This window comes from Dactylosporangium sp. NPDC006015, from assembly GCF_040614215.1.
Lineage (GTDB): Bacteria > Actinomycetota > Actinomycetes > Mycobacteriales > Micromonosporaceae > Dactylosporangium > Dactylosporangium maewongense.
Map to the genome: position 1 here is coordinate 1 of NZ_JBEXUD010000061.1, position 57,440 is coordinate 57,440.

The following is a 57,440-nucleotide window of genomic DNA, read 5'->3' on the forward strand; positions in this document are numbered from 1 at the left end:
GGTTCGCGGACGCGCCGTTCGTGCACGAGGCGGTGCGCGCCGTCTCGGACCGCATCCCGGCCACGGTCGCGGTCGCGACCGAGGGCTCGTCCCTCGGGTACGGCGACCTGGAGCGCTCCGTCGCCGTCGTCGCGGCGCACCTGCGCGCGGCCGGGGCCGGCGGGCGGGCCGTCGCGGTGCGCATGGCGCCCGGCCCGCGTCAGATCGTCGCGTCGCTCGCCGCGCTGCGCGCCGGAGGGCACCTGCTGTGGTTCGGGACCGGCGACGCGGGCGAGCGCGGCCGCACCGCGCTGCGCGAGCTGCGCCCCGCGTGCCTGCTGGTCGACGGCGGCGCCGAGACCGACGCCCTCGCCGGCTGGTACCGCGCCGAGATCCACGGCCTCGTCCTGGACGTCGGCTCCCTGACGGCGGACCCGCCGCCCGGCGCCCCCGCCGCCCCGGTGGTGCGGCGGGAGGCGATCGCCTACGTCGCCTACACGTCGGGCTCCACCGGCAAGCCGAAGGGCATCGCGCAGACCCACGGCGCGTTCGCGCAGTTCGCCGCGTGGATGGCCACGACGTTCGACCTGCGCCCCGGCGCCCGGGTCGCGCACTGGGTGGCCCCGGAGCACGACCCGAGCCTCTACGAGGCGTTCGCCACGCTGACCGCCGGCGCCACCCTGTGCCCCGTGCCGCAGCGGGTCCGCGTGCACCCCGAACGGTTCACCGACTGGCTCGCCACCGAGCGGATCACGTTCCTGCAGACGGTGCCGAGCTTCGCCAAGGAGCTGCTGGCGCCGATGACCGCCGCGGCCGGGCGGCTCGGGGCGCTGCGGCACCTGGTGCTCATGGGCGAGGCGCTGCCGGCCGCCCTCGCCGACGGGCTGCGCGCCGCGCTGCCCGGGCTGCGTCTGTCCAATGTGTACGGACCGACGGAGACGGTCGCGGCGACGTGGGCGGCGATCGACGCGCCGGTCCGCGGCATGGCCCCGATCGGGCGGGCCATCCCCGGCCGCGAGGTGCTGGTGCTCGACGAGGCCGACCGGCCCTGCCCGGACGGCGTCACCGGCGAGGTCGTGATCCGCAGCCCGTACGTGGCGGACGGCTACGTCGGTCTGCCGCCGGGCCCGGCGTTCCGCCCGCTGGAGGGGACGGATTCCGGGACCGGGGTGTACCGGACCGGCGACCTCGCCCGGCGCCGGCACGACGGGCGGCTGGAGTTCCGCGGCCGCAAGGACTTCCAGGTGAAGCTCCTCGGCAACCGGATCGAGGTCGCCGAGGTCGAGGAGGCTCTGGCCCAGCACGAGTCGGTGGCCGAGTGCGCGGTCGTGCCGGCCACCGACGGCGACGGCCTCGTCGTCGGCCTGGTCGCCCACGTGGTGCCGGCGCCCGGGGCGGACCCGGCCGTCGCCGCCTGGCGCGCGCACCTGCGCCGGCGCTTCGGCGCCGCGCTCGTGCTGGTGCAGTTCGAACCGATGACCGGACCCCTGCCGCGCAACGTCGCCGGCAAGGTCGACCGGTCCCGGCTGCCCGCCCGGCCCCACTTCCGGCAGGGGCCGGGCGGCCGGGAACCAGCCGCGGACCGCCCGTGGACCTGGGCGGAGACCGCGGTGGCGCAGCTGTGGCAGGACGTGCTCGGGGCGCCGCCCGCCGGCCCCGGCGCGTCGTTCACCGCCGCCGGCGCCGGCTCCCTGGACGCGCTGCGGCTCGCCGGGCTGATCCGCAAGCGGTTCGGCGCCGACGTGCCGCTGCAACAGTGCCTCACCAATCCCACGCTGACCGGACTGGCCACCGCGATCGTGGCCGCTGGCGCCCGCCAGGACGTCGCGGCCGGGCACCTGCCGCCGCGGCCACACCGAACCGAAGGAGAGTGCGTTGAATCAGCAGACTGAACAGGCCGTCGTGTTCGACGGCGAGACCCTCGACATCCCGGGTGTCAGGCGGGTCGCCGAGGAGCACGCGCCGGTCCAGGTCGCCGCCTCGTCGCTGGAGCGGGCCACCAAGAGCCGCAAGATGTTCGAGGACATCGTCGCGCAGGAGATCCCCATCTACGGGGTGACGACCGGCTACGGCGAGATGATCTACATGCTGGTGTCGACCTCGAACGAGACCGAGCTGCAGACCAACCTGGTGCGCAGCCACAGCGCCGGCGTCGGCCCGCTGTTCGCCGAGGACGAGGCCCGCGCCATCCTCTCCGCCCGGCTCAACGCCCTGGCCAAGGGCTACTCCGCGGTGCGCCCCGACGTGCTGGAGCGGCTCGCGCTGTACCTCAACCTCGGCCTCACGCCGGCGATCCCGGAGATCGGCTCGCTCGGCGCCAGCGGCGACCTGGCGACGCTGTCGCACATCGCGAGCACCGTCATCGGCGAGGGCTACCTGCTGCAGGACGGCAAGAAGGTCCCGACCGGGCCGGTCCTGCGCGAGCACGGGATCGAGCCGCTGCAGCTGCAGTTCAAGGAGGGCCTCGCGCTCATCAACGGCACCTCTGGCATGACCGGCCTCGGCGCGCTCGTCGTGGGCCGGGCGATGACCCAGGTGCGCCAGCACGAGCTGGTGACCGCGCTGGTCATCGAGACGCTGCAGGGCTCCACGAGCCCGTTCCTGCCGGCCGGGCACGACATCGCCCGCCCGCACCAGGGGCAGATCGACACGGCCGCGAACATGCGCGCGCTGATGGCCGGCAGCCGGCTCACCGTCGAGCACGCCGACCTGCGCCGCCAGGTCGCCGACGCGGGCGAGAAGGCCGCCGGCGAGGGCAAGCTGCACACCGACGGGGTGCAGCGCACGAAGATCTACCTGCAGAAGGCGTACTCGCTGCGGGCGATCCCGCAGATCCTCGGCTCGGTGCGCGACACCCTGTACCACGCGACGAACAAGCTGGACATCGAGCTGAACTCGGCGAACGACAACCCGTTGTTCTTCGAGGGCCAGGAGATCTTCCACGGCGCCAACTTCCACGGCCAGCCGATCGCGTTCGTGATGGACTTCGTCACGATCGCGCTCACCCAGCTCGGGGTGCTGTCCGAGCGGCAGTCCAACCGGCTGTTCAACCGGCACCTGTCCTACGGCCTGCCGGAGTTCCTGGTCGCCGGCGACCCGGGGCTCAACAGCGGCTTCGCGGGCGCGCAGTACCCGGCGACCGCGCTCATCGCCGAGAACCGCACCATCGGCCCCGCCAGCACGCAGAGCGTGCCGTCCAACGGCGACAACCAGGACGTCGTCAGCATGGGCCTCATCTCCGCCCGCAACGCCCGCCGGGTGCTGCAGAACAACGAGAAGATCCTGGCCGTGGAGTACCTCGCGGCGGCGCAGGCGGTCGACATCTCCAAGCGCTACGACGGGCTCAGCCCCGCGGCGAAGGCGACCTACGACCACGTCCGCTCGCTGGTGCCGACCCTGGACCACGACCGCTACATGTCCGACGACATCGAGACGGTCGCCGCCGCGCTGGCCCGTGGCGAGTTCGTCGCCGCGGTCGCGGCCGCCGACGTCGAGCTGCGCTAGAAAGGGAACCGGAAGATGACCTCAGAAACCTTCGACGTCGTGGTGGTCGGCGGTGGGCCGTGCGGCTCCACGGTCTCCACCCTGGTGGCGCAGCAGGGCCACCGCGTGCTCGTGCTGGAGCGGGAGCGGTTCCCCCGGTACCAGATCGGCGAGTCGCTGCTGCCCTCGACCGTGCACGGCATCTGCAAGCTGCTCGGGGTGACCGAGGAGCTGGCCGCCGCCGGCTTCCCGATCAAGCACGGCGGGACGTTCCGGTGGGGCAGCAACCCGGAGCCGTGGACGTTCGACTTCTCGCTGTCGCAGAACTTCGCCGGCGAGTCCTCCACCGGCTACCAGGTCGAGCGGATGAAGTTCGACAAGATCCTGCTCGACAACGCCCGGGCCAAGGGCGTCGAGGTGCGCGAGGAGTCGACGGTCGTCGACGTCATCGAGGAGGACGGCCGGGTCTGCGGGGTGCGCTACACCGACGCCGCCGGCGAGCGCCACGAGGTGCGCAGCCGGTACGTGGTGGACGCGTCCGGCAACACCAGCCGGATCCACGGCCACAGCGGCGGCAAGCGGGTCTACTCCGACTTCTTCCGCAACCTGGCGCTGTTCGGCTACTTCGAGGGCGGCAAGCGCCTCGACCCGCCGTACTCGGGCAACATCTTCGCCGTGGCCTTCGAGGCCGGCTGGTTCTGGTACATCCCGCTCAGCGACACCCTGACCAGTGTCGGCGCGGTGCTGCTGCCGGAGGAGCTGGAGCGCGTCCAGGGCGACAAGGAGAAGGCGCTGCTCGGTCTGATCGAGCAGTGCCCGCTCATCGCGGACATGCTCTCCGACGCGACGCGTGTCACGACCGGCGTCTACGGCGACATCCGGGTCCGCAAGGACTACTCCTACCTCCAGGAGCGCTTCTGGAAGCCGGGTCTGGTGCTCGCCGGCGACGCGGCGTGCTTCATCGACCCGGTCTTCTCCCAGGGCGTGCACCTGGCGACGTACGGGGCGCTGCTCGCCGCGAGGTCGCTGAACACGGCGCTGGCCGAGGGGACCGACATCCCCGAGGAGACCGCCTTCAGCGAGTTCGAGCACCGGTACCGCGCCGAGTACGCCCGCTTCCACGACTTCCTGGTCGCGTTCTACGACATGCACCAGGACGAGGAGTCGTACTTCTGGAAGGCGAAGAAGGTGACGTCCGAGACGACGCCGGCGGCGGAGTCGTTCGTCAACCTCGTCGGCGGCGGCGCCTCGCAGGAGGGCGCGCTCGTCGACCCCGAGGCGTACACCGCGCGGGCGACCGCGGCGCAGGAGCTGTCCGCGGCGATCGACCGCAGGGTCGAGGGCGCGGGCAACCAGGAGATCCTCAACACCTCGCTGGTCCGGTCGATCGTCAAGGAGGGCCACCAGATCCAGATCCAGGCGGCGCTCGGCCGCAGCGACCGCCCCACGCCGCCCGTGCGCGACGGCGGGCTGGTGCCGTCGGCGGACGGCATGCACTGGTCGCTCCCGACGCCGAAGGAGGCGTGACGATGACCGGCATCCCCGCAGAGGCGGGCGGTGGCGTCGAGCGCGCGCCGCTGTCGCTGCAGCTGGACTTCCTGCGCCTCATGGACGGCGGTGGGGGATGGGGCCCGTTCGGCCCCCGCTTCACCGTCGTGGCCGGGTGGCGGGTCGAGGGTGAGATCGACCTCGACACGCTGCACGGTGCGATGCGCGACGTGGTCGCCCGGCACGAGACGCTGCGCACCAGGCTGGTGCTCGACCCCGACGACCCGCACCAGGAGATCCACCCGCCGTCGGCGCCGCGGCTCGTGATCAGCGACCTGGACCCCTCGGCCGAGGACCGTGACGCCGTCGCCGAGGCGTTCATCAACGCCATCGAGGAGGACGACGGGCTCGGCATCGACGAGATCCCGGGGCTTCGGGTGTACCTGGGCCGCTTCGACGCCAAGGACTCGGTGCTGGCCTACATGGCGCACCACACCGCGGTGGACGGCTACTCGGTGCACCTGGTGATGCGGGACCTCGCCGCGTTCTACGCCGCCCGCAAGGAGGGCCGGCCGGTCGACCTGCCGCCGGCCCGCCAGTACCGCGAGTTCGTCGCCCACCAGCTCGAGCACGCCGACGACGCCCAGTCGCGGGCGGCGCGGGCGTTCTGGCGGGAGGAGCTGGCGGGCGCGCGGATGACCCCGCTGGCCAACGACCGCCCCCGGGCCACCGGCGCGTACACCACCGGCTGGCACCGGTACATGTTCGAGGACGAGCTCGACACGGCGGTGCAGGAGTTCGCGCGGACCAGCCGCAGCTCCCCGTTCATGGTGCTGATGGCGGCGTTCCTGACGGTGCTGCGCGAGCGGACCGGCGAGACCGACCTGGTGGTGCCGACGTTCATGCCGGGCCGCGGGCCGGCGTGGACCGCCGACGTCATCGGCACGTTCTACAACTTCACCCCGCTGCGGGTCGACCTGTCCGGCTGCGAGACGTTCACCGACGCGGTCGGCGCGGTCCGCCGCTCCTGCCTCGCCGCGTACCGGCACGAGCTGCCGTTCCTGCAGCTGGCCGGGGAGGCGCCGGAGCTGATGGCCTCGGTCGTCACGCCCCGGGCCGCGCCCGTGGTCTTCCAGGTCATCCAGTCGCCCTTCATGCGCGGCGAGGACGAGGTCGCCGACCTGCGCTTCGCGGCGATCCGCCGGCGCACGATCAGCTCGGCGGCCGGGTCGCAGATCCCCGACGGGATGCTCGTCTCCGCGGAGCTGCACCCGGCGGGCGGCATCGGCGGCCGGGTCGGCTACACCGACATGTTCGACGAGTCGACCGTCGTGGACATCATGACGCGGCTCCGTGAGGTGCTGCGGACCGAGGTCGAGCGGGGCTGAACACACAGACGAGGGCCGCTGCGGATCCCGCAGCGGCCCTTGTTCATGCCCGGACGGTCCTGCCGAACTTGACGAGGCCGCGGATCAGGCCGCGGACCCACATGACGACGCCCACGCCGTACACCCCCAGCATCAGCACCAGGATCAGCACGAAGTCGAGCGGTGTGAGGTGGCTCCGCCCGCCGGAGGTCCAGGTGATGAACTCGGTGACGACGGTGGCCATGATGGGCACGAAGACGGTCAGCAGCGTCATGACGGCGAAGCCGCGGCCGACGATGTAGAAGACCGAGTAGGTGCGGATCGCGGTGCGCTCGCGCCGGGAGATCCCGGACTGGTCGGTCACGTGCGCGCGCTTGCCGATGAGCCGCAGGACGCCGTTGCGCAGCATCGTCTCGGTGTCCGACATGAGGTTGCGGCAGTTGAGCGCGGTGGACACCAGGTAGTACAGGTCGGTGCGCAGGTAGAAGAAGCACTGGAAGAAGACCCGGAAGACGTAGCTCAGCAGCAGCGCGCCGACGAACTCGCGCCCGACGGGCGCCATCGCGATGACCCCGTGCCGGTCCGCGAACAGCGTCAGCACCAGCAGCGACGCGGAGACCAGGTCGACGATCGACCCGGCGAGGAAGGCCAGGAACAGCCGGCCCTTCGACGCCATCCGCAGCCCGCTGATGTCGGTCTGGGCCACCATCACGTACATCAGGTTGCTGATGCCGAGCGTCACGGGCACGCCGGCGGCGCGGGCGACGGTCGCGTGGGCGAGCTCGTGCAGGAACGTGGCGCCGAGCGTGAGCGCGAGCACGGTGAGGCTCAGCACGGCGAAGTTGCCGTGCGGGTACAGCAGCACCTCGGTGCTCGGGAACAGCGACAGGTCGGCCAGCATGATCGCCGTCGCGCCGCCGATGAGCAGCAGGCAGGCCGCCAGGACCGGCGCGCCGGTCAGCCGCCGGGCGACGGCCGGTGAGATCCAGTCGAGGCTGACCTTGCGCAGCCGGCGCCCCTTCGGCCCGTGGTGGTGCGGCTCCTCCCGCGGGCGGTCGCCGGCGATGAACCCCTCCGCGGTCATGACGGCGAGGAAGTCCTCCATGTCGGGGGTCTCGTGGTAGCGGGACTCGTAGCGGCGGGCCGCCTCGCCGACCGTGTCGCCGGCGGCGAGCCAGTCGAGCAGGTCGACCCCGTCTTTCGGCAGTGCGAGAAACGCGCCGCGGGACGGGTCGCCGATGACGATCTCGTCCCCTTCCGGGCGGCGCTGGAACGGCAGGACGGCGACGGTCGTGTCGGCGTTGTAAGGGGCGCGGAGCTGGGTCACTGGTCACTCCAATCTTGCGATCACTTTTCAGCACACCAATAGTGGGGAACCGGAACTTTCCCGGTCCCCCACTTGGTTTGATGCCGTTACCGTCCTGGTCAGACGGGGTCCGTGCCGGGGCACGCGGCGTTCGCGGTGATGTTGGCGCTGGTCTTGATCTCCTCCAGCTTGCGAACCTCGATCTTCTTCATTCTATTCACCTCCGTCCATTTCTCTGTTGGTTCAATACTGGCACTCCAGCGACGCTCCAGCTTCTTTCAAAATGCTCTCGTAGTCATTCGGTCACGCTGTGTGGTAATTGCCGATGGTGAATGTCTGCTTCCCAATTTCCGCACACGAGAACGCCCCGCCCCTCGGAGGAGAGGGGCGGGGCGCGGGAGGAGGATCAGATGTTGAGGCTGCCGTAGGAGAGCTTGCGCAGCTCGTCGAAGGAGGCGAGGTCCGGCGCGGTCCAGCCGTCGAGGTCGTACTCGCGCAGGCAGGCGTCGGCGAAGGCCTTGTACTGCTCGGTCTGGCCGCCGGCGATCTGCCCGTTGAGCAGCTCCACCCTGGTGTTCTCGTGGTTGCCGGAGTAGTTGCGCTCGTAGAGCTCGTGCCGGCCGCCGAACTCGGAGCCGAACGCGTCCCACAGCAGCTTCATGACCTTCACCCGGTCGACGGCGTCGACGCCCTTCGAACCGCGCAGGTACTTGTCCAGGTAGGGGCGCACGGCCGGGTTCTTGAAGTCCTCGGCGCTGGAGTTGACGTAGATGAGCCCGCTGGCGATGTCCTGCAGCGCGATCTCGCGGATGCGCGGGTAGCCGATCTGCATGAACCAGCGGTACGCCATGCCGTACTGGGGATTCGGCTGCACCGCGCCGTCCTTCCACGGCACCGGGTTACGGGCGGCGGCGTCCGACAGCCCCCAGAAGAGGTTGCGCCAGGCGAGGACCTCGCCGAGGCGGCTCTGCACGCCGCGGAAGCTGTCGGTGCCGGTGATCTCGACGGCCTTGAGCAGCAGGCCGGCGAGGAACTCGAGCTTGACCGCCAGGCGGGTGCAGCCGTGGAACGTGAAGCGTTCGGTGAACCCGGACTGGCCGGAGAACATCTGGACCTTGCCGAGGTCGCCGTAGACGAACACGTTCTCCCACGGGATCAGGACCTTGTCCAGGACCAGGATCGTGTCGTTCTCGTCGAGACGGGAGGACAGCGGGTAGTCGAACGGGCTGCCCATCACCGCCGCCGTCGCCGCGTAGGACGGACGGCACAGCAGCTTCATGCCGGGCGCGTCCATCGGCACCGTCGCGATGAGCGCGAACTCCTTCTTGCGCACCGGCACCCCGTAGTGCGCGAGGAAGTTGTAGTGCGTCAGCGCCGACGCGGTCGCGACCACCTTCGCGCCGGACACCACGAGACCGGCGTCGGTCTCCCGCTCCACGTGCACGAAGACGTCCTCGACCTCGTCCGGCGGGCGGGACCGGTCGACCGGCGGGTGCACGATCGCGTGGTTCCAGTACAGGACCTTCTCCTGCGACTCGCGGTACCAGCGCCGGGCATTGTCACCGAACGGCTCGTAGTAGTCGGCGTTGGCGCCGAGGGTGCCGAGGAACGACGCCTTGTAGTCGGGGCTGCGGCCCATCCAGCCGTAGCTGAGCCTGGCCCACGCGGCGATCGCCTGCTGGTCGGCGACGAGGTCCTCCGCGCTGCGCGGCGTCCGGAAGAACCGGTGGGTGTAGCCCCGGCTGCCGGTGTCGGTCGGCGCGGTGAGCACGTCGTGCGTCGCGGGGTCGTGCAGGGCGTCGTAGAGCCGCGCCGTCATCCGGACCGGGTTGCGGAACGCGGGATGCCGGGTCACGTCGGCGACGCGCTCGCCGTACAGGTACACCTCCCGGCCGTCACGCAGCGACTCGACGTACTCGTCGCCGGTGAACGGCCGGGTCACGCGGGCGTCGCCGGCCGGGTCTTCCGTGGCGGGCCCGGTGGCGGGCTGGGACTCCATCGCGCCGGCCCCTTACCAGGTGACGGGGAAGGACGTCAGGCGCGAGACGGTGAAGTCGAAGTACCAGGGGATCTCGGCCGTCGGCACCGCCGGGCGCAGCTTCGGCACGCGGTCGGCGAGGGTCCGCAGGACCACCTCGAGCTCCAGGCGCGCCAGGTTGTGCCCCATGCAGTGGTGCAGCCCGTAGCTGAAGGCGAGGGCGCCGGTCGGCGGGCGGGTGATGTCGAACTCGTCGGGGTGCGAGGTGACGCTCGGGTCGAGGTTGGCCGCGGCGCAGCTGAGCAGGATGCCGTCACCGGCCTTGATGGTGACGCCGCCGATCTCGACGTCGGCGGTCGCGACCCGCGACAGCTGCTCGACGAGGTTGACCGTGCGCAGGATCTCCTCGATCGCCCCCGGGACCAGGCTCGGGTCGGCGACCAGCGCCTCGTACTGGCCCTCGTGGTCGAGCAGGGCGAGCGTGCCGAGCGCGATGGCGCTGGTGGTCGTGACCGTCCCGGCCATGAGGATGGCCATCGCGAACGCGACCAGCTCGTCGCGGGACAGCTCGCCGCTGCGCACGTGGCTCGCGATGAGGTCGTCGATGAGGCCCTCGCCGGGCTCGGTCATCTTCTTGTCGACGAGCCGCTCCAGGTAGACGGTGAACTCCTCCCACGCCGCCTCGGCCTTCTCCGGCACCACCAGGTCGTGCATGGGCCCTTCGAAGAAGTCCCGCTCGGCGTAGGGCACGCCCAGGAACAGGCACACCACCATCATCGGCACCGGCGCGGCGAAGTCGGCGAGGAAGTCCGCCGGCTGGGGCTTGGCGAGCATCGCGTCGAGGCGCTCGTCGACGATGCGCTGGATGATCGGGCGCAGCGTCTGCACCTTGCGGTTGGTGAAGCTCGGCAGCAGCATCTTGCGCTGGCGGGTGTGCACCGGCGGGTCCACCCCGAACAGCACCTCCGGGAAGCCGCCCTCGACCTCCTGCGCCATCTCCTTGCTGGCCCGCATGTGCAGGTGGCTCTCGTCGATGACCGGGTAGTCATCCCAGGTCGCCATGCTCGACATCGCCGGGTCGGCGAGCAGCGCGCGGACCTCGGCGGGGCCGGTCACCAGCCAGGCGGTGCGGCCGTTGTACAGCCGGACCCGGATGATCGGGCCGGGCTCGCGCAGCTTCGCCGTGCCGGCCGACGGCTTGTACGGGCATTCGCGCTGCAGCGGATACGCCGGCGCCGCATCGGGCGCGACATCGGTCTCGGTCGAATGGGTCACCGTCATGGCATCACTGTCGTCCGAGGCCACGGCGGCGTGCATCTCATGCCGTGCGCACCGGACGCACCTGGGCACAACAGGAGATGGGGCAGCCGGGGCCCGGGTGCGACGCTACGGACAACAGCAGGAGATCACACCGAGTTGAGGTGGTGCGCCGATGCGACCGTTCCAGGTTGACATACCCGAGTCCGAGCTGGACGACCTGCGCGGCCGGCTGGCCGCCACCCGGTGGCCCGACGCCGGGCCCGGCCCCGGCTGGTCGCGCGGCGTCCCGCTGGCATACCTGCAGGAGCTCGCCGAGTACTGGCGGACCGGCTTCGACTGGCGGGCCGCGGAGGCGAAGCTCAACGCGCACCCGCAGTTCGTCACCGAGATCGACGGCGCCACGGTGCACTTCATCCACGTGCGGTCCCGGCACGCCGACGCGACGCCCATCATCCTGACCCACGGCTGGCCGGGGTCGGTGCTGGAGTTCCTCGACCTCATCGGGCCGCTCACCGACCCGGAGGCGCACGGCGGGACCGCCGAGGACGCGTTCCACGTGGTCATCCCGACCATCCCCGGGTTCGGCTTCTCGGGCCCGACCGGCCAGCCCGGCTGGAGCGTCACCCGGGTCGCCCGCGCGTGGGCCGACCTCATGCGCTCGCTCGGCTACGACCAGTACATCGCGCAGGGCGGCGACTGGGGCAAGGTCATCTCGCTGCAGCTCGGGCTCGCCGACGCGGAGCACGCCGCCGGGGTGCACATCAACATGCTCGTGACCTTCCCGCCGGACCCCGCCGCCGTCGCGTCGCTGGACGCCGACGACCTGGAGCGGCTCGGCCACGGCGCGCACTTCGCCGAGGACGGCATCGGCTGGCAGAAGATCCAGTCGACCCGGCCGCAGACCCTGGCGTACGCGCTGACCGACTCCCCGGTGGGCCAGCTCGCCTGGATCGTCGAGAAGTTCTACGAGTGGACCGGCGCGGTCGAGCGGCCGGAGGAGGTGATCGACCGGGACACGATCCTGTCGATCGTCACCCTGTACTGGCTGACCGCGACCGCTGGGTCGTCGGCGCAGATCTACTACGAGACCACGCCGACCACCGGCGACTTCGTGGCGACCTGGGGCGGCCCGTGGAACCTGGCGATGCCGGTCGCCGTCGCGGTGTTCCCGCACGACGCGACCCGCCCGATCAAGACCTTCGCGGAGAAGGCCCTGCCGACGCTGACCCAGTGGACGGAGCACCCGGACGGCGGGCACTTCGCGGCGCTGGAGCAGCCGGAGGCGCTCGTCGCGGACATCCGCACGTTCGCCCGGACCCTGCGGTGACACTGCGCTGAGACTCGGTGGGCCGGTCGGCCTCGGCGGCCGGTGCCACCTGAAGGTTCGTGCCCCGGCCCGAAGACGGGCCGGGGCACGAACGGTGTGTGGGTCAGGCCGCGACGGGCAACGCCGCCTCGTCCCACTGGTGCGAGTAGAACTCGAACACGAGCGCCTGCCCCTCCAGGGCGACCTGGAGCTCGGCGACGGCGCGGCGCACCGCGGCCCGCACCGCCGGCACGTCGACCTCGGCGAGACCGTGCAGGGTCCGGTAGCACTCCAGCAGCTGCTGCTCCTGCGGTCCGGTCAGTTCACCGCTCATCGTGGAACCTCGCTCCCTTCAGCTCGAACCGCGGCAGGCTGCCGGGCTCGACGATCTCGACATCGGGCCGGATGCTGCACTCGCGCTTGACGGTGTCGGCGATGCGCGCGGCCAGGTCGTCTGCCGGCGTGCCGACCGGCTCGACCCGCAGGACGACGGTGTCGAGCCCGCGGACGGTGCGCAGCACCGTCTGGAACTCCCCGACCTCGTCGAAGCGCCGCAGCACCTCCTCGAACATGACCGGCTCGACCGACACACCGCGGATCTTGCGCATGTCGTCGGCGCGGCCGAGGATGCCGCCGTCGAACCAGTCCCAGCTGCGCCCGCAGGCGCACTCGTGCCACGGCCGGCGGATCACCAGGTCCTCGGTCCAGTGCCGGAACAGCTGCATGCCCTCCCGGCCGATCCCGGTCGACACCCGGACCCCCTGCTCGCCGTACGCGACGGGCTGCTTCGTCACCGGGTCGAGCACCTCGTCGATGACGGTCGACTCCATGCTGTGGCAGCCGCCGCGGTTGGCCCGGCACTCGAACATGTTGGTGGTGCCGAGCTCCGTGGTGCCGGCGGCGTTGAACACCTCGGCGCCGAAGCCGTGCGCGATCGCCTGGGTCGTCGCCTTCGACCGGGCCTCGCCGCCCGCCATGATGATCTCCACGTTGGCGTCGCGGGCCAGGTCGACGCCCATCTCCTTGGCCGTCTCGATCAGCCGCAGCGCGTAGCTGGGGGTGCAGCCCAGCACCGACACCCGCTGGTCGATCATCAGCTTGATGCGGGCCTGCGAGTCGAAGCCGCCGGCCGGGATGACCGTGGCCCCGATCCGCTCCAGGGCGTAGTGCATGCCCCAGAACCCGACGAACATGCCGTAACCGAACGCGACCATGCCGCGGTGGTGCTCGCGGACCCCGAGCGCGTACAGCGCCGTGGCGTACACGTCCGCGCACCAGGTCCAGTCGCGGATCGTGTCGAACGAGCGCACCGGCGGGTTGCCGCTGGTGCCACTCGTCTGGTGGTGCCGGATCGCCAGCGCCGGGTCGGTCGACGGCAGCGTCCCGTACGGCGGCGCCACCTCCTGCGCGGCGATGAGGTCCTTCTTGTACGTCAGCGGCATCCGCGCGAAGTAGTCGTCGAGCGAGCCGATGCCCGCCGGGATCCGCTCACTCCAGAACTCCGAGCGCTGGGCGTGCTGCAGGGCGACCTGCAGCTTGCGCCACTGCCACTCCCGCAGCTGCGGCCGGGGCATCGTCTCGGTCCTGCGGTTCCAGTATTCGCCTCCCATGGGTGGCTCCCTCGCCCTCGATTGATCTTCATCGTTCATCGTTGGGCGCGGCGCCGGGCCGTGCATCTTGCTGCGTGCGCGCCTTGCCGCGGGGGGCGCGCGCATCTCGCTGCGTGCCGCGTTCGTCGCGGGGCCGTCTCCGGCGGACGCCGGCGGCTTGACGATCACCGCACGTTGCAAGATGCGGCGGCGGGCGGCCCCGAACGACGCTCGAAGCCACGTCCCGTGCCACTTCGAGGAGGCGCCACCCATGGAGCCGAAGATCGTCGCGATCAACGGATCGGAGCGCGACGGCAACACCGCCGGCGTCCTGCGCCACGCGGCCGCGGTGGCCGCGAACCGCGGCGCGGCGTTCGAGACGATCGACCTGCGCGACCTGCGGATGCTGCGGTGCGGCCCGTGCGGCGACTGCAACGACCGGCCGATCCGCTGCGAGCAGACCGACGACATCCCGGCCGTCGTGGACAAGATGATCGCCGCCGACGGGATCATCTACGCCGCGCCCGTGCACGGGTTCGGCACCTCCAGCCTCATGCAGACCTTCATCGAGCGGGCCGGCGTGGGCTACCTGCGCTTCGACCGCCCGCTGTCGAACAAGGTCGCGGGCGTCATCGCCGTCGCCCGCCGGTACAACAACAGCGACGTGACCGGTCAGCTCATGGCCAACGTCCTGCTCAACCGGATGATCATCGTCGGCAGCGGGTTCCCCGCCGAGGTGCAGGCGCTGCACAAGGGCGACTACGCCAACGACGAGGAGGGCCTGACCAACGTCACCCGCATGGTCGAGCGGATGGTCGACATGATCGAGCTGCTGAACAACTACCGCGAGCTCACCGGCCGGGCCGACGTGCTCGACGTCGGCGACCGCAACGAGCGGGTCGGTCTGGCCCTCGACGAGCTCAGGGCGAGCCTGTGACCGCCGCGACCACCACCGCAGGGGTCCGGCTGCCGGCCGGCTTCCGGGCCCGCTACGACGACCTGTCCGTGCGGTACTACGCCGGCGCGCTGTCCGAGACGGACCTGCGTGCCTGGCACGACGAGCGGTTGACGACCGTGCTCAAGCACGTCACGACCCGCTCGCCGTTCTACCGCAGGCACCTCGCCGGGATCGTCGTCGACGCCGTCACCACCTCGACCCTCGCCGCGCTGCCCTTCACCACGAAGGAGGACCTGCGCCGGGAGATGTACGGGGTGCTGTCGGGTCCGATGTCCGAGGCCGCCATCTACTACGAGACGACGGGCACGACCGGCGCCTCGACGCCCTGCCCGCGCGGCCCGAAGGACATCCTGACCAGCAACCGCGCCGTCGAGCAGTCGTGGCGCCGGCTGCTGCGCCACCGCTTCGGCGACCGCATGCCGGTCATCGGGCTCATGGGGCCGTCGGAGCTGTACGCGTTCGGCGACGTGTTCACCGCTGTCGCGGAGTCCGTCGGCGCCTGCCACGTCAAGATCTGGCCGGAGTCGCCGCGGGTCGGGTTCCGCAAGGCGCTGCGGCTCATCGAGGAGCTCGGCGTCGAGGTCGTCGTCTGCGCGCCGGCGCTGTGCCTGAGCCTGGCGAAGGCCGCCCTGCACTATGGGTACGACCTGCGCCGCCTGCCGATCAAGATGTTCCTCGTGCTCGGCGAGATCTGCACGCCGCAGCTGCGGGCGAACGTGTCGTCGCTGTGGCCGGACGCGACCGTGTACCCGACGCTGTACGGCTCCCAGGAGGCGCTGTGCATCGCGACCGGGGCGCACACCGGCGAGATGCACCTGGCCGGGCTCAACTACATCGCCGAGGTCGTCGACCCGCGGACCGGCGCCTCGCGGGGTCCGTTCGGCGAGGGCGAGCTCGTGCTGACCATGCTGGTCGACGGGATCAAGCCGCTCATCCGGTACCGCACCGGCGACCTCGTCAGGGTCCGGCCCGGCCGGCCGGACGCGCCGCTGCCGGGTCCGGTGGTGGAGGTGCTCGGCCGCGCCGCCGACCGGATCCGGGTCGGTGCCGCGGACCTGCAGCCCGCCGAGCTGGAGGCGCTCGTCCTCGAGGACGTCCGGGGCTGCCTCGGCTACCAGATCGTGCTCGACAATGACGGCACCCAGGACACCGTCACCGTCCGGCTGGACCTGGTGCCGGCGCTCGCCGGCGACGCCCCGGCGATCGGCGCGGCCGTCGCCGCCCGGCTGCGGGAGCGCACCGGCGTGCGGGCCGGCCTCACCGTGGAGGCCGACCTCGACCCGGTCACCAGCACCGGCTCGTTCGTGAGCTGGAAGGCGGCACGGATCCTGGACAACCGCACGGCACCGGACGCCGCGGTGCTGGCCGCCCGGGAGGTTGCGCACCGCTACGCGATCACGACGTGAACGGGGACTTCGATGCCTTCTTTGTCTGATCAGGTACGCGTACACACCCGGCGGCACCGGATCCCGAGGCCCGGCGCGCTGCCCGCGTGGTCCGCGCTCGCGGCGCGCTTCGGTCCCGGCGAGGTCTACCTGCTGGAGTCGGCGACGGGCCCGGGACAGGACGCCCGGCACGAGTTCATCGGCTTCGGCGAGCTGCTCACCGTCTCGGTGACCCGCGGCGCCGTCCACGTCGGCGGCGTCCCGGCGCTGCGCGACGCGGTGCTGGACCGCACGCGCGGCCTGCTGGTCGCCGACGGCGACACCCTGCGGCTGCCCGCCATGACCGACCTGTGGCCGGTCCTGCGCGCGGTGCAGGGGACGTTCGACGCGGAGGGCTCAGCCTCGCGGTTCAGCTTCGGGTTCCTCGCCTACTTCGGCTACGACGCGGTGCGGTACATCGAGGAGCTGCCGTACCTGATCGAGCAGGAGCCGTCGCTGCCGGACGTCCACCTCGTGCTGTACCGCGGCTGCCTCACCCACGAGGTCGGCGCCGCCGAGTCCGAGCTGCTGCTGTTCGACAGCGACGCCTGGCCGGCGCTCCCCGACGACATCGTCGGGCTGCTGGCCGGCGCCCCGCCGGTGGACCCGCCCCGGCTCGCCGAGGTGACCGGGTGGAGCGACGACACCGCCCGCGAGGACTACCTCACGACGGTCGAGGCGTGCCTCAAGCACATCGCGATCGGCGACATCTACCAGGTGCAGATCGGCCACGAGCTGACGGTCCGCACACCGACCCCGCCGCTGGACGCCTACCAGCGGCTGCGGGAGCGCAACGCGTCGCCGTTCATGTACCTGACGGCGCTCGGCGGGCACACCCTCGTCGGCGCGAGCCCGGAGCTCTTCGTGCGGGTCGAGGACGGCAACGTGCTGATGCGGCCGATCGCCGGCACCGTCCCGCGCGGCGGCCCCGACGGCGACGAGGCCGCGGCCCGGCGGCTGCTCGCCGACCCCAAGGAGCTCGCCGAGCACACGATGCTGGTGGACCTGTGCCGCAACGACGTCGGCCGGATCTGCCGGCGCGACACCCTGGACGTGCCGGAGCACTTCTCCATCGAGCGGTACTCCCACGTGCAGCACCTGGTGTCCACCGTCTCCGGGCAGGCGGAGGAGCAGGTCGACAGCTACGACATCATCCCGGCGCTGTTCCCCGCCGGCACGATGACCGGCGCGCCGAAGATCCGCGCCATGGAGATCATCGAGGCGATGGAGCACAGCCGACGCGGCCTGTACGGGGGAGCCCTCGGGCTGATCGACGTGGGTGGCTACCTGAACATGGCCCTGTGCATCCGCACGCTGATCCACCACGACGGCGAGTACCGCACCCGGGCCTCGGCGGGTGTCGTCGCCGACTCCGACGCCGGGCGGGAGTGGACCGAGACGCTGGCGAAGCTCAGCGCCGCCTTCTGGGCGGTCACCGGCCGCGAACTGTTACAGGAGGACTGACATCGTGCGGGTGCTCGTCGTCGACGCGTTCGACAGCTTCGTCTACATCATCCGGCAGTACCTCATGTCGGCCGGCGCCGAGCCGATCATGGTGCGCTCCAACGCGCTGCGGCTCGACGAGGTGCGTGAGGTGCGGCCCGACTCGATCCTGCTCGGCCCGGGCCCCGGCAGCCCCGACGACTCGGGGCACGTGGACATCGTGCGGGCCTTCGCCGGGGAGGTCCCGATCCTCGGCGTCTGCCTGGGGCACCAGGCGATCGGCCGCGCCTACGGCGCCACGGTCGTGCCCGCCGAGCATCTCATGCACGGCAAGACCAGCCGGATCCGGCACGACGGGCGGCGGCTCTTCCGCGGCATGGCCGACGACTTCCACGCCACGCGGTACCACTCGCTGGTGGTCGTCGAGGAGACGGTGCCCTCATGCCTGGAGGTCAGCGCGCGGTCTCTCGACGACGGCTACATCATGGCGATGCGGCACCGGTGGCTGCCGGTCGAGTCGGTGCAGTTCCACCCCGAGAGCATCTGCACCCAGAACGGGGCCCACCTGATCAACAACTTCGTGAAGTTCTGCTCGACGTTCCCTTCCTGGCGGTACGACGTGGCCCGCCAGCTGGAAGCCGCGGCGTAGAGAGCGCATTTGTGAAGATGTCCGGTCCATGTGCCCCCCGAACAATGGCTGCGAGGGCCTCGTCGTTGCGGTGACGCGGCTTCGAACGAGGAGGGGACATGGCAACACATACGCAAGGCCCGGAGGTGAAGGCGACCCGGCGCGAGTGGCTCGGGCTCGCCGTCCTCGGGTTCCCGTCGATGCTCGGCATGATCGACATCAGCGTGCTCTTCCTGGCGCTGCCGAACCTGACGGCCGACCTCGACGCGAGCGCCAGCCAGCAGCTGTGGATCGGTGACATCTACGGCTTCCTCAGCGCCGGGTTCCTGGTCACCATGGGCACGCTCGGCGACCGTATCGGCCGCCGAAAACTGCTCGTCATCGGCGCCACCGCGTTCGGCCTGGTGTCGGCCGTGGCGGCGTTCGCCACCACGCCGGAGATGCTCATCGTCTGCCGCGCGCTGCTGGGCATCGCCGGTGCGACGCTCATCCCGTCGACGCTCGCGCTGATCACCCAGATGTTCAAGAACCCGAAAGAGATGGGCATCGCGATCGCGGTGTGGGCGTCGGCGCTGACGCTCGGCGTCGCCCTCGGCCCCGTCGTCGGCGGCGTCCTGCTGCAGTGGTTCTGGTGGGGCTCGGTGTTCCTGATCGGCCCGCCGGTCATGCTGCTGGTCGTCGCGACCGCCCGGGTGCTGCTGCCGGAGTTCAAGGACCCGAACGCGGGCCGGCTCGACCTCTTCAGCGTCGCGCTCTCGCTGCTGGCGATCCTGCCGGTCATCTACGCGTTCAAGGAGCTGGCCGCGAACGGCTGGACCGCCGTCGCCGTGGTCACGCTCGTCGGCGGCCTCGCCTTCGGCACCCTGTTCGTCCAGCGCCAGCGCAAGCTCGCCGACCCCCTGCTCGACATCCGCCTGTTCAAGATCAAGGCGGTCAGCGGCGCGCTGGTCCTGGCCCTGCTCATCGGTGCCGTCCAGGGCGGCGCCGGCTTCTTCCTGGCCCAGTTCCTGCAGGTCGTGGAGGGCCGCAGCCCGCTCAGCAGCGGCCTGTGGATCCTGGTGCCGACCTTCGCGCTGCTGATCGGCATCGGCATGAGCCAGGGCATCGCGCAGAAGGTCCGCCCCGCGTACGTCGTCGCCGGCGGCGCGGTCATCGCCGCCATCGGCATGACGGTGCTCAGCCAGCTCACCGTCGCGGCCGGCCTGGCCATGCTCATCGTCGGCTTCAGCATCGTCTTCTTCGGGGTCAGCCCGGTCGGCCCGGTGGTCAGCCAGCTGGTCGTGCCGGCCGCCCCGCCGGAGAAGGCCGGCTCGGCGTCCTCCCTGCAGACCACCAGCGGCGACCTGGGCGTCGCGGTCGGCATCGCCACCATGGGCAGCATCGGCGCGGCCGTCTACTCCCGCGAGATGGTCGTCCCGCCGGAGATCGCCGGCACCCCCGCCGGCGACGCCGCGGCCGAGACCGCGGACGGCGCACTCTTCGTCGCGCAGTCCCTGCCGGGCGCGGTCGGCGACGCGCTGGTCGCCGCGGCCCGCACGGCCTTCACGACGGAGCTCAACACGGTGGCCGCGGTCTGCGGCGTCGTCTTCCTCGGCCTGGCGGTCCTGTCGGTGGCCACCCTGCGCGGCGTGCCCCCGATGGCAGGCCAGGGCGGCGGCCACGGCCACGGAGCCCCGGCCGACACGGCCGAGGACACCCCCGCCCCCGACACCGAGAAGGTCCAGCCCGTCTGACCCGCTTCTTGGTTCCCGAAGGCGGCCCGGCACCCCAGGTGCCGGGCCGCCTTCCACTGCGACGGTCCCGCGCACCTCACCCCCCCCGGGACGAGCCGCCCGGCGCCCCACTGCCCCAGCCCGTTCTCCACCCGACGCTCCGCTCCGGCTCCGCTCCAGCTCCGCTCCGGGGCCGTGATCCAAGTCGCGTCACGGCCGCCCGGACGCCCAGGGCTGTCCTTCGATCTTCGCGGTTCGCAACCCGCTCGGTTGCACGGTCGCGCTCCGTGCCGTGGTCGCGGTGATGTTCCCCGGCCGCCGTCCTCGCATGGGTCCAGCGCCGTCGAGGGCGTCATCCGGTGCTTCCACGCCGTCGCTGGGTTTCACAACCGATGCGCATCACTCCGGTCGCCGACGCCGCGCTCGGCGTCGTGGTGCACAACCATCCCTGCCGTCGTGGGTCGCCGTCGCCGCCGCCGGCGTGATCCAAGTCGTGTGGTGGTCGTCCGGGCGGCCAGGACCGTCCTTCGATCAAGCCGGGCGGGGCAGGGCCAGGCACACCGTGGCAGGGTCGTGGACGGGAAGGCATGCGAAGCCGCCCCGCCTGGGGGAGGCGGGGCGGCTTCGGGGGGAGGGGGAGGAGCGGTCAGGCGGCCAGGCGTTGGCGGAGCGGGAGGCAGGCGGTGCGGATGATGTCGCAGATGCCGGCGATCTCCGCCGGGCCGATCGAGGTGCCGGTCGGCAGGGACAGGACGCGGTCGCACAGTGCCTCGGTCCGCGGGAGCGGCAGGGGCGTGTGGCGGGCCCGCTTCGAGCGGTACGGCTCGATGTCGTGGCAGCCGGGGTAGAAGTACTTGCGGGACAGGACGTTGTGCTCCAGCAGCAGGTCGTGCACGGCGTCGCGGGCGTCGGTCTCGATGACCACGTACTGGTGGTTGGCCCGCTCGCCGGGGGCCTGCCGGCGCAGCGTGACGCCGGGGACGCCGGCCAGGCCGTCCTGGTAGAGCATGGCGTTGCGGCGGTTCACGTCGATGAAGTCCTGCATCGACTCCAGGGACGTGAGGCCCATCGCGGCCGACGCCTCCGTCATGCGCCCGTTGATGCCGAGGTACGTCTGCTCGCGGTGCTCGTCCAGCCCCAGGTTGCGCATCGCCCGGGCGGCCTCGGCCAGGTCGGGGTCGTTGGTGACGATGGCGCCGCCCTCGAAGCTGTTGAGGTACTTCGTGGCGTGGAAGCTGAAGATCTCCGCGTCGCCGAAGCCGCCGATCGGCCGGCCGTGGTAGGTGCAGCCGAGCGCCTGCGCGGCGTCGAACAGCAGGATCAGGCCGTGCTGGTCGGCCAGGGCGCTGAGCTCGTCGATGTGGCAGGGGCGGCCGAAGACGTGCACGCCGATGATGGCCTTGGTGCGCGGGGTGATGAGCCGCTCGACGTGGTGCGGGTCGAGGGTCACGGTCTCGGTGTCGACGTCGGCGAAGATCGGCACCGCGCCGATCCACTCCATGGCGTGCGGGGTGGCCGGCGAGGTGAACGACGGCACGATCACCTCGTCGCCGGGCCCGATCCCGGCCGCCTTCGCCGCGATCTGGAGGCCGACGGTCGCGTTGGCGACCGGGACGCAGTAGCGGGCCTGTGCGACGGCCGCGACCTGCGCCTCGAACTCCTGCACGAGCGGCCCGTTGTTGGCCAGCCAGAGGCGGTCCAGGGCGCCGTTGATCCGGTCGAGGAAGCGACCGCGGTCACCGACGTTCGGCCGGCCCACGTGGAGGTGCTCAGCGAACAGCGGCTGCATCGCTCACCGGCCCTTTCGGAAGGAGACGAGGCCCTCGAAGATCTTGACGACCTGCGCGGGCGCGGGGGTGGCGAGCCAGGTCTCGTAGATGTCGTTGGCGCCGTCCTGGTAGACGCCCTCGCCGGCGACCTGGAGGATCAGCTTGCCGATCTCCTCGACCGTCAGCGTGCGGTGGTTGAGCCGGGCCCCGGCGTGGTTGGTGATGACGTACTCCGACGTCCAGGTCGCCTCCAGCTTCTTCGCCGGCACGATCCACTGGGTCGTCTCGACCTCGGTCTCCTCGCGCACGCCGAACTCCCGGCCGATCGTGTACGTGGGCGCCTCGACCTTCTCCTGCCGCATGAGCACGGACTCCTCGGTGTCGCAGACGAGCTGCGGCACCCGGAAGGCGCGGCTGGCCGCGAAGGTGCCCATGCCGCCGTGGTGGATGATCGCCGAGCAGGTCGGCAGGAGCTGGGTCAGCGGCAGCCAGTCGACCACCACGACGTTGTCCGGGATGGACTCCAGGCCCTGCAGCTGTAGGGAGTTGAGGGTGGCGATGACCTCGATGTCCAGGCCGGCGACCGCCTCGAGGATCTTCGGGGTGCGGTCCCAGTCGCCGGGGACGAAGCGGCGCGTCGACTCGCCGAGGGTCAGCGCGACCCGCGGGCGGCGCGGCGGCTCGTTCAGCCACGCCGGCACGGTCTGCGCGCCGCTGTAGGGCTCGTACCGCATCCGCACGACCTTCTCGGTGGTCGGCGGCCCGAAGCGCTCCGGCATCGGGTCGAGCGTCCACTGGCCCAGCATCAGCTCCCGGTCGACCTCGAGACCGTAGATCTCGGCGATCGGGCGCATGACGTCGGCGAGCGGGTTGGCCGACAGGCCGGCCGCCACGAGCTCCGCGGCGTGCTCCTCCAGCCGGTCGACGCTCCACGCGATCTCGTCCGGGCCGAGCATGAAGCGGGCGTGCGCGGCGCCGCTGGCGGCCGCCGCCACCGGGCCGGCGTAGAACAGCTCGTCCCACAGCACCAGGTCGGGCTTCCACGCGCGGGCGAAGGCGACCAGGTCGGCGCACTCCGGCAGGTCGGTGCGCACGTAGTCGGCGATCGGGTTGAGCAGGTACTGGTAGAAGGTGATCCAGTGTTCGCGCTCGACGGCGTCCAGGCCCATGACGTCGGCGTAGCGCAGCACCTCGGCGGCCTCGGCCGGCCGGCGTGCGTCGTCGCGCAGCCGGGCCTCGTGCGAGTCCGGGTCGCCGAGCGGCACGGGGGTCAGTCCGGTCGCCGCGATCTGCGGCATGAAGCCGGCATGCGACGCCACCCGGACCTCGTGCCCGGCGCTTTGGAACGCCCATGCCAGCGGCACGATCGGCAGCAGGTGCGCGACCGAGGGGTACGGGGTGAACAGGACTCGCATCGGAAACTCCTTCATGGGGCTAGGCGGGAGCGTCAGGCGGCGCGGGCGGGCCTGGGCGCGCCCAGGACGCGGCGCATCATGGCGGGGCGCATGAGCGCGGTGGGCGGGTCGACGAGGCCGGCGACCCGGAAGAACGCGGCGGTGACGGTGGGGTCGTTGACGGCCGCGGCGTGCAGCCGGGCCATGTACGCGTTGCCCATCCGGGTCTGGAAGGTGCGCTCGCCCTCGACGCCGGGGAAGCCCAGGTCCGCGCCGGCCGAGATGGTCCAGGACGCGTCGACGACCTTGGCGATCTCGCGGAAGAAGCGGCGCGCGTCGGGCACCGAGCCGTGCGCGAGCATGTTGCGCAGCGTCCACGCCTCCAGCGCGGCGACCGTCATGCCCTGCCCGTAGACGGGGTTGAAGCTGCACACGGCGTCGCCGAGCACGAGCAGGCCGGCGGGGAAGGCGCGCATCAGCTCGTACCGGCGCCGGACGCTGGCGGGGAACTTGAACGTCACCGGGTCGTCGAGCGGCTCGGCGTCCTGGATCGCCTCGTAGATCTCCGGCGCGGCGAGGGTCTTGGCGAACGCCATGAAGCCCTCGGGATCGGTCGGCGGGTGGTCGCCGAGGATGCCGGTGAGCGACAGCTGTGACGAGCCGTCGGCCAGCTTCGGGAAGAACGCGCCACGCGGGTTCGCCGGGCTGGCGACCGGGTTGATGGACAGGTCGGTGCCGTAGGGGTCGTTCTTCAGGCGGAAGTGCCGGGTGGTGTACGCCAGGTCCACCTTGACCTTGTCCTCGGCCGGCCGCCCGTAGCCGAGCTCCTCCAGCCACGCCGGGGTCCGCGAGCCGCGGCCGGTGCTGTCCACGACGAGGTCGGCGTCGAGCGTCGCCGCGATGCCGAAGTCGTCGCTCTGCACCCGCACCCCGGTGACGCGGCCGCCGGCGCCGGTGACGAGCCCGTTGATGGAGAAGCGCTCCATGAAGTCCACATTGGACAGCTCGGCGACCCGCGCCCGGACGTGCGCCTCCAGCTGCGGCCGGGTCGCCGACACGCTCAGCAGGTCGGCGCTGCCCGGGGCGAGCCGGCGCCCGTTGAAGTACCAGCGAAGGTTGCCGGCGATGTCGCCGGCCGGGATGCCCGCGTCGATCAGTTCCTGGCGCAGCCCCGGGAACAGCTCCTCCAGGATCTGCTGCCCACGGGCCAGCAGTGCGTGTGCGTGCCGCGCGTGGGGCACGCCGCGGCGCGGCCGGTCCACGCCCACGAGCGCGTCACGGTCCACAATGGACACCTGACTGAACGACTCGGCCAGGACGCGGGCGGTGAGCAGCCCGCCCATGCCTCCGCCCAGCACCACGGCACGGCCTCCGACATGATCGGCCACAGCGGGTCACCTCCTGCAATCGCCGGGCAATTTTGTCCAAGTAGCGTCACACCGCCGCGCGGCGGGCCGCATCTCCTGAAATGCGTGCCGCCGGGGCCGTCGTGGGTCGGCACGGCGGGAGATGCGGGCTGCCCCCGCTGCGGCGACAGTGCGGTGTGAGCGGTGCAGCGGTGACGGAGGGTCCCGGGCTCGCCCTGGTGTGCGTCTATGAAAGGAGATCGACGATGACCATCTCCGAAGCGGCCTCGGAACAGACCGGCGTTGCCGCCGTCCCCGCGCTGGAGGAGCCGACCCGTCGCGTCACCGGACGGTGGATCCTGCTGTGGTCACTGGCCAACTTCATGCTGTCCGGCCTCGTGTACGGCGCTGCCTCGGTCGTCGGCCCGCAGCTGGCCGAGCGGGTCGACCCGGCCGGCAAGGTCGGCATGTTCGCCCTCGCGGGAGTGCTGACGGGGCTCGTCGCCCTGCTCCTCAGCCCGCTGTTCGGGGCGCTGTCGGACCGCACCACGGCCCGCTCCGGCCGCCGGCACCCGTGGATCCTGGCCGGCGCCCTGGGCACCGGCGCGGTCTTCGCCGTGCAGGCGTTCCAGACCACGGTCGCCGGCTACCTGCTGACGGCCGTCGCCGCGGGCGTGGCGATCGCGGTGCTCAGCACGAGCCTCGTCGCGGTCGTGCCCGACGACGTGCCGGTCCGGCAGCGGGCGACCGTGTCGGCCTGGGGCGGCGGCGTCGGCGGCTCGCTGGGCCTGCTGGTGTGCATCTCGCTGGTCGCGGTGGCGGTCACCGGCGTCACCGCCGGCTACGTGACGATGGGCGTGCTGATGGTGCTGGGCGTGCTGCCCTTCGCGCTGTTCACCCGGGGCACGGCGCTGCCGCGCGCGCAGCGGGCGCCGTTCACGTGGCGGGCGCTCACCGGCTCGCTGTGGGTCAGCCCGCGGCAGCACCCCGACTTCTGGTGGGCGATGAGCGGGCGCTTCCTGTTCTTCCTCGCCAACGGGCTGTTCTCCGGTTATCTGTACTTCTTCCTGCAGGACGAGATCCACTACGCCGACCCCGCCGTCGGTGTCCTGCTGCTCAACACCGTGTACGTCATCGTCGCGTCGCTCGCCAGCGTGCCGATGGGGCGGATCTCGGACCGTCGGCTGCGGCGCAAGAACCTGACGATCGTCAGCGCCGCGCTCCAGGCGGCCGCGTGCGCCACCCTGGCCGTGTCGCTGACCTGGACGGCGGCGCTGATCGCCGCGGTGCTGCTCGGCCTCGGCTTCGGCGTCTACATGTCGGTCGACCAGGCGCTGGTCACCGAGGTGCTGCCGGAGGCGGCCGGGCGGGGCAAGGACATGGGCCTGATCAACCTGGCAGTCACGCTCGCCGGGCTGCTCGCCCCGGCGCTGTCCGGCCCGGTGATCCTGCACCTCGGCGGCTACTCGACGCTGTTCTGGCTGGCCGCCGTCGTCGGCGTCGGCTCGGCCGTGCTCGTGCGCCCCATCCGCGGCGTCAGGTAAGGGATCGACCGCGGATCGAGCGGCTCTGGAGCGCCGGTCCAAGCGGGCGAGGCCGCACGTGACAAGAACTCGATGCCCGTTGATGCAGTGAAGACTCGGGTACGTCCGGACGCCGGCACGCCGAAGCGGTCCTCAGCGGTGAGGGTCCGATGTGGACCGTGGTGCCGGGCGCCAACCGTGCATCTGAGAGGGGAGAGCCATGGTTCAGTCCAGTCGCGCCCGCGGGCAGCGGATCCGCCGAGGAGGTGCGTTGGTCCTCGCGTTCGTGACCGCGAGCGTCATGGGCACCGGCGCGTCGGCCGAGGCCGCCGCGCCCGGCGGCGGCATCTTCGGCATCGTCGAGGCGCAGGGCCTCGACGGCGGGACCAACAACCGGTCGCACCCCGAGTGGGGACGGACGAACACCATCTACCCGCGGGTCGGCGACCACCACTACGCCGACGGGGTCAACCAGGCGCAGGGCGGCCCGAACACGCGGTACATCAGCAACCGCGTCATCAACGGCGGCTCGCAGCAGCTGTACTCGGAGCGCGGGGTCAGCCAGTGGGGCTTCGTCTGGGGCCAGTTCCTGGACCACACCATCGCCCAGCGGGTCGGCCGGCGCCAGACCGGTCCGTCCGGCGAGGAGGCGAACATCCCGTTCAACAACGCCGACCCGCTGGAGTCGTCCCGCAACGACCTCGGGTTCCTGTTCTTCGAGCGCTCCATCGCCGAGGAGGGCACCGGCGTCACGGTGCCGCGCGAGCAGATCAACGCGATCAGCTCCTACATCGACGCGGCGACCGTCTACAGCAACGCCGACGCCCGCCTGGACTGGATGCGCGAGGGCACCGTCGACGGCAACCCGGCCAACAACGGGGCGCGCCTGCTCATGCCGGGCGGCTACCTGCCCCGCGCCGCCAGCCGCGGCAACTGGGAGACGGCGCCGCCGATGGTCGTCGGGTCGCTGTTCGCCACCCCGGAGGTCGTCGCGGTCGCCGGTGACCAGCGCGCCAACGAGAACCCGGGGCTGCTGGCCACCCACACGCTGTTCAACCGCGAGCACAACCGGATCGTGTCGAAGCTGCCGTCGTGGATGTCGGAGCAGGACAAGTTCCAGGTCGCCCGCGCGGTGCTCATCGCCGAGCTGCAGTACATCACCTACCAGGAGTTCCTGCCGTCGCTCGGCGTGCGGCTGCCCGCCTACAGCGGCTACAAGGCGGACGTCGACGCCGGGGTCACCAACGAGTTCGCCACCGTCGGGTACCGCGCGCACAGCATGATCGGCACGCACTACACGATGAAGGGCGAGCCCGGCCGGTGGAGCCAGGCGGACCTCGACTACTTCGCCTCCGTCGGCGTCACCGTCAAGAAGACCGGCAACCAGGTCGTGCTGTCGGTGCCGATCGGCGAGGAGACGTTCTTCAACCCGGACCTGCTCGAGCGGCTCCAGCTCGGCCCGGTGCTGCGCGGGGTGAGCTCGATCCCGCAGAACAAGAACGACGAGATCATCAACGACCTGATGCGCAACGGCAGGTTCGACTTCTCCGGCAACCCCGGCTGCGCCGAGGACCCGTCCGGCCCGACCTGCATCGCCGGCGTCAACGACCTCGCCGCGGTGGACATCGAGCGCGGCCGCGACCACGGCCTGGGCACCTACAACCAGCTGCGGGCCGCGTACGGGCTGCCGCCGAAGACGTCGTTCACCGCCATCACGGGCGAGGCGACGCAGGAGTTTCCGGCCGACCCGCTGCTCACCGCCGGCAACGAGATCAACGACCCGAACATCATGGACTACACCGCCCTGTACGACATCAACGGCCACGCCACGACCGCCCAGGCCGACAACGCGGTCCGCGGCGTGCGGCGCACCACCACGGCGGCGCGGCTCAAGGCGATCTACGGCACGGTCGACCAGGTCGACGCGTTCACCGGGCTGATCGCCGAGAAGCACGTGCCCGGCACCGAGTTCGGCGAGCTGCAGCTGGCGATCTGGAAGCACCAGTTCCAGGCGCTGCGCGACGGCGACCGGTTCTTCTTCGCCAACGACCCGCTGCTGCCGCTGGTGCGCAACCTCTTCGGCATCGACTACCGGGTGAGCCTGGGCGACGTCATCGCCCGCAACACCGACATCCCGCGCAGCCAGCTGGCCCGCAACGTCTTCCTCACCCCCGACCAGCAGCGCAGCGCCCAGCTGCCGTCCGCGCCCGGTGAGCGGCTGCTGCCCGGCCCGAACACCCGGCAGCTCACCGCCGGCTGGAGCCTCACCTCGACCGGCCCCCGCCGCAACGAGCTGAACCCCTGACCCGCAACCCCAGAGAGGACGCAGACATGTTCACCTACCGTGGCGTCGCCTACGACGTCGGCTCCAACTTCGCGACCGGGCAGGGGGAACTGTCGCGGACCGTCGGCGACGACGAGATCCGCGCCCAGATCGCGATGATCGCGCAAGCGCTCAACGCGAACGCGGTCACCGTCTACGGCACCGACCTCGGCCGCCTCGAGACCGCGGCCCGGGCGGCGATCGGGCACGGCCTGCACGTCCTGCTGGACCCGCGGCTGGTCGACCACCCGCGCGAGGAGATCCTGGCGCACCTGGCCGACGTCGGCCGGCTCGCGGAGACCCTGCGCCTGGAGGGTGCGAGCGTCGCGCTGACCGTCGGCGCCGCGCACACCATCTTCACCGGTGGCATCACCCCCGGCGAGCACTACCACCAGCGCATGGCGAACATCTACTCCGACAACGACCACTACCTGCTGAGCCCGCAGAGCGCCGCCGACCTCGCCGACGCCGCGCCGCGGCTCAACGCCTTCCTCTCCGAGGCGGCCACGGTGGCCCGCGGCGTCTTCAACGGCGAGATCAGCTACTCGGCGGCGCCCTTCGAGCAGGTCGACTGGACGCCGTTCGACGCGATCGGGCTCATGTACTACTACCAGCCGCGGTACCTGACGCCGGAGCAGCACGCGGCGGAGATCGACCGGTACCGCAGCTGGGGCAAGCCGATCGACATCGCCGGCTTCGGCACCGCCACCTACCGCGGCGCGGAGGAGAAGGCGTTCTTCTTCTGGGACGTGGTGGACCGCAGCGACTTCGACGAGCTGAAGATCCTCGACGGGATCGTGCGGGACGAGGAGGCGCAGGCGGCCTTCCACACCAAGATGTTCGGCATCTTCGACGAGGCCGGCATCCGCGGGGTGTCGGTCACCGACTTCATCCACCCGACGCACCCGCACTCGCCGGACGACCCGCGGCTGGACCTGGACACGGCGAGCCTGTGCATCGTCAAGACGATCCGGGAGCGCATCGCCGACCCCGCGTCGCCGTACACGTACGAGCCGAAGGCGTCGTTCCACGCGATCGCCGGCTACTACGGCTCGTTCAAGGCCGCGGCCGTCGCCTGAGACGGACACGACGACGGGCCGGGTGCGCGCACCCGGCCCGTCCCTGGTTTCCGCGCCCTACTTGACCTTCGTCATGTTGGACGTGTAACCGCCGCCGCCCGGGTAGACCCAGGCACCCTCGTTCTTGGTGCCGGTCTTGTCGAAGGTCCCCTGGAAGTACGCGGGGGAGTCGCGGACCCCACCCCAGATCGTGAGCGTGCTGCCGTCCTCGCTCACCTCGTAGACATAGTCGTAGGTCTCGCCGTCGGAGCCGTAGAAGCGGGACATGATCTCCTCACTCGGCTCCTCCGCGCCGAACGGGAGCAGCCGCCCGATGACCTCCAGCCCGACGATGTGGTGATCGTTGAGCGTGATGTCGACGTGCTGCAGCACGAACTTCTCGCCCGGGCCCCACTCGTAGGTCACCGTGCCGGTCGCGTCGCCGCTCACCTCCCAGGTGCCGAGGAGCTTCTCGAGCCGGCGCAGCGCGGCGTCCTGCTTGGTCTCGGTCTTGGTTTCAGTCATGGATCTCCCCTGTTCGCGGATTCCGGTAGCCCTCGCGGCATGACGATGATCGACCGCATTTCCGGGCCCGGCCAGCATAGTCCGATGCGCGTGACGGCCGCACCGAGAGCGCGGCAGCCGGGTCGAACTGCGCAATCTTGAATACGTCCCGTCATCCGTTGGAGTGAGATTCTGCAAGCGAGGAAGGGGCGCGCACGGCCCCTTTCGCCACTGGACGCCGGTGTGACCGGCGGGGATATCCGAGCGTTGCGACGGCGATTCTCGACGATTAACCGGCCGCATTTCCGCTGCTGTGCCGATGAACAGATGAGGAGCGAGAATGACGGCACCTATCGCCGCCGGCGTGCGCACCGAGAACGCCGGCGAGACCAAGCGTGACCACAAGCTGGAGGGCTTACGCGGCTACCTGGCGCTCGGCGTCGTGGTCTACCATGTCGCGTTCTACGCCGGACTGACCAGCTTCCTGGACCTGCCGACGCACGGCATCTGGACGGTTCTCGCCGACGGCCTGTCCGTCTGCCTGGCGCCGTTCTTCGTGCTCTCGGCGTTCTTCCTCTACCGGCCCTTCGCCCGTGCCGTGCTCGCCGGCACCAAGCACCCGCCGGCGCGGCCTTTCTGGTGGCGGCGGTTCCTGCGGCTGATCCCGGCCTACTGGGTGGTGGTCACGTTCGCACTGCTCGTCTTCGACATCAACAAGATCGACGGGTTCTGGTACGCGGCGCGGCCCTACCTGCTGATGCACTTCTACTGGCCGAACGCGCCGTGGATCACCGGTCTCGTGCCGACCTGGACGGTGCCGGCGGAGATGCTGTTCTACCTGATCCTGCCGGGCATCGCCGTGCTCATCGGCCGGTACGCGCGCAAGGCCGCGACGTTGGAGGCGAAGCGGCGGCGGATGCTGGTGCCGCTGACGCTCTTTGCGGTGATCGGCTTCGCGTGGACGGTCTACACCAACGTGCCCTCGCAGCTGGACACCGCGGTCGTCTACAACCTCTGGTACTGGCCGTTCGGCTACTACGACGCGTTCGCCATCGGCATGCTGCTGGCGACGGTGTCGGCGTACCACCAGGTGAGCGGCAAGACCCCGCGCAGCTACGCGTTCGTGGCCAAGCACCCCAACGTGCTGTGGGCGCTGGCGCTGGTCGTCTTCGTGGTGAACCTGAACCGGTTCTTCGGCAAGCTCGGCATGGGCGACTGGGCGTCGTTCAACCAGGAGCTGGTCATCCACGCCCTGGTGCTGCTCTTCGCGGGCCTGATCGTGGCGCCGCTGACGGTCCCCGGGGTGCGCTCGAGGCTGATGGACATCACCCTGAACCCGCGGCCGATCCGGTTCGTGGGGCGGATCTCGTACGGCGTCTACCTGTGGCACATGGTGGTGGTCTCGCTGCTGCTGAAGCAGGGGCCGCTCTTCGGCAACACGCCGGGCTTCGGTCCGGAGCTCTACGGCGCGGCGAACTTCTGGTGGCTGCTGACGTGGACCACCGTGGGCACTATCGCGGTGTCCGCCGTCAGCTACTACCTGCTGGAGCAGCCGCTGTCGAAGCTGGGCCGGCGCAAGCCCGACCCGGCCCCGCCGGCGGCGGAGCCCGCGGTCAAGACGGGCCAGGCGGTCGAGGTGCCGGCCGCACCGTGACGCCCCGCGCATGAGGAGGGCCGGTCCGATCGGACCGGCCCTCCTTGCTGTCACGTGCTTCCGGCCGCGCGTGCGGCTTTCCTGCACGTGCATCTCCTGCTGCCGCACGCTTCCAGCTGCGCTTTCTTCTCTGGCTGCACGTGCATCTCTTGCTGGCGCGGGGTTCCCGCCACCGCGCGGCTTGCCGTGTTGCCCGTGCTTCTTGCAGGGCCGGACGCGACGACGGCCGGATCCCGTGGAGGGATCCGGCCGTCGCGCCGCCGCGAGGAGGGTCGAGGGGTTTCTCGCGGCAGGTCCGTCAGGCCTGCGTACCGGGGGTGGGCAGGCTCTTGAAGGCCGGGCTGTTCTGGTAGGCGGCCAGGCGCCACGCACCGTCCTGCTTGACGGCCAGCCAGGTGGCCCGGATCGCCTGGTCGTCGGAGACCTCGGACTCGCCGGCCGCGAGCACGCCGCCCTGCGTCTGGAGCACCACGACGCTGTCGCCGAGGAACCGCATGTCGATCGGCTTACCGGTGACCTGGGTGTTCTTGTACTGGTTGGCGAACGCGTCCTTGAGGTACGCGCGGATCTCCTCGCGGCCCTTGCGGTACATGCCGGGCAGGATCATCGTGCCGTCCTCGGTGAAGACGTCGGCGAAGCCGTCGCCGTCACCGTAGGCCCAGGCGGCGATGACACGCTGGGTGAGGCCGGCCACGGCGACCTGGTCCGCGGCCGGGCCCTGGGTGGTGCTCTGGGTGGTGCTCGTCATGCCGTTCTCCCTTCAGATGTAGAGCGTGTTGGGTTCGAGGCCGCACAGGACCCGGCCGTACAGCTCGGCGTTGGTGTTCGGGTTCATCAGCGCGTGCAGGTTGATGGTGTGCAGGTCGTGCGCGATGCGCTGGATCGGCACGTCCTGGTACACCGACGAGCCGCCGCTGGCCGACGCCAGGATGTCGACGGCCTCCTTCGCCAGGCGGACGGCGGTGCCCATGTCGTGCCGGGCGCGGGCCCGCTCCTCCAGCTTCCAGGGCAGGCCGGCGGCCGCCTTCCCGTCGACGGTGGTGGCGAGCCGGTGGGCGTGGAACGCCGCCTGGTCGCTCTTCGTCGCGGCCTCGGCGACCTGGAAGTGGGTGAGGGGCGCGTCGCGCTGCGAGTCGTAGCCGGTGTACGTGATCTTCCGGTTGGGCAGGCGCTTGAAGAAGCTCTCCTTCGCCGCGCGGGTCATGCCCAGCACGGTGCCGACCGACGACGCCGAGGCGACCGGCAGCAGCGGCACCTGGTGCATGGCCTCGGCGCCGGCGCCGGCGCCGGCCGCGGAGCCCTGCAGCACCGCCGGCAGCGGCACGACCCGCTCCTGCGGGATGAACAGCTCCTGCGCGACGGTGGAGACGCTGCCGGTGCCGCGCAGCCCCGACGTGTGCCAGTCGTCGACGACCAGCAGGTCGCTCATCGGCACGAGCGCCATCACCGGGTACGGCTCACCGTTCTCCGGCGCCAGGATGGCGATGATCTCCTGCCAGTGCGCGTGGTGCGCGCCGCTGATGAAGCCCCACTTGCCGTTGACGACGATGCCGCCGTCGGCGGAGCGGGCCAGCGCGCTGGGGCTCAGCGTCCCGCAGATGCGCACGTCCGGGGTCGAGAACACCTCGTCCTGGACGGCCTGCGGGAACAGCCCCGCCATCCAGGTGGGGATCCAGTAGACCGCGGTGACCCACGAGGTCGAGCTGTCGGCGTGGCCGAGCTCGGTGGCGACGTCGACGAGGGTCGTGGCGTCCGCCGCGTAGCCGCCGTACCGCTTCGGCGTGCGCAGCTTGAACAGCCCGGCATCCGCGAGGGCCTCGATGGTCTCGTCGTGCAGGCGGCGGTGCTCCTCCGCCCAGCCCGTGCGGGCGCGCAGGGTCGGCCGGAGGGCGGCCGCCCGGCGGACGAGCTCCTCGCGGTCGGGGACTTCGGAAGTGGTCACCATCTCCTCCTAGGCACAGCTGCTGCGGGACGCTCCGACCGTCGCATCGCGCCCGGTGGCGGTGCATCTCCTGCCGTGCGCGAAGGGACACGCACGGTGTGCGACGGCTCGATGGAAGAAGACGGCGCCGTGCCACGCGGGGATGCTGACCGGTATGCGCGTGCTGTTCACGTCCGTCGCTCTTTCCGGGCACCTGTTCCCGCTGGTGCCGCTCGCCTGGAGCTGCCGCACGTTCGGGCACGAGGTCCTCGTCGCGACGTCCGACAACTTCCTGCCCGAGGTGACGAGATCCGGGCTGCCGGTCGCGTCGTGCGGCCCGGCGATCGACTTCGTCGAGCTGACCACGGCGGCGGGCATCCCCGAGGACCTGCAACAGCGGCGGCTCGCCAACGGGCACGCGTTCGGGCGGATCGCGGCGTCCGCGCTGCCCGGGATGCTGGACCTCGTCCGCGCCTGGCGGCCCGACGTGATCGTCAGCGAGCGGGCCGAGTTCGCGGGGCCGGTCGCCGCCGCGGTGTGCGGGGTGCCGCAGGTCGAGCTGCAGTGGGGGGTCGCGCGGCTGGCGGAGTACCGGGCGGGGGCCGCGGTGCAGCTCGCGGAGGGTCTCGAACGGCACGGCCTGGCCGCGCTGCCCGCCCCGCGCGAGGTGCTCAACCCGTGGCCGCCGAGCCTGCGCCTGCGGCATGCCGCGTCCCACCACGGGATCTGCTGCGTGCCGTACAACGGCGCCGCGCGCGTGCCGTCGTGGCTGTGGGCGCCGCCGCGCCGGCCGCGGATCTGCCTGACCCTCGGCACGGTGCTGCCGCGGCTCGGCGCCGACGGCGTCACCGACGTCGTGGTGCCGCTGCTGGAGCGGCTCGGGCGGCTGGACGTGGAGGTGGTCGTCGCCGTCGACGACGCGGTCGCCGCGACCTGGCCGCCGCTTCCGGCGGTCGCCCGTCAGGTCGGGCGGATGCCGCTGTGGCAGGTGCTGCAGACCTGCGACCTGGCCGTGCACCACGGCGGGCAGGGCACCGCGTTGACCGCGTTCATGGCCGGCGTCCCGCAGCTGGTGATCCCGGTCTTCGACGACCAGGTCGACAACGCCGAGGCGGTCGCCCGCTCCGGCGCCGGTGCCTGCATCCTGCCCGACGAGCTGACCGTGCCCGACGCCGTGGCGGCCTGCGCCGCGCTGCTCGGCGACCGGCGGCACGGGGCGGCGGCCCGCGCCGTCGCCGCGGAGATCGCCCGCCAGCCGTCCCCGGCGACGGTCGTCGAGCTGCTGGGCGCCGTCGCACGCGGCGTGCCCGCCACCATCAGGCCGCGCCGGCGGGCGGATGTGGCCTGATGGGAATCAGCCTGCCGGGCCGCGCCGCGCGGCCCGGCCGCCGTGACCAGACCGCGCCGGCACACCGCCCGCCGGGCGGTCAGGCCGCGGCGACGGGTGGGCGGGGCTTGATGGGGAACAGCCCCGCGAACCGCGCGAACAGCGTCTCGTCACCCGTGAGAGTGACATCGCCACCCGCGACGGCGTCGTCGGCGGCGACCTCGCCGGCCATCACCGCCCGCAGGACCGGCCCGGCCTCGATGACGAGGTCGGGCGTGTCGGGCCCGCCCGGGTGCACCTCGAGGCGCCCGTCGTCGATGTGGGCGTGCACCACGACCTCGCCGAAGCGCAGCTCCAGGACGGCGTGCACACCCACGGCGGCGGTCGGCTCGAACGTCGTGCGCAGGGCCATGACCAGTGAGTCCGGCGTGACGACCTCGTCGGGCCCAGGGTCGGTGAGGGCGCCGGCCCCCCACTTGCCCAGCTGGAGCACGGCCGGCTCGAGCTGGCGGCCGTAGTCCGTCAGCTCGTAGACGACCGCGCCACCGGGCCGGGCCTGCAGGCTGCGGCGGACGAGATCGTTGCGCTCAAGGTCCTTGAGCCGGTCGGACAGGACGTTGGTCGGGATGCCGGGCAGGCCGATCCGCAGGTCGGTGTAGCGGCGCGGGCCGACGAGGAGGTCTCGGACGATGAGCAACGTCCAGCGTTCCCCGATCAGCTCGAGCGCGCGTGAGATGCCGCAGAACTGCCCATACGCTCGCTTGCTCATCACCCGATCGTACTGCGTGATGCGCTTGACGCCGTATGCTTGTTTCTAGCAAGCTGGCTTTTAGAAATGAACTAGTACCGATGTACGGTGCCGGACCCAACCAAGGAAGCCAACCGAGGTCGTGCAGACCGGGGGAGGGGAGTCATGGAGCGTGTAGCTGGAGTCGCGAGACTCATCAGCGGGCGCCGGACGAAGTGGATCGTGCTCGGCGTGTGGCTGGTGCTGTTCATGGGCCTGTCGCCACTGTCGGGTGAGCTCACGGGCGTGCAGAAGAACGACATCGCCCAGTGGCTCCCCGGCAGCGCCGAGTCGACCCAGGTCGTCGAGCTGCAGAAGCAGTTCCAGCCGACCGAGGTTGCACCGGCGGTCGTCGTCTACGAGCGCCCGTCCGGGACGACCCCCGTCGACCTGGAGAAGGTCAAGGCCGACGTGGCGAAGTTCGCCGGCGTGGACGGCATCGCGGGGGAGGTCTCCCCGCCCGTAGAGGCCAAGGACGGCCAGGCGCTGCAGGTCGTGGTGCCGGTGAAGGTCACCACCGACGACCCGGCGAAGGCGCTCGACCGGGTCAAGGCGATCCGGGCCATCGCGTCCGCCGGCGACACCGGACTCACGGTGCACATCGCCGGGCCGCTCGCCTTCACCGCCGACAACGTGAGTGCGTTCGAGGGCGCCGACTTCACCCTGATGTTCGCCACCGTCCTGGTCGTGGTGGTGCTGCTGCTGGTCATCTACCGCAGCCCGGTGCTGTGGCTGCTGCCGGTGATCAGCGCGATGATCGCGCTCGTCACGTCGGAGGCGGTGATCTACCTGCTGGCGAAGAACGCCGGCGTAACCGCGACCGGTGAGAGCTCCTCGATCCTCACCGTGCTCGTCTTCGGTGCCACCACGGACTACGCGTTGCTGCTCATCGCGCGGTACCGCGAGGCGCTGCGCCGGCACGAGGACCGGCACGCCGCGATGGCCGTCGCCCTGCGCCGCGCGGCACCGGCCATCGTGGCCAGCGCGGCCACGGTCGCGATCGGCATGCTGTGCCTGCTGTTCGCGGACATGAACTCCACCAGCGGCCTCGGCCCGGTCGCCGCGGTCGGCATCGCCGTCGGCCTGCTCGTCGCGGTGACCCTGCTCCCGGCGCTGCTGGTGATCTGCGGCCGCTGGCTGTTCTGGCCGAAGAAGCCGCAGGTCGGCTCGGCCGAGCCCAGCGTGCACGGCATCTGGGCCCGGCTCGGCGAGCGGATCGCCCGCCGCCCGCGCACCGTCTGGATCGGCACCGCGCTCGTGCTCGGTGTCATGGCGCTCGGCCTCACCCAGCTCAACGTCAGGATCCTGTCCGCCGAGGACACGTTCGTGACGGAGCAGCCGTCGATCAGCGCGATGAAGGTCCTGTCCAAGCACTTCCCGGCGGGCTCCGGCGAGCCGGTCGTGGTGGTGGGCAAGGCCGACAGCGCCGCGGCGCTGAAGGCGGGCATCAGCGGCACGGCCGGCGTCGTGGACGTCACCGAGCCGGTGGTCAAGAACGGGCTCGCCCTGATCGAGGGCACGCTGCAGGCCCAGCCGGGCAGCGCCGCCGCCGACGACACGATCGTGCGGCTGCGCGCGGCGGTGCACGCGGTCGCCGGCGCCGACGCGAAGGTCGGCGGGCCGACGGCGATGAGCCTGGACATGGACCGGGCCACCAAGCACGACAACCGGCTGATCATCCCGCTGGTGCTCGTGGTGGTGCTGCTCATCCTGTGCGTGCTGCTGCGGTCGATCGTCGCGCCGCTGCTGCTGATGGCGACGGTGGTGCTGTCCTTTGGGGCGGCGCTGGGCATCAGCACGCTGGTCTTCGAGCACGTGTTCGGCTTCAACGGCGTCGACAGCAGCTTCCCGCTGTACGTCTTCGTCTTCCTGGTGGCGCTGGGCATCGACTACAACATCTTCCTGGTCACCCGGGTCCGGGAGGAGGCGCTGCGGATCGGGACGCGGCGCGGCGCGCTGGTCGGCCTGGCCGTCACCGGCGGCGTGATCACCTCCGCCGGCCTGGTCCTCGCCGCGACCTTCGGCGTGCTGGCCAGCCTGCCGCTGGTCTTCCTCGCCGAGATGGGCTTCGCGGTGGCGCTGGGCGTCCTGCTCGACACGTTCATCGTGCGCTCGGTGCTCGTCACCGCGCTGAGCCTGGACGCCGGGCGGCACCTCTGGTGGCCCTCGAAGCTGGCTGCCAAGGCCGACGTGCCCGAGGACGCCGACCCGGTGCCCGCGCAGGCCGACGGCCAGGGCACACCGCGGCAGCCGGACCTGGTTTCCTGATCCGCACCGCCGGCCCGGCGCCCCGCAGCAGCGGCGGCGCCGGGTCAGCGCGTGATCTGCTCCGCCTCCAGGGCGGCCCGGGTCGTCTCCAGCTGCACCAGCAGGTAGGCGGCGTCGCGGGAGGTCACGTCGGTGAGCACCCCCTTGGCCTGCTCGATCTCGACCTGGGCGAGCTCGAACTCGCCCTGGTTGCGGTGCACCTCGGCGAGGAGGCTGAGTGTCTTGCCGTGCCACATCGCCGAGTCGAGCTCGTCGAGCAGGTGGGCGGCGTCGAGCAGGTGGGCGGCGGCGGCGGAGTAGGCACCCCTGGCGAGCACGATCTCGCCGAGTGCGTAGAGCGCCTTGGCCTCGACCATCCGCTCACCCAGTTCACGAGCAAGGGAGAGCGCGTGCTGCAGCGTCGTCTGCGCCTGGTCGAGGCGGCCCTCCTGGTGCCGCACGACGCCCAGCCCGTAGAGCGTGTAGCACTCGCCGATCCGGTCGCCGAGGTCACGCACGATGAGCAGGGCCCGGTGCAGCGACTGCCGGGCCAGCTCCACCTGGTCGGTGCGCAGGTACAGCTCGGCGAAGCGGTGCATCACCTGCGCCTCGCCCCGCAGGTGCCGGGCCGTGAGGCACAGCTCCAGCGCCCGGGTCAGGTGCTCGTGCGCCTGCACGGTGTCGCCCTCCTCGACCCAGTAGCCGGCGAGGCTCTGCAGCACGTGCGCCTCGCCGGTGGCGTCGCCGACGTGCTGCAGCAGCCGCCGCGCCTGCTGGAACTTGTCGAGCATCTCGGCGAACCGGCCCTGGTGCCGGTCGACGATGCCCGACTCGCGCAGCACCAGCGCGCAGCCGTGCACGTGGTTCCCGCCGCGGAAGATGCCCAGCGCGGTGTCGAAGCAGTGCCTCGCCTCGGCGAGCCGCTTCTGCACCATGTGCAGGCAGCCCAGCGAGTACAGCATGGCGGCCCGGCCGATCCGGTTGCCGGCCAGCTCGGCGGCGGCCAGGCCCAGCTCGGTGGTCTCCTGCCAGTCGCTGAAGTAGCCCTTCACCTCGAACAGGCCGGCCGAGGTGAGCGCGATGTCCCAGCACAGCTCGTCCAGCCCGGTCGCGGCCGCCTGGCGCACCGCGGCGACCAGGGCGCGGCGCTCGGTCTCCCACCACTCCAGGGGGCTGCCGATGATGTCGAGCTCGACGCCCTCGATCCGCCAGCGGGGTGCGGTGCCGTGCAGGATATTGAAGTCGCCGCCGTGGTCCTTGCGGTAGGCGTCCTCGGCGAGGCCGAGCCAGGCGCCGAGGACCCGGCACAGCGCGTCGTCGCGCTCCTGCGCCGGCTCCTGCTCGGCCAGCTTCTCCAGGGCGTAGGCGCGGATGAGGGTGTGGAAGCGGTACCGGATCCGCTCGCCCGGGTACTCGACGGTGTCCAGCAGCTGCGCGTCGACGAGCTGCTCCAGCACGTCCTCCGCCTCGCGCAGCGGGCTGTCGAGCAGCGCCGCGGCGGTCCAGCCGGGGAAGTCGGGCGCCTCGATCAGCGCGAACAGCCGGAACAGCCGCTGGCAGCGCGGGCTGAGCACGCGGTAGGTCAGCCCGATGGTGGAGCGCAGCTCGAGCCCGCGGTGGCTGAACTCGTCGAGGCGGTGCGCCTCGTCGTCGAGCCGGGCGACCACCGTCTCCAGCCGCCAGTGCCGCTTGAAGGCCAGCCGGGCGCCGGCGATGCGCAGCGCCAGCGGCAGGCCGTCGCAGAAGTCGATCAGCGCGAGCGCCGACTGCTCCTCGGCTTCGACCCTGATCGGCCCTATGATCTTGGAGAGCATCCGCATCGAGTTGGCGGTGTCGAACACGTCGACGTCCACGAGGTGCGCGCCGGGCAGCCCGGACAGGCGCATCCGGCTCGTCGCGATCACCGCGCAGGTCGGGCTGCCGGGCAGCAGTCGCTGCATCTGCTCCTCCGCGGACACGTCGTCGAGGACGACCAGCACCCGGCGGTGCGCGAGGCGGCTGCGGTACAGCTCGGCCCGCTCCTCGACGTCGTCGGGGATCGCGGAGCCGGGCACGCCGAGCGCCCGCAGGAAGCGGGTCAGCAGCGCCCCGGTCAGGTCCTCGTCGGCGGGGTGCTGGAGGTCGGCGTAGAGCAGCCCGTCGGGGAAGCGGTCGCTGAGCTCGTGGGCGACCCGCACCGCGAGGCACGACTTGCCGACGCCGCCCTTCCCGGCGAGGGCCACGATCGGCATGGCGTAGCGCGCGTCGCCCTGCCCGGGCGCGTCGGTGAGGATGCGGGTGATCTCGGCGATCTCGGCCTCGCGCCCGGTGAAGTCGGCGATGCTGCGCGGCAGCTGGTTGGGCACCAGCACGGTGAGCTCGGGTCCCACGCGCCGGGGTGCCGCCGGCGCGGTGCTCTGCTCGGCGGGCGGGGCGCCGGCGTGGGCCTCCAGCGCCGGGTCGCGGTTGAGGATGGCCCGCTCGAGGTGCTGCAGGGCGGCGCCCGGCTCGATCCCGAGCTCGTCGATGAGGGTGGCCCGGGCGCGGCGGCTCACCTCGAGGGCCTCGGCCTGCCGGCCGGACCGGTACAGCGCGAGCATGAGCAGCTCGTAGAGCCGTTCACGCAGCGGATGCTCGGCGACCAGGGTCGCGAGCGCGCCGCCGATCTCGTGGTGGCGGCCCAGCTCCAGGTCGAGACGGGCCAGCTCCTGGATCGCCGAGAGCCGGTCCTCCTCCAGCTGGGCGGCGCCGCGCTGCACCAGCGGGCTGTCCACATCGGACAGTGCATTGCCCCGCCAGAGCGCCAGCGCCTGCTGCAGCGCGGTCGAGGCCTCCGCCAGCCGGCCGGCGTCGGCGTGCTTGCGGGCCTCCTGCACCCGCACGGCGAACTCGGTGCGGTCCAGGTCGGCGTCGGGGATCTCCAGCATGTAGCCGCCCGGGCGGGTGCGGATCGTCGCCGTGCCGTTGGCGCCGGTGACGTGTTTGCGCAGCGCCGAGATGCAGATCTGGATCTGCGCGCGGGCGGTGGTCGGCTCGTCCTGCTCCCAGACGGCCTCGATGAGGGAGTTGACAGGTGTCACCCGGTTGGCGTTCAGCGCCAGCATCGCCAGCACCACCCGCAGGCGGGGGCCGCCGATGTTCACCACGTCACCGCCGCACACCAGCTCCAGCGGGCCGAGGATCCTGAACTTCATCCGGTTTCCCGATCGGCCGATGAAGACGACCTTCGCAACCGTGCCACCTGGCATGACCCCCCGTTCGATATGCTCTGTGCGGCCTGGTGCGCGTTCGTCGGGGTCGACGGCCGGGGCCGTCGCGGTGCTCCAGCATCGCATGCTGGCGCCACGGGCAGATCTTCCCGGCTTGCGCCGATCCGAAATGCAATTCGCCTACATCGATTGAAGCATATTTTGCGGGCGAGTTCTGGCAATCTTCGATCCGGACCGCGCGTTCCGCGTAATACGCTACTTGATGTCCCTTCGGTGGAATTCTGTATGGCTGTTCGGTGGATGGCTGATTCGCCGGTTCGGTGTAGTGAGGTATCGCCGGTTCGGCCGAGGTCCGGGCGCGCCGAAACGGCCCGGCCGCCGATGATCTCGGTCGGCCGGGCCGCTCGTGGCGGGTGCCGGGTTCGCTGGGCGGTCACTGGCCGATCGGGGGATCGGGTCCGGCCGTCGTGTCGACGCCTTCGTGGACCTGTCGTCGCGCGTGGTCGCCCGACCGTCACCTGCGAGTGCGGCGCCGCCACGGAGATGCCGCCCGCCGCGTCAGTGCCACGGCTCGAAGGCCGTGGCCACCGGTGCCGCGATCGTGTTGACCAGTGCGACCGCCGTGGCCGCAGCGAGGAAGAGCCTGCCGATGAACCTACGATTCGTGAACATTACATTTCCTCCCCATGTTCATTTCTTTTCAGCGCCGCCGTCGGCGTCTGGGAAGGAGTCCATCGGGTCGTGCATTCGGTGAAGCATCTATCGACAATCAATGGCCTTCTCGACCGTGATAGCGGATGGATGGCAGACGGAAAGCGAAATCGTGCAGGCTCGGTGCGCAAAATCACGGCACGCATGAGAAGCGGTGCACATGGCTGATCCGATCCTCCTGTTCACCGGCGAGGAGCTGCGGCGCGCCGGCGCGATGATGAACCCGCTGGACATCCTGGCGGAGGAGCTCGTCGCGCGCGGTGGTCCCGGCGCGGCCGCCTACCGGTGCACCCTGACGCCGTGGACGCCGGCGGACGCCGGTACCGACGCCGGCGACGTCACCGAGACGCTCGTGCTGTGCGAGCTGTCCGGCACCGGCGACCGCAGCCTCATGCCGGCGGAGATGCTCCGCCTGCTCGGCGCGGCGGCGCTGACCGCCCTGGCCGTGCGGGAGCTGCTGGGCCCGGGCCTCATCACCGCGTGCGTGCTCGGCTCCGGCCTCGCCGCCGAGGTGCAGCTGGCGACCAACGCCCAGCACGCGCCCGACATCAGCCACGTCGCCGTCTGGCCGGGCGGCACCGCCGAGGCGGCCCCGCTCGACCCGCGCGTGCTCGACCAGCTCGAGCTCGCCGGTGCGAGGCTGACCTCGACGGCGAGCGTCGGGCAGGCGCTGTTCGGCGCCAACCTGGTGATCGTCACCGAGGACGTGGGTGACGCCCCGGCCGGCACGCACCTGGCCAAGGGTGCCCTGGTCGTCAACGCGGCAGGCACCGAGCTGCCGGCCGGCTTCGCCGACGGCGCCCAGGTCCACCTCGTCGACGACGCCCGCCTGCTCACGGGCGTCCCGGACCCGCAGATGTACCTCGACCTCGGCGCCACGGCGGCGGGCGGGCACGACGCCCGCCCGGTGGACGCCGATCTCGGCCAGGTCCTCACCGGCCTGCACCGTGGCCGGCCGCATCTCGACGCGATCGTCGTCGTCGAGCTGCTCAGCGCCGGCCTGCTGATCCTGCCGCTGGCGGGGCGGCTGCACCAACTCGCGCGCCGGCTCGGCCTCGGCCGGCCGGTCGGATGAGAGGACCGTCATGCCCGGCACCACCACACGAGGGAAGAAGTAGCCATGCGAGTCGACATCAAGGTCCTCGGTCCGCTGGAGGTCTCGGTCGCCGGCGCCTCCGTGGTGCCGACGGCCAACAAACCCAGCCAGTTACTGGCCATGCTGGCCCTCAACGCGGGGCACGTGGTCACCATCTCCACGCTGCTGGAGGAGATCTGGGGCAGCTGTCCGCCGCGCAGCGCGGTACCGACGCTGCATACCTACGTGCTCCAGCTGCGAAAAAAGATCCAGCAGGCCCTCGAAGCCGGCGGGCACCGCTCGCCGCGCGACGTGCTCATCACCCGCCGGTGCGGCTACGTGCTGGACGTCGCGCCTGACGACGTGGACGCCACCCGCTACCTGGAGCTGTCGGCGCAGGGGCACGAGGCGGCCGACCGCGAGGACCACCAGGAGGCCGCGGCCAAGCTCGCCGCCGCCCTGCGGCTGTGGCGCGGGCAGGCGTTCGCCGACATCGCCGCCGGCTCGCAGCTGCGGCTCGAGACGACGCGCCTGGAGGAGATCCGCCTCAGCGACCTGGACCTGCGAATCGAGACGGACCTGCGGCTCGGCCGGCACCACCAGCTGATCGGCGAGCTGGCCACGCTGTGCGCGCGCTACCCGCTGCACGAGCACTTCTACTCCCTCTACATGCTGGCCCTGTACCGGGCCGGCCGGCAGGGCCAGGCACTGGAGGCCTACCAGCGGGTGCGGACCCTGACGGTGGCCAACCTGGGGGTGGACCCCTCGCCGCCGCTGCGTCGCCTCCAGCGGGCGATCCTGCGCGGCGACCCGGCGGTCGAGGACCCGAACTTCACCACGTCGTCCGCCTGGCAGCAGCCGACCACCCTCGCCGGCTGAGCGTCGCGCCGGCACGACCCCGCAGACCGCCGCCCCACGCCGCACGGCGGGGCGGCCGTGTGCGTGTCCACGGCTGTTCTCGACGGTGTCCTTACGGGCGCGCACGACACACGGCCGGGGGGTCGAGCCCACCCGGCCGCGCGACGTGCGCGCCCGTCGCGGATCGAGGTCCGGACGGGCGCGCATTGGGGAAGCCATCCTCATGCGGCCGCCGGCATGACCACATCGGCGTTCAGCGGCAGGTGCTGGACGTTCAGCGCCCGCGAGTTGAGCGGGGCGGTGAGGATCGGCGGGTCGAAGACCGACCTGGGGCGCAGGCACAGGTTCGCCAGCAGCCGGTCGCCGTCGTGGTGCACGACGATCGGGCCCTCGATGCCGACCAGCATCGGCGACCCGCCCACCGGCTCCGAGTGGGCCATCATGTGCCAGGTGCCGGCGGGCACGTGCTCCATGACGAACCGGCCGGGGCCGCGCCGGGTCGCGCACCGCGTCGGGCGGCCCTGCGGGATCCGGTCCGGGAACAGGCCGATGAAGAGGACGCCGATCTCGCGGTCGCCGGCCGGCATCACCTGACCGTGGATGGTGGCGCCGCCCGGGCGGTCGTAGGGGGAGCGCGGCGAGCGGACGTCCCGGCCGCCGAGGCGGCGGTACTCCGTCGGCGACACCCCGACGCTGCTCTTGAAGCGTGAGCTGAACGTGCCGATGCTGTTGTAGCCGACCCGGTGGCTGATGTCGGCGACCGTCCACGGCGTCGACACGAGGAGCTTCTTCGCCTCCTCCAGCCGCAGCGCCGACAGGAAGCGGCCCGGGGACACCCCGGTGACGCGCTGGAACACCCGCGTGAAGTGGAACTTGCTGAACATCGCACTCGCGGCCATGTCGTCGATCGTGAGTGGCTCGCCCAGATTGGCCACCATCACGTCGATCGCTCGCCCGACGGCCCGTTCCGAAACACTGTCCATGGCTCTCTCCATTCGGCGGTGGTTCGCAACGACCGAACGTGTGCTGCGTTCTGTGACCGTATGACTGCCGGATCGGCACCGGCAACGTCCGGCAAGCGGCGCTCGAAAGGCCCCACAGGCTGCGAATACGCAGAGTCCAGCGACGCTCCAGCGAGACTTCAGCGGGGCTCCAGCAGCGGTGCGGCGGCAGGCGCGCTGGCAGGCCCGCGAACCGGCCCGTGGAACGGCACGGTCGCCACACGGCACAGGCGGAGAAGACACGGCGCCCCGCCCGCCGCAGGCTTGATTCGTCCATCCGACCCGCTCCCGCGTACCCACTCGACCGGAGGCTGAACCGTGACCGCACAGGACGTGATCGCCGACCTCACCGCCGACGCCGAGGCCGTCGACCGCATGGTCGCCGACCTCGACGAGTCCCAGTGGACACTGCCGACTCCCGCCGAAGGCTGGACCGTGGCCCACCAGGTCGGCCACCTCGCATTCGTCTTCCGCATCGCGGGCCTGGCGGCCGGCACCCCGGAGGCGTTCACCGCGCTGACCCAGCGGATCGGCACCGGCTTCGGCGCCTTCGACAAGGCCGTCAACGCCGCGCTGGAGGAGTACCTCGTGCTGCCCCGCGAGGCGCTGGTCGCCCGCTGGCGGGCCGAGCGTGACGCCGGCACCGCCGCGCTCGCCGGCGTCGCCGACGGCACCCTCGTGCCGTGGCTCGTCCGGCCCATCCCCGCCCCCGTGCTGTGCGCGGCCGGCATGACCGAGCTCTTCGCCCACGGCCAGGACATCGCCGACGGGCTCGGGGTCCAGCGGCAGCACACCGACCGCCTCAAGCGGGTCGTCGGCTTCGTCGTGCACACCTGGGAGTTCGGCTACCAGTCCAACGACATGACCCCGCCGGCCGGGCAGTTCCGCTTCGAGGTCACCGCGCCCTCCGGCGCCCAGTGGGTGTTCGGGCCGGACGACGCGACCCAGACGATCACCGGCCCCGCCGTCGACCTGTGCCTCCTCGCGACCCGCCGCCGGCACCACGCCGACCTCGACCTCGTCGCCACCGGCGCCGACGCGCAGGCGTGGCTCGAGGTAGCCCAGGCCTACCGCGGCCCGGCCGGCAAGGGCCGCGCGCCCGGACAGTTCGCGAAGCCCCACCAGCTCGCCTGACGACCCGCCCGCACCGCCGGGCGCCGTGCCCGGCGGTGCGCGCCGACGAGAGGAATGTCGCTGATGGTCATCGTGATGTCCCCGGACGCGACCGCCGACGACGTGGACGCCGTCGTCGCGGCCGTCGAGTCGGCGGGCGGCGAAGCGAGCGTGGGCCGCCTCAGCGTCGCCGGTGGGTCCGGGCGGACCTTCATCGGCGTCACCGGCGACCTGGCGCTCATCGACGCGCTCCGCATCGACGAGATGCGCGGGGTCGGCCGGGTCCGGCGGGTCTCCACCTCCTACAAGCTGGTCAGCCGCGAACACCGCACGGAACGCTCCACCGTCGAGGTCGGCGGCGTGACGATCGGCCCCGGCACGTTCACCCTCATCGCCGGCCCCTGCGCCGTCGAGTCGGCGGCGCAGACGACCGAGGCGGCGCAGATCGCCCGGTCGGCCGGCGCGACCATGCTGCGCGGCGGGGCCTTCAAGCCGCGCACGTCGCCGTACGCCTTCCAGGGCCTCGGCGAGGCGGGCCTGAAGATCCTCGCCGACGTCCGCGACCGCACCGGGCTTCCGGTCGTCACCGAGGTGCTGAGCGTCCGCGACGTCGAGCTGGTCGCCAGCTACGCCGACATGCTGCAGATCGGCACGCGCAGCATGCAGAACTTCCCGCTGCTGCAGGCGGTCGGTGCGGCCGGCCGGCCGGTGCTGCTCAAGCGCGGCATGATGAACACGATCGAGGAGTGGCTGATGGCCGCGGAGTACATCGCGCGCGCCGGCACCCTCGACATCGTGCTGTGCGAGCGCGGGATCCGGACCTTCGAGCCGGCGACCAGGAACACCCTCGACATCGCCGCGGTCCCGCTGGCGCAGCACCTGTCGCACCTGCCGGTCATCGTCGACCCGTCGCACTCCGGCGGCCGCCGCGACCTGGTCGCGCCGCTGAGCCGCGCCGCGGTGGCGGCCGGCGCCGACGGCGTCATCATCGACGTGCACCCGCGCCCCGAGCAGGCCCGCTGCGACGGGGGCCAGGCCCTGACCGGTCCCGAGCTGCTGCCGCTCGCCCGGCAGCTCGACGACCTCACCACCGTGCTGGGCCGCACCACAGCCGCCCCGCGCTACCGGCTCGCCGGCTGACCACCGCTACGGATGAGGAAGCCCATGCCCAGTGCGATGCGCATCTCCGAACTCAGCCGTCGCAGCGGTGTCCCGGTGCCGACGATCAAGTTCTACCTGCGGGAGCGCCTGCTGCCGCCGGGCACCCCCACCGCGCGCAACCAGGCCGTGTACGGCCACGCGCACCTGGCCCGGCTCCGGCTGATCCGGGTGCTGACCGGCATGGGCCAGCTCAGCATCGCCGCGGCCGGTGAGGTGCTGCAGGCCCTCGACAACCCGGCGGTCCCCACCGCGGAGCTCTACGGCGTCCTCGGCCGGGCGCGCGGCGTCCGGCCGCCGGCGACCGAGACGCCGACGCCCGCGACCGCGCCCGCCGAGGTCGACGCGCTGCTGGACCGCTGCGGCTGGCAGGTCAAGCCGGACGGGCCCGAGCGTGAACTGCTCGCCCACGCCGTCGCCCTGCTCGACGGCGCCGACCTGGCCGTGCTGGCCGACACCGCCGAGCGGCTGGTCGCCCGGCAGCTCGAGCTGCTGCCGGCCGAGCCGGGCCGGGCGACGCTGATGGCCCGCCTGGTGACCCTCGACGCGGCATTCGACGCCCTGCGCCGCCTCGCCGTCGAGCACCACCTCTCCACCCGCGCCGAGCGGGCCACACCGCGGGAACCGGCGCCGGTGCCAGTGCCTGCCCCGGCACCGTCCGCGGCCGCGTAGCGGCCGGTCTGCCTCCGCGCCCCGGCAGTGCACCCGTTTCGGCGCAGGGCCGCCCCGGCCCGCCAGTCAGCGTTGGGCCGGGGCGGGCATCCGTTCAGTGCAGGGCCGCGGCGGCGGGGACGAGCTCGCGCCCCAGCAGCGCCAGGCGCTCGGTCTGCCACATCCGGGGCAGCCAGCAGTGCGCCTCGGCGAAGCCGAGCGCGGCGAAGCCCTCCAGCTGGGCACGCAGCGCGTCGATGTGCTCGCCGCGGTCGCCTGGGTCCAGCTGGACCAGGACGGTCTTCTCGATGTCGTCGTAGTCGCGGCCCTCGGCGGCGCAGTGCCCGCGCAGCACGTCGAGCTTGTGCGCCAGGTCGGTGCCGGCGAACAGGTTGCACGCCTGGGCGTGCCGGGCGACCAGGCGCAGGGTGCGGCGCTCACCGCCGCCGCCGATGAGGATCGGCGGGCGGCGCAGCGGCTGCGGCGCGTTCAGCGTGCGCGCGAGCGTGTAGTGGCGGCCCTCGAACGGCGCCTCGGAGCCGCTCCACATCTGCCGGCAGATCCGCAGGGTCTCGTCGAGCCGCTCGAAGCGCTCGCCCAGCGGCGGGAACGGCAGCCCGAGCCCGGCCGCCTCCTCACCGTTCCAGGCGGCGCCGATGCCGAGCCACGCGCGGCCCTTCGACAGCACGTCCAGGGTGCTGACGAGCTTCGCGAGCATGCCCGGGTGCCGGTACGTGACCGCGCTGACCCAGGCGAGAAGCTCCACAGTGGACGTTCGCGCGGCGATGAACCCCAGCGTCGTGTAGGCCTCCAGCATGTCGTGGTGCACGGGCCCGACGGCCGGGATCTGCCACACGTGGTCCATGACGCTGACCCGGGCGAAGCCGGCCTCCTCGGCGGCGACGACGATGCGGGTGAGGTCGTCGGCGAGACCCGCGGGACCGGCCGGATAGGTGAAGTCCGCGATGTGCAGGCCAATCTTCATGCCGCCGAACCTACGGCGCGCCGTCGCGGCGGCGGAAGTGCACGGAGGTCGATTGAGCACTGCACGAGAAGTTGCCGCACGGCCCCTCGTGATTGACTTTCCTCATCGCGTTCACGTCGCGTTCATCCGCAGATTCCCGCCGCAGAACCGCGGCGCACGCGTGATCTGCCGGCACCAGCACACAGCGACTTCGGGGGGATCGCCTTGGACAACCATGACCTGGCCCAGCTCGACTGGCTCGCCGAGGACGCCGCCACGCTCGCGGACCCCGCGCTGTGCGGCAACAAGTTCGCCCGGCAGGCCGAGCTCGCGGCCGCGGGGTTCACCATCCCGCCGCTGCTGTGCGTGCCGGCCCCGGTGTTCGACGCCGTCGTCGGGCCGGTGCTGGCCGCCGCCGGTGAGGCCGCCGGCACCGGCGGCGCGACCGTCGACCGGGCGCGGGAGCTGCGCGAGACCGTCCGCCGCGCCGGCGTCCCGGACACGCTGCGCCGGCTGCTGGACGAGCGCTTCGACACGATCGCCGGCCCCGGCGGGCTGGTCGCGGTCCGCGCCTGCGTGGTGCCCGCGGCCGGCGGCGTCGGGGAGGACTCGGCCGCCGACCCGTTCGCCGGTCTCAGCGACAGCTTCCTGTACGTGCGCCGCGCCGACGTCGCCGACCGGGTCGCGGACTGCTGGGCGTCGGCGTTCAACCCCGAGGCGGTGCTCTACCGGCTGCACAAGGGCATGGACCCGCTCGCCGCCCGGGTGGCGGTCGGCGTGCAGCGCATGGTGCTCGGCGAGCGGTCGTTCGTCGCGTTCACCCGCGACCCGCGCGACGGCGCCGACCGGTGCGTCATCGCCGCCGCGTACGGCATCGGCGAGGGCGTCGTGCAGGAGAAGGCCGACGTCGACCACTTCTTCGTCGACCGCGGCACCCGCGCGGTCGAGGCGCGGGTCGAGACGAAGACCCGCGCCGTCGGGCGCGACCCGCTGCGCCCGGAGGCCGGCGTCGTGGACATCCCCGTCGACCCGGACCGCGCGGCGCTGCCGGTGCTCGGCGACGCCGAGGTGCTCGACCTGGCCGCGCTGGCGCTGCGGGTCGAGGCGCACTTCGGCGGCCCGCAGGACATCGAGGGCACCATCACCGCCGACGGGCGGGTCCACCTCGTCCAGGCCCGGCCGGTGGTGAGCGCCGCGGCGGCGCCGACCCTGCTGTGGGACAACAACAACGCGACCGAGACGTTCCCCGGCGTCAGCTGCGCGCTGACCTACTCGATGGGCCGGGCGCTCATCGAGGCCGGGTTCACCGACCTGTACCGCAGGATGGGCGTGCCCGCCGAGACGCTGCGCGCGCACCGGCCGCTGCTGGGGCAGATGATCGGGTACCTCGACGGGCACATCTACTACGCCATCGACAACTGGTACCGGCTGCACCGCATGATGCGCTGCTTCCGCCCGCTCTTCCCGACGTGGGAGCAGGGCCTCGGGCTGGCCGGGCGGGACCCGGGGCGCCGTCGCGTGGGCCCGGTGACGAAGGCGCTGAGCCTGGCCGAGATCGGCTGGCGGCTGGCCGGCCACCCGCGCCGCATCCGGGAGTTCCTGGGCTGGTGGGACGAGCGGCACGCGAACCTGGACGTGGCCCGGATGAGCCCGTCGGAGGTGCTGGCCGCCTACCGGGCACTGTGGACGGAGGTCGGCGAGCGCTGGGGCCTGACCCTGATCAACGGGCTGGCGCTCTTCGCGTCCACGTGGGCGGCGAACGGCGCGCTGCGCCGGTGGGCGCCGGACGCGGACCGCAGCGTCCTCAACGGCATGCTCAGCGGCGGCGCCGTCAACCGCTCCGCGCTCGCCGTGCACTCGCTGGTCGCGATCGCCGAGCACGTGGCGGACGTGCCGCCGCTGCGGGACGCGCTGCTGGCGGCGGGGGACGACACCGAGCGGCTCTGGGCGCGGCTGAGCGGCGGCGCCTACGGCGACACCGTCGCGGTCCTGCTGCGCGAGCACGTCGAACGCTACGGCGACCGCGCCATCCAGGACAACAAGCTCGAGTCTCTGACGCCCCGGCAGGCGCCGTGGACGGTGCTGCCGGCCGTCCGGGCATACCTGCGCCAGGGCCGGACCGTCGCCGCCAGTGTCGCCACGGGGGAGCGGGTGCGCGCCGAGGCGTGGCAGGAGCTGCGCCGGCACTGCCGCAACCCGGTCAAGCGGGCCGTGCTGCGGTTCCTGTTCGACGCCATGCGCACGTTCCTGCGCAACCGGGAGGACACCAGGTTCTGCCGCAGCCAGCTCATCGGCGACCTGCGGGCGCTGCTGCTGCGCCAGGGCGAGCACCTGGTCGCCGCGGGCCGCCTCGACCGGCCCCGCGACGTGCTCGACCTGACCGTCGAGGAGGTCCTCGGCGCGTTCGACGGCACCGTGGCCGGCGCCGACCTGCGCGGGCTCGCGGCGGTCCGGGCGGCGGAGCGGGTGCGGTGGACGGCCGAGGACCGGCAGCTGCCGGCCCGGCTGGAGACCGTCGCGGACCGGCCGTTGACGCTCGCCCTCACCGACGTCGCGCCGCCGGCGTCCGATGTGGACGACAGCAACGTGCTGACCGGCCTGGCGTCCAGCGCCGGCACCGTCTGCGGCCGGGCCATGGTCGTGCTCGACCCGTCGGTCACCGCGGAGCAGACCGGCGACCGCATCCTCGTCGCCCGCGAGACCGACCCGGGCTGGCTGTTCCTGATGATGTCGGCGAAGGCGCTCGTCGTCGAGCGTGGCACCCTGCTGTCGCACACGGCCGTCACCGGGCGGCTGCTGGGCATCCCGACCGTCGTGGCCGTCGCCGGTGCCACCACCCGCATCCCCGACGGGGCGCTGCTGGAGGTCGACGGCGCCGCCGGCGTCGTGCGGATCCTGGACGGCACGCCGTGATCGGCCGGTGGGGCCGCTACGTCGCGGCCGCCTACCGCCCGTCGGTGCAGCTGCCGTACACGCTGTCGTGGGCGCTCGGCCTGACCGCCCTGTTCGCCTGCCTGAGCGCGCCGGTGAGCGTGTGGCGGCCCGACCGGGAGCTGGCCGTCACCAGCGTGACGCTGGTCGTCACGATGCTGCTGATCCGGGCGCTGGACGACATCCGCGACGCCGACTACGACCGCCGGGTCAACCCGGGTCGCCCGCTGCCCAGCGGCCTCGTCGCGGAGCGGGACCTGGTGCTGCTCGTCGCCGCCGGCAGCGTGGCCCTGCTCGCGCTGAACGCCGGCCGGGGCGCCGCGCTGGCGGTCCTCGCCGGGCAGATGGCCTACACGACGCTCGTCGTGACGCTCGAACGGCGGGCCGGGTGGCCGCGGCGCGGGCAGCTCGTCCTGCAGCTCGCGGTGAACCTGCCGATCCTTTCGATGCTCAGCCTGTACGTGTACGTGGGCTTCCTGCGCGCCGAAGGCGTGCGGGCCGACGGGTCCGGGCCGGTCGTGATCCTGGCGGTGACCGTCGCGGCGCTGTGCATGGAGCTGGGGCGCAAGGCGACCCGGGCGCCCAGCGGCGGCGAACGCAGCTACGTCACCGTTCTCGGCCCCGACGGCACGTCCCTCGCCGCGTTCGGGGCCGCCCTCGCCGCGACCGTCATCGTGCTCGTGGCGCTGCGGCCGTGGCATGGCGACGGGTGGGGCTGGCTGATCCTCGCCCCGCTGCTGCTGCCGGGGCTCGCCGCGGCCCGGTTCGCCGCCGGCGCGACCCGCTGGCCGCTGCTGCCGACGCTGGCCTACGTGCCGGCGATGTACACCAGTTTCCTGCTTGTCGGCTGGCTCACGAAAGGGCACCTCTGATGACGGACTTCTGGGTGCTGCTCGGCCCCGACTTCGCCGGCAAGTCCTCGGCCCTCGCCCGGGTGCGCGACGAGGTCGGCTGGCAGGTCGTGTCGCACGACGACGCCTTCCTCGACGCGCATCCCCTGGTACGGACGCTGCGCGGCTGCTGGGTCGACGAGGCGCTGCGCCACGCCGGCACCCGGTACTCCGCCGAGCTGGTCCTGACGGTGCTGCACGCCGTGATCCTGCACCAGCGCGACGAGCTGCTGCGCCGCGCCGGGACGGCGGGCCCGGTCGTGATGGACTCGTACTACTACAAGGTGCTCGCCGCGTGCACGCTGCTGGGCGTCACGCACGAGCCGACGTTCGCCGCGTGGCGGGCCATGCCGCAGCCGGCCGGCGTGGTCTACCTCGACGTCCCGCCCGAGGTCACCTGGCAGCGGTCCGGGGAGGGCGCGCGGGCCACGGCGTTCGAGCACTACGGCCCGGCCGCCACCCGCGACGGGTTCGTCCGCATGCAGCGCGACCTGCGCACCGCCATGCTGGCCGAGATCCGCGACCTGCCGGTCACCGTGCTCGACGCGACCGCCGGCCCCGACGCCGTCCTCGCCAAGGTGGCCGCCGCGATCGGGGCGCCGCGATGCTGACCGGCGCCCCGCGCGGGGTCGCGCTACCGGACCCGCAGCCGGAATTACTGGCGGACCTGCTGGCCGCACGGGTCAACTGGGTCACCGGCGGCGCGACGGCGGAGCCCGCCGACACGACGGTGCTGGTGGTGCTGCGCGAGCTCGACCCGCCCGGCCTGGCCGACGGCGCGGCCCGCTTCGCCGGCGGGCTCGGCACGGCGGAGGCGGACCGGTGGCGGCGCTCCTGGACGCGGGCGGTGTTCCTGTTCGGCGACCCGGTGAACCTGCGCCCCGGCGACGTGCGCCGCAGCGTCGGCGGCGCCGCCTGGCTCGGGCCCTTCACCGGCGAGCACCGGCCGGGGCCGGTCCGGCTGCTCAGGCCCGTCACCGGCCGGCTGCCGAAACTGCCCGACGGGACCAACGGCCGTCCACTGTGGATCGCCACCGCCGGTCTGTCCCTTGTGGACTACCTGGTGCACCTGCACCACACGGTCGCCGAGGCGGTGCTGCTGGACCGGCTCGACCCGGACGAGCCACTGCGGCTGCTGCACCGGCCCGACCTGGACCCGGCCGGCCTCGGTGCCGCCGCGTACGCGCGCGTGCTGCCCGGCCCGGGCGGGGCGCTGCGGCCGTACACCTGGCTGAGTGAGACCTCATGACGAGCGGAGGCACCACCGTGGACGTCACCAACTTCACCGACGCCGACCTGGCCCGGCTCGCGCTCTCCACGCGGCTGCGGGACCTCGCCGAGGAGTTCCGCGTCGCCGTCGCCGCGCCGGACCCCGACGTCCCGCAACGGCTGTGGGCGCTGCTCTCCGGTGAGCTGCCGCTGCTGCGCGACGCCATCGTCCACCACGTCCGCGCCGGCGGCGGCTCGTGGGAGGACGTCGCCCGGCTGGAGGGCGTCGACGCCGAGCAGGCCCGCGGGCGCTGGGAGGCGGTGCAGGCGCAGCGGGTCGCGGACCCGGCCGGCGCCGCCGCGGCCCTGGACGACTGGTACATGCGGCACGCGCAGCTGGAGCCGCTCGCCCAGTTCCGCGACCCGTTCAGCCGGCTGCTGAGCCACCACGCGCCGATCCCGCACGAGTGCCTCATCTGCGTCAAGTACAAGGGCGGCACCCTCCCGGCGTACGGCGGCACGACCGCGCCGCCGGGCGGCTACCTCGTCGCCGACGGCATGTTCCGCGTCGGGCACGGCCCCACCGCCTACTGGCCCGCCGGCACGCTGCTCATCGAGTCCTACCGGCACTTCCTGGACTTCGCGGAGATGGACGACGCGGAGGCGGCCGCGATCGGCCCGCTCATCCGCCGGTTCGTCGGGCCGCTGAAGGAGGCGACCGGCGCGCCGCGGGTCCACGTGTTCTCCTGCATGGAGGGCGCCGAGCACTTCCACACGTGGCTGGTGCCGCGGGTCGGTGACGTGCCCAGCGGCCGCGGCTTCATCGCCAGCCCCGGATACTGCACGGTGCCGGAGGCCGAGGCGACGATCGCCCGCCTGCGGGCCGCGCTCGCCGACCGCGGGGATGTCCGGTGACCGGGCGGGTGCTGGTGGCGCCGGTGACCGCCAGCCCGACGAAGCCGCTCACCCCGTCGCACCTGAAGCTGCTGCTCTCCGCGGACGTGCTGCACCGGGCGACGTCGGCGTTCACGGACGTCACGCTGCTCTACCACCCCCTCGCGCACGCCGGCAGCCGGCAGGTCGCCGGTTTCTGGGAGTACCTGGACCGCCGGTACCCGGACGTCGCGTTCGACGCGCTCGGCGAGGCCGGGATCGGTGAGCTGTACGTGCAGTTCCAGCGCTCGCCCCGGGCGCCGGCCGCGGCCATCGCGCCGTACGTGCGCCGCGCCGCCGGCGGCTGGGCGCACCCGGCGAGCCTGCGGGTGCTGGAGATCTGGCGGCGGCACTACCGCGACCTCGGCATGACCGACGCCGGCCTGGCCGACCTCCGGCCGCCCGTGCTGCCGGTCGGCGACCTCGTGCGCCTGCTGACGCGGCATCACGTCTGCGTCGACGGCCGGCCGTTCGGCGCGCCGGTGTTCCTCGACGCGACCGCCGCCGGCCTGCCGCTGCGCACCGCCGTCACCGCCGACGGGCACGCCAACTACCTGATGTCGACGCTCGGCGAGCTGGTGCCGCGGCTGCCCGGCCACGACCACGTGGTCCTGCTGCACGACGTGGAGCTGCGCACCGACTACCGCATCATCGCCCACGTGCTGGGCGTGCTCGGGGCGCGGGTGACCCGCCTGGAGTTCCCGCGCGTCCCGATCGGCGGGATCGCCCGGGCGGCCCGGCACGGCGACTGGCGCGGGTACACCCTCGACGACTACGCCGGGCCGCTGCGGGCCGAGCACGGCGCCGCCGCGGTCGCGCTCGGGCTGCGCTGCTACCTCGTGGCCGGGCTGAGCCGGACCACGCCGGACTCGTTCTCGCGGCGGCACCTGCACCGCTGGGTGCGGCGGGCCGGCCGGCTGCTCGACGAGCTCGGCGGCCCGCCACCGGTCGCGGGCGAGGTCGCCGCCGCGGCCCGGCGGCTGGCCGGCCCGGCGCCGTACGCCGACCCGCACCGGTGCCTCACCACCCTGTTCGCCCGCGATCCGGTGAGCCCGGCCGCCGCTGTGCTCGCGGCCGTGGTCGGCGACCCGGTCCTGGTCTGAGGAGAGGAGCTTCGATGTCGACGCCGCTCCGGTACGCCACGACGGTGGACCGCACGTTGCTGCACCGCCGGCACGCCGGCGAGACGTTCCTCGCCGACCTGGTGCCCACCGGCGACGGCGGGTTCGTCGCCGCGGCGCTGCTCCCGCCGGCGCACCCGCACTACGGCGGGCACACCGGCCCGAGCCGCGACCTGGACCCGATGCTGCTGCTGGAGTGCGCCCGGCAGGCGGAGACGTACGCCGCGCACGTGCTGTTCGGCGTCCCCGCCGGCGACCGGTTCGTGCTGCGGGAGTGGTCCGCGCGGTTCCCCGTCACGGCGCCCGGCGACGACCCGACCGAGCTGGAGCTGACCGCCGGTACCGGCGGCGAGACCCGCATCGGAGGGCGGCTCAGCGGCCTGAGCTACGACTTCGGGCTGTGGGCGCGGCACGCGTGGGTCGGGCAGGTCCGGATGGACGTGCGCTACGTGACCGCCGCCGCCTACGCCTCCGTGCGCCGCCGCACCCGCCCCGGCGGCGACCCGCCGCCGAGCTCCGACGGGCTGCCGCCGACCCCGGGTGTGCCAGTGGACCCGCGGCGGGTCGGCCGGCTGCGGGCCACCGACGCGGTGCTGCTGGACGTCGGCGCGGCGGGCGGGCCGGTCACCGCGCGGCTGCGGGTGCCGGTGGAGAACCCGAGCCTGTTCGACCACGCCCAGGACCACGTGCCGGCGATGGTGCTCACCGAGGCGGCCCGCCAGCTCGCCGTCCTCGCCACCCACGCGTGGGGCGGCGCCGGGCCCGACCGCACGAGCCTCGTCGCACTCGACGCCACCTTCGCCCGGTACGCCGAGCTCGACCTGCCCCTCACGCTGACCGCCGAGCCGGTCGGCGCGGGCCCGGCCGGCTGGACCGTCGACGTGCGCTGCACCCAGTCCGGCGCCGACGTGGCCACCGCACGGATCACGGTCGCCGCCGCGCACCGGAGCCCACGATGACGCCCGGCGCGCCGGCCGCGGTGGTGGCCGGGATCGGGGCGTGCCTGCCGGCGGTGGTCGTGCCCAACGAGGAGCTCGTCGCGTGGTGGGAGGCGGACGCCGAGTGGATCCGGGCCCGCACCGGCATCGAGCGGCGGCACGTGGTGAGCCCCGGCGAGGCGACCGGCGACCTCGCCGTCGCCGCCGGCCGGCGGGCGCTCGCCAGCGCCGGCCTCGGCGGGGTCGACGCGGTCGTCGTGGCGACCGGCACGCCCGACCAGCTCAGCCCGGCGGTCGCCCCGCAGGTCGCGGTGCGGCTCGGGCTCGGGCCGGTGGCCGCGTTCGATGTCGGGGCGGTGTGCACCGGCTTCCTGTACGCGCTGGGCGCCGCGGCCGGACTCCTCGCCGCCGGCACCGCGCGCAGCGCCCTGGTGATCGGGGCCGACGCCTTCACCACGGTGCTCGACCCCGACGACCTCACCACCCGGGCGGTCTTCGGCGACGGCGCGGGCGCGGTCGTGCTGCGCGCCGGCGCCGCGGGCGAACCCGGCGCGCTGGCGGGCGTCCGGCTCGGCAGCGACGGCGCACGGCACCGGCTGATCGAGATCCCCGGCGGTGGGTCCCGCCAGCGGGCCACCGGGCAGCCGGTCAAGGAGAGCGACCTGTACTTCCGCATGCAGGGCCGGGCCGTGTTCAGCCAGGCCGTCACGCGGATGGCGGCCACCGCCCGGGACAGCGCCGCCGACGCGGGCTGGGCGCCCGGCGACGTCGACCGCTGGGTGCTGCACCAGGCCAACGCCCGCATCCTCGCCGCCGTCGCCCGCGAGCTGCGGGTGCCGGCCGAGCGGTTCGTCAGCAACATCGCCACCGTCGGCAACACGGTCGCCGCGTCGGTGCCCCTCGCGCTCGCGGACGGCATGGCCGG

The 57,440-nt window shown here is 72.5% G+C and carries 44 protein-coding genes (1 of these 44 running past the window's edge); 29 read left to right on the forward strand and 15 right to left on the reverse strand.

The window, feature by feature from the left end:
• From ABZ321_RS52030 to ABZ321_RS52045, 4 genes are all read left to right on the forward strand, one after another.
• Positions 1-1,871 (forward strand): non-ribosomal peptide synthetase (locus ABZ321_RS52030; protein ID WP_354903842.1); only part of this gene is annotated, 1,871 nt, incomplete at its 5' end.
• Positions 1,855-3,483, forward strand: coding sequence for a tyrosine 2,3-aminomutase (gene cmdF, locus ABZ321_RS52035; RefSeq protein WP_344508685.1), 1,629 nt, complete (start codon positions 1,855-1,857; stop codon positions 3,481-3,483). The genes ABZ321_RS52030 and cmdF, both read left to right, overlap by 17 nt.
• Positions 3,484-3,498: 15 nt before the next feature.
• Positions 3,499-4,989 (forward strand): tryptophan 7-halogenase, encoded by a 1,491-nt coding sequence (locus tag ABZ321_RS52040; RefSeq protein ID WP_344508683.1) that lies wholly within the window; start codon positions 3,499-3,501, stop codon positions 4,987-4,989.
• Positions 4,990-4,991: 2 nt separating this feature from the next.
• A complete protein-coding gene (locus ABZ321_RS52045) occupies positions 4,992-6,338 on the forward strand; it encodes a condensation domain-containing protein (RefSeq protein WP_344508681.1) in 1,347 nt (448 codons plus the stop codon).
• A 43-nt stretch (positions 6,339-6,381) separates the two neighbouring features.
• Here the strand turns inward: ABZ321_RS52045 and ABZ321_RS52050 are convergent, their stop codons facing one another.
• From ABZ321_RS52050 to ABZ321_RS52060, 3 genes are all read right to left on the reverse strand, one after another.
• On the reverse strand, positions 6,382-7,644 hold the full coding sequence (locus ABZ321_RS52050; protein WP_354903844.1) for a hypothetical protein: 1,263 nt from the start codon (positions 7,642-7,644) through the stop codon (positions 6,382-6,384).
• A gap of 385 nt (positions 7,645-8,029) precedes the next feature.
• On the reverse strand, positions 8,030-9,622 hold the full coding sequence (locus ABZ321_RS52055) for a 4-hydroxyphenylacetate 3-hydroxylase N-terminal domain-containing protein (RefSeq protein WP_354903846.1): 1,593 nt from the start codon (positions 9,620-9,622) through the stop codon (positions 8,030-8,032).
• Positions 9,623-9,634: 12 nt separating this feature from the next.
• Complete coding sequence (locus ABZ321_RS52060) at positions 9,635-10,882, reverse strand: cytochrome P450 (protein WP_344508676.1); 1,248 nt, start codon at positions 10,880-10,882, stop codon at positions 9,635-9,637.
• Positions 10,883-11,033: 151 nt separating this feature from the next.
• On the opposite strand from ABZ321_RS52060, the gene ABZ321_RS52065 reads away from it, so the two are divergent.
• Complete coding sequence (locus tag ABZ321_RS52065; protein WP_354903847.1) at positions 11,034-12,188, forward strand: epoxide hydrolase family protein; 1,155 nt, start codon at positions 11,034-11,036, stop codon at positions 12,186-12,188.
• Between the two features lie 103 nt (positions 12,189-12,291).
• Here the strand turns inward: ABZ321_RS52065 and ABZ321_RS52070 are convergent, their stop codons facing one another.
• Positions 12,292-12,501, reverse strand: coding sequence for a DUF6052 family protein (locus ABZ321_RS52070; RefSeq protein ID WP_344508672.1), 210 nt, complete (start codon positions 12,499-12,501; stop codon positions 12,292-12,294).
• A complete protein-coding gene (locus ABZ321_RS52075; RefSeq protein ID WP_344508670.1) occupies positions 12,491-13,777 on the reverse strand; it encodes a hypothetical protein in 1,287 nt (428 codons plus the stop codon). Before ABZ321_RS52075 ends, ABZ321_RS52070 begins: the two co-directional genes overlap by 11 nt.
• A 250-nt stretch (positions 13,778-14,027) precedes the next feature.
• On the opposite strand from ABZ321_RS52075, the gene ABZ321_RS52080 reads away from it, so the two are divergent.
• The 5 genes from ABZ321_RS52080 (at position 14,028) to ABZ321_RS52100 (ending at position 19,942) form a co-directional block, all read left to right on the forward strand.
• Positions 14,028-14,693 carry a flavodoxin family protein gene (locus tag ABZ321_RS52080; protein WP_344508668.1) on the forward strand — a complete coding sequence of 222 codons (666 nt, stop codon included), beginning with the start codon at positions 14,028-14,030 and terminating at the stop codon, positions 14,691-14,693.
• Positions 14,690-16,120 carry an AMP-binding protein gene (locus ABZ321_RS52085; protein WP_354903850.1) on the forward strand — a complete coding sequence of 477 codons (1,431 nt, stop codon included), beginning with the start codon at positions 14,690-14,692 and terminating at the stop codon, positions 16,118-16,120. The genes ABZ321_RS52080 and ABZ321_RS52085 overlap by 4 nt, the downstream gene beginning before the upstream one ends.
• A 21-nt stretch (positions 16,121-16,141) precedes the next feature.
• Positions 16,142-17,602 (forward strand): anthranilate synthase component I family protein, encoded by a 1,461-nt coding sequence (locus ABZ321_RS52090; protein WP_344508664.1) that lies wholly within the window; start codon positions 16,142-16,144, stop codon positions 17,600-17,602.
• A gap of 4 nt (positions 17,603-17,606) precedes the next feature.
• Positions 17,607-18,230 (forward strand): aminodeoxychorismate/anthranilate synthase component II, encoded by a 624-nt coding sequence (locus ABZ321_RS52095; RefSeq protein WP_354903851.1) that lies wholly within the window; start codon positions 17,607-17,609, stop codon positions 18,228-18,230.
• A 98-nt stretch (positions 18,231-18,328) separates the two neighbouring features.
• Entirely contained in the window at positions 18,329-19,942 is a 1,614-nt protein-coding gene (locus tag ABZ321_RS52100) for an MFS transporter (RefSeq protein WP_354903853.1), read from the forward strand.
• 625 nt (positions 19,943-20,567) lie between these two features.
• Here ABZ321_RS52100 and ABZ321_RS52105 read toward each other — a convergent pair.
• Genes ABZ321_RS52105 through ABZ321_RS52115 form a run of 3 tightly spaced genes read right to left on the reverse strand, consistent with a single transcriptional unit; the run spans position 20,568 to position 24,427 of the window.
• Positions 20,568-21,710, reverse strand: a complete 1,143-nt coding sequence (locus ABZ321_RS52105) for an aminotransferase class I/II-fold pyridoxal phosphate-dependent enzyme (RefSeq protein WP_354903854.1) — start codon at positions 21,708-21,710, stop codon at positions 20,568-20,570.
• Positions 21,711-21,713: 3 nt separating this feature from the next.
• Positions 21,714-23,105 carry a nucleotide disphospho-sugar-binding domain-containing protein gene (locus ABZ321_RS52110; protein ID WP_344508655.1) on the reverse strand — a complete coding sequence of 464 codons (1,392 nt, stop codon included), beginning with the start codon at positions 23,103-23,105 and terminating at the stop codon, positions 21,714-21,716.
• Between the two features lie 32 nt (positions 23,106-23,137).
• Positions 23,138-24,427, reverse strand: a complete 1,290-nt coding sequence (locus ABZ321_RS52115) for an FAD-binding monooxygenase (RefSeq protein ID WP_344508943.1) — start codon at positions 24,425-24,427, stop codon at positions 23,138-23,140.
• Positions 24,428-24,696: 269 nt separating this feature from the next.
• On the opposite strand from ABZ321_RS52115, the gene ABZ321_RS52120 reads away from it, so the two are divergent.
• From ABZ321_RS52120 to ABZ321_RS52130, 3 genes are all read left to right on the forward strand, one after another.
• Entirely contained in the window at positions 24,697-25,974 is a 1,278-nt protein-coding gene (locus ABZ321_RS52120) for an MFS transporter (protein ID WP_344508653.1), read from the forward strand.
• A 250-nt stretch (positions 25,975-26,224) separates the two neighbouring features.
• Positions 26,225-28,258, forward strand: a complete 2,034-nt coding sequence (locus ABZ321_RS52125) for a peroxidase family protein (RefSeq protein WP_354903856.1) — start codon at positions 26,225-26,227, stop codon at positions 28,256-28,258.
• A 26-nt stretch (positions 28,259-28,284) separates the two neighbouring features.
• Positions 28,285-29,355 carry an abortive infection protein gene (locus ABZ321_RS52130; protein WP_344508649.1) on the forward strand — a complete coding sequence of 357 codons (1,071 nt, stop codon included), beginning with the start codon at positions 28,285-28,287 and terminating at the stop codon, positions 29,353-29,355.
• Between the two features lie 57 nt (positions 29,356-29,412).
• On the opposite strand, the gene ABZ321_RS52135 is transcribed toward ABZ321_RS52130, so the two are convergent.
• Positions 29,413-29,859 (reverse strand): hypothetical protein, encoded by a 447-nt coding sequence (locus ABZ321_RS52135; protein ID WP_344508647.1) that lies wholly within the window; start codon positions 29,857-29,859, stop codon positions 29,413-29,415.
• A 319-nt stretch (positions 29,860-30,178) separates the two neighbouring features.
• Between ABZ321_RS52135 and ABZ321_RS52140 the strand changes: the two genes are divergently transcribed.
• Positions 30,179-31,492 (forward strand): acyltransferase, encoded by a 1,314-nt coding sequence (locus ABZ321_RS52140; RefSeq protein ID WP_344508645.1) that lies wholly within the window; start codon positions 30,179-30,181, stop codon positions 31,490-31,492.
• 298 nt (positions 31,493-31,790) lie between these two features.
• On the opposite strand, the gene ABZ321_RS52145 is transcribed toward ABZ321_RS52140, so the two are convergent.
• Together ABZ321_RS52145 and ABZ321_RS52150 are read right to left on the reverse strand one after the other, a co-directional pair.
• Positions 31,791-32,240: an SgcJ/EcaC family oxidoreductase gene (locus tag ABZ321_RS52145; RefSeq protein ID WP_344508643.1), complete on the reverse strand. Its 450-nt coding sequence runs from the start codon at positions 32,238-32,240 to the stop codon at positions 31,791-31,793.
• Between the two features lie 12 nt (positions 32,241-32,252).
• On the reverse strand, positions 32,253-33,437 hold the full coding sequence (locus ABZ321_RS52150; RefSeq protein WP_344508641.1) for an acyl-CoA dehydrogenase family protein: 1,185 nt from the start codon (positions 33,435-33,437) through the stop codon (positions 32,253-32,255).
• 151 nt (positions 33,438-33,588) lie between these two features.
• Here ABZ321_RS52150 and ABZ321_RS52155 point away from each other — a divergent pair, with 151 nt between their 5' ends.
• The gene (locus ABZ321_RS52155; protein WP_344508640.1) at positions 33,589-34,761 is read left to right on the forward strand and encodes a nucleotide disphospho-sugar-binding domain-containing protein; all 1,173 of its coding nucleotides are present in this window, start codon (positions 33,589-33,591) and stop codon (positions 34,759-34,761) included.
• Between the two features lie 79 nt (positions 34,762-34,840).
• Here the strand turns inward: ABZ321_RS52155 and ABZ321_RS52160 are convergent, their stop codons facing one another.
• Positions 34,841-35,509 (reverse strand): winged helix-turn-helix transcriptional regulator, encoded by a 669-nt coding sequence (locus ABZ321_RS52160; RefSeq protein ID WP_354903860.1) that lies wholly within the window; start codon positions 35,507-35,509, stop codon positions 34,841-34,843.
• Positions 35,510-35,653: 144 nt separating this feature from the next.
• Here ABZ321_RS52160 and ABZ321_RS52165 point away from each other — a divergent pair, with 144 nt between their 5' ends.
• A complete protein-coding gene (locus ABZ321_RS52165; protein WP_344508636.1) occupies positions 35,654-37,795 on the forward strand; it encodes an MMPL family transporter in 2,142 nt (713 codons plus the stop codon).
• A 44-nt stretch (positions 37,796-37,839) separates the two neighbouring features.
• Here the strand turns inward: ABZ321_RS52165 and ABZ321_RS52170 are convergent, their stop codons facing one another.
• Entirely contained in the window at positions 37,840-40,947 is a 3,108-nt protein-coding gene (locus ABZ321_RS52170) for a BTAD domain-containing putative transcriptional regulator (RefSeq protein ID WP_354903862.1), read from the reverse strand.
• 886 nt (positions 40,948-41,833) lie between these two features.
• Here ABZ321_RS52170 and ABZ321_RS52175 point away from each other — a divergent pair.
• Positions 41,834-42,748 carry a hypothetical protein gene (locus ABZ321_RS52175; RefSeq protein ID WP_344508632.1) on the forward strand — a complete coding sequence of 305 codons (915 nt, stop codon included), beginning with the start codon at positions 41,834-41,836 and terminating at the stop codon, positions 42,746-42,748.
• A 45-nt stretch (positions 42,749-42,793) separates the two neighbouring features.
• The gene (locus ABZ321_RS52180) at positions 42,794-43,627 is read left to right on the forward strand and encodes an AfsR/SARP family transcriptional regulator (protein ID WP_344508630.1); all 834 of its coding nucleotides are present in this window, start codon (positions 42,794-42,796) and stop codon (positions 43,625-43,627) included.
• 200 nt (positions 43,628-43,827) lie between these two features.
• Here the strand turns inward: ABZ321_RS52180 and ABZ321_RS52185 are convergent, their stop codons facing one another.
• The gene (locus tag ABZ321_RS52185) at positions 43,828-44,589 is read right to left on the reverse strand and encodes an AraC family transcriptional regulator (protein ID WP_344508628.1); all 762 of its coding nucleotides are present in this window, start codon (positions 44,587-44,589) and stop codon (positions 43,828-43,830) included.
• 336 nt (positions 44,590-44,925) lie between these two features.
• Between ABZ321_RS52185 and ABZ321_RS52190 the strand changes: the two genes are divergently transcribed.
• From ABZ321_RS52190 to ABZ321_RS52200, 3 genes are all read left to right on the forward strand, one after another.
• A complete protein-coding gene (locus ABZ321_RS52190) occupies positions 44,926-45,741 on the forward strand; it encodes a TIGR03084 family metal-binding protein (RefSeq protein WP_344508626.1) in 816 nt (271 codons plus the stop codon).
• Positions 45,742-45,804: 63 nt separating this feature from the next.
• Positions 45,805-46,860, forward strand: a complete 1,056-nt coding sequence (aroF, locus tag ABZ321_RS52195) for a 3-deoxy-7-phosphoheptulonate synthase (protein ID WP_344508624.1) — start codon at positions 45,805-45,807, stop codon at positions 46,858-46,860.
• 36 nt (positions 46,861-46,896) lie between these two features.
• Positions 46,897-47,550 (forward strand): MerR family transcriptional regulator, encoded by a 654-nt coding sequence (locus tag ABZ321_RS52200; protein WP_354903864.1) that lies wholly within the window; start codon positions 46,897-46,899, stop codon positions 47,548-47,550.
• Positions 47,551-47,644: 94 nt separating this feature from the next.
• On the opposite strand, the gene ABZ321_RS52205 is transcribed toward ABZ321_RS52200, so the two are convergent.
• Positions 47,645-48,514 carry an LLM class F420-dependent oxidoreductase gene (locus tag ABZ321_RS52205; RefSeq protein ID WP_344504448.1) on the reverse strand — a complete coding sequence of 290 codons (870 nt, stop codon included), beginning with the start codon at positions 48,512-48,514 and terminating at the stop codon, positions 47,645-47,647.
• 204 nt (positions 48,515-48,718) lie between these two features.
• Here ABZ321_RS52205 and ABZ321_RS52210 point away from each other — a divergent pair, with 204 nt between their 5' ends.
• The 8 genes in view from ABZ321_RS52210 to ABZ321_RS52245 are tightly spaced (at most 14 nt apart) and all read left to right on the forward strand, a layout consistent with a single transcriptional unit that may run on beyond the window.
• On the forward strand, positions 48,719-51,406 hold the full coding sequence (locus ABZ321_RS52210; protein ID WP_354903865.1) for a PEP/pyruvate-binding domain-containing protein: 2,688 nt from the start codon (positions 48,719-48,721) through the stop codon (positions 51,404-51,406).
• The gene (locus ABZ321_RS52215) at positions 51,403-52,296 is read left to right on the forward strand and encodes a hypothetical protein (protein WP_354903867.1); all 894 of its coding nucleotides are present in this window, start codon (positions 51,403-51,405) and stop codon (positions 52,294-52,296) included. Before ABZ321_RS52210 ends, ABZ321_RS52215 begins: the two co-directional genes overlap by 4 nt.
• Positions 52,296-52,925: a hypothetical protein gene (locus tag ABZ321_RS52220; RefSeq protein ID WP_344504451.1), complete on the forward strand. Its 630-nt coding sequence runs from the start codon at positions 52,296-52,298 to the stop codon at positions 52,923-52,925. Before ABZ321_RS52215 ends, ABZ321_RS52220 begins: the two co-directional genes overlap by 1 nt.
• Complete coding sequence (locus ABZ321_RS52225; protein WP_354903869.1) at positions 52,919-53,563, forward strand: DUF6182 family protein; 645 nt, start codon at positions 52,919-52,921, stop codon at positions 53,561-53,563. The genes ABZ321_RS52220 and ABZ321_RS52225 overlap by 7 nt, the downstream gene beginning before the upstream one ends.
• A complete protein-coding gene (locus ABZ321_RS52230; protein WP_344504453.1) occupies positions 53,560-54,438 on the forward strand; it encodes a hypothetical protein in 879 nt (292 codons plus the stop codon). Before ABZ321_RS52225 ends, ABZ321_RS52230 begins: the two co-directional genes overlap by 4 nt.
• On the forward strand, positions 54,435-55,559 hold the full coding sequence (locus tag ABZ321_RS52235) for a hypothetical protein (RefSeq protein WP_344504454.1): 1,125 nt from the start codon (positions 54,435-54,437) through the stop codon (positions 55,557-55,559). Before ABZ321_RS52230 ends, ABZ321_RS52235 begins: the two co-directional genes overlap by 4 nt.
• A 14-nt stretch (positions 55,560-55,573) precedes the next feature.
• Positions 55,574-56,536: a ScbA/BarX family gamma-butyrolactone biosynthesis protein gene (locus ABZ321_RS52240; RefSeq protein ID WP_354903870.1), complete on the forward strand. Its 963-nt coding sequence runs from the start codon at positions 55,574-55,576 to the stop codon at positions 56,534-56,536.
• Positions 56,533-57,440, forward strand: the 5' portion of a protein-coding gene (locus ABZ321_RS52245; RefSeq protein ID WP_354903872.1) for a beta-ketoacyl-ACP synthase 3. The gene runs 214 nt beyond the window's last position; the window shows 908 of its 1,122 coding nt (coding positions 1-908); it begins with the start codon at positions 56,533-56,535; the stop codon falls past the right edge of the window. Before ABZ321_RS52240 ends, ABZ321_RS52245 begins: the two co-directional genes overlap by 4 nt.

Bases quoted from the DNA above. Each gene is read 5' to 3' on its own strand.
- ABZ321_RS52205 (WP_344504448.1), bottom strand. From the start codon at position 48,514: ATGAAGATTGGCCTGCACATCGCGGACTTCACCTATCCGGCCGGTCCC.
- ABZ321_RS52200 (WP_354903864.1), top strand. From the start codon at position 46,897: ATGCGCATCTCCGAACTCAGCCGTCGCAGCGGTGTCCCGGTGCCGACG.
- ABZ321_RS52130 (WP_344508649.1), top strand. From the start codon at position 28,285: ATGTTCACCTACCGTGGCGTCGCCTACGACGTCGGCTCCAACTTCGCG.
- ABZ321_RS52070 (WP_344508672.1), bottom strand. From the start codon at position 12,501: ATGAGCGGTGAACTGACCGGACCGCAGGAGCAGCAGCTGCTGGAGTGC.
- ABZ321_RS52170 (WP_354903862.1), bottom strand. From the start codon at position 40,947: ATGAAGTTCAGGATCCTCGGCCCGCTGGAGCTGGTGTGCGGCGGTGAC.
- ABZ321_RS52110 (WP_344508655.1), bottom strand. From the start codon at position 23,105: ATGCGAGTCCTGTTCACCCCGTACCCCTCGGTCGCGCACCTGCTGCCG.
- ABZ321_RS52060 (WP_344508676.1), bottom strand. From the start codon at position 10,882: ATGACGGTGACCCATTCGACCGAGACCGATGTCGCGCCCGATGCGGCG.
- ABZ321_RS52230 (WP_344504453.1), top strand. From the start codon at position 53,560: ATGACGAGCGGAGGCACCACCGTGGACGTCACCAACTTCACCGACGCC.
- ABZ321_RS52140 (WP_344508645.1), top strand. From the start codon at position 30,179: ATGACGGCACCTATCGCCGCCGGCGTGCGCACCGAGAACGCCGGCGAG.
- ABZ321_RS52150 (WP_344508641.1), bottom strand. From the start codon at position 33,437: ATGGTGACCACTTCCGAAGTCCCCGACCGCGAGGAGCTCGTCCGCCGG.
- ABZ321_RS52240 (WP_354903870.1), top strand. From the start codon at position 55,574: ATGTCGACGCCGCTCCGGTACGCCACGACGGTGGACCGCACGTTGCTG.
- ABZ321_RS52165 (WP_344508636.1), top strand. From the start codon at position 35,654: ATGGAGCGTGTAGCTGGAGTCGCGAGACTCATCAGCGGGCGCCGGACG.
- ABZ321_RS52135 (WP_344508647.1), bottom strand. From the start codon at position 29,859: ATGACTGAAACCAAGACCGAGACCAAGCAGGACGCCGCGCTGCGCCGG.
- ABZ321_RS52220 (WP_344504451.1), top strand. From the start codon at position 52,296: ATGACGGACTTCTGGGTGCTGCTCGGCCCCGACTTCGCCGGCAAGTCC.
- ABZ321_RS52145 (WP_344508643.1), bottom strand. From the start codon at position 32,240: ATGACGAGCACCACCCAGAGCACCACCCAGGGCCCGGCCGCGGACCAG.
- ABZ321_RS52185 (WP_344508628.1), bottom strand. From the start codon at position 44,589: ATGGACAGTGTTTCGGAACGGGCCGTCGGGCGAGCGATCGACGTGATG.
- ABZ321_RS52100 (WP_354903853.1), top strand. From the start codon at position 18,329: ATGGCAACACATACGCAAGGCCCGGAGGTGAAGGCGACCCGGCGCGAG.
- ABZ321_RS52075 (WP_344508670.1), bottom strand. From the start codon at position 13,777: ATGGGAGGCGAATACTGGAACCGCAGGACCGAGACGATGCCCCGGCCG.
- ABZ321_RS52120 (WP_344508653.1), top strand. From the start codon at position 24,697: ATGACCATCTCCGAAGCGGCCTCGGAACAGACCGGCGTTGCCGCCGTC.
- ABZ321_RS52225 (WP_354903869.1), top strand. From the start codon at position 52,919: ATGCTGACCGGCGCCCCGCGCGGGGTCGCGCTACCGGACCCGCAGCCG.
- ABZ321_RS52155 (WP_344508640.1), top strand. From the start codon at position 33,589: ATGCGCGTGCTGTTCACGTCCGTCGCTCTTTCCGGGCACCTGTTCCCG.
- ABZ321_RS52160 (WP_354903860.1), bottom strand. From the start codon at position 35,509: ATGAGCAAGCGAGCGTATGGGCAGTTCTGCGGCATCTCACGCGCGCTC.
- ABZ321_RS52055 (WP_354903846.1), bottom strand. From the start codon at position 9,622: ATGGAGTCCCAGCCCGCCACCGGGCCCGCCACGGAAGACCCGGCCGGC.
- ABZ321_RS52080 (WP_344508668.1), top strand. From the start codon at position 14,028: ATGGAGCCGAAGATCGTCGCGATCAACGGATCGGAGCGCGACGGCAAC.
- aroF (WP_344508624.1), top strand. From the start codon at position 45,805: ATGGTCATCGTGATGTCCCCGGACGCGACCGCCGACGACGTGGACGCC.
- ABZ321_RS52065 (WP_354903847.1), top strand. From the start codon at position 11,034: ATGCGACCGTTCCAGGTTGACATACCCGAGTCCGAGCTGGACGACCTG.
- ABZ321_RS52040 (WP_344508683.1), top strand. From the start codon at position 3,499: ATGACCTCAGAAACCTTCGACGTCGTGGTGGTCGGCGGTGGGCCGTGC.
- ABZ321_RS52175 (WP_344508632.1), top strand. From the start codon at position 41,834: ATGGCTGATCCGATCCTCCTGTTCACCGGCGAGGAGCTGCGGCGCGCC.
- ABZ321_RS52115 (WP_344508943.1), bottom strand. From the start codon at position 24,427: ATGGGCGGGCTGCTCACCGCCCGCGTCCTGGCCGAGTCGTTCAGTCAG.
- ABZ321_RS52105 (WP_354903854.1), bottom strand. From the start codon at position 21,710: ATGCAGCCGCTGTTCGCTGAGCACCTCCACGTGGGCCGGCCGAACGTC.
- ABZ321_RS52045 (WP_344508681.1), top strand. From the start codon at position 4,992: ATGACCGGCATCCCCGCAGAGGCGGGCGGTGGCGTCGAGCGCGCGCCG.
- ABZ321_RS52180 (WP_344508630.1), top strand. From the start codon at position 42,794: ATGCGAGTCGACATCAAGGTCCTCGGTCCGCTGGAGGTCTCGGTCGCC.